This window comes from Streptomyces sp. SP18BB07, assembly GCF_036322545.1.
In the GTDB taxonomy this organism is placed as follows: domain Bacteria; phylum Actinomycetota; class Actinomycetes; order Streptomycetales; family Streptomycetaceae; genus Streptomyces; species Streptomyces deccanensis.
In genome coordinates this window covers 1-41,025 of record NZ_JAQYWT010000357.1, presented here as the reverse complement: position 1 = coordinate 41,025, position 41,025 = coordinate 1, and the positions used below count along the sequence as shown (strand labels likewise).

Annotated in this window: 30 protein-coding genes and 4 pseudogenes; 13 read left to right on the top strand and 21 right to left on the bottom strand. The window is 71.3% G+C overall.

Annotation, left to right across the window (positions count from 1 at the left end):
* Nucleotides 1-148: 148 nt before the first annotated feature.
* Nucleotides 149-817: a cysteine hydrolase family protein gene (locus PUR53_RS37780; RefSeq protein WP_329911332.1), complete on the bottom strand. Its 669-nt coding sequence runs from the start codon at nt 815-817 to the stop codon at nt 149-151.
* A 76-nt stretch (nt 818-893) separates the two neighbouring features.
* Here PUR53_RS37780 and PUR53_RS37775 point away from each other — a divergent pair, with 76 nt between their 5' ends.
* From PUR53_RS37775 to PUR53_RS37760, 4 genes and pseudogenes are all read left to right on the top strand, one after another.
* Nucleotides 894-1,406: a PadR family transcriptional regulator gene (locus PUR53_RS37775; RefSeq protein WP_329911331.1), complete on the top strand. Its 513-nt coding sequence runs from the start codon at nt 894-896 to the stop codon at nt 1,404-1,406.
* A gap of 55 nt (nt 1,407-1,461) precedes the next feature.
* Nucleotides 1,462-2,593 (top strand): annotated as a pseudogene (locus PUR53_RS37770) (IS630 family transposase).
* A gap of 59 nt (nt 2,594-2,652) precedes the next feature.
* Nucleotides 2,653-5,265, top strand: coding sequence for a bifunctional FO biosynthesis protein CofGH (locus PUR53_RS37765; RefSeq protein WP_329911330.1), 2,613 nt, complete (start codon nt 2,653-2,655; stop codon nt 5,263-5,265).
* 158 nt (nt 5,266-5,423) lie between these two features.
* Nucleotides 5,424-7,513 (top strand): annotated as a pseudogene (locus PUR53_RS37760) (LamG-like jellyroll fold domain-containing protein).
* 55 nt (nt 7,514-7,568) lie between these two features.
* On the opposite strand, the gene PUR53_RS37755 reads toward PUR53_RS37760, so the two are convergent.
* Nucleotides 7,569-8,090, bottom strand: a complete 522-nt coding sequence (locus PUR53_RS37755) for a DUF2165 domain-containing protein (protein WP_329895543.1) — start codon at nt 8,088-8,090, stop codon at nt 7,569-7,571.
* Nucleotides 8,091-8,209: 119 nt separating this feature from the next.
* Between PUR53_RS37755 and PUR53_RS37750 the strand changes: the two genes are divergently transcribed.
* The 4 genes from PUR53_RS37750 to cpt all read left to right on the top strand — a co-directional run bounded on the left by PUR53_RS37750 (nt 8,210) and on the right by cpt (nt 13,759).
* Nucleotides 8,210-10,981 (top strand): tetratricopeptide repeat protein, encoded by a 2,772-nt coding sequence (locus PUR53_RS37750; protein WP_329911328.1) that lies wholly within the window; start codon nt 8,210-8,212, stop codon nt 10,979-10,981.
* A gap of 298 nt (nt 10,982-11,279) precedes the next feature.
* Nucleotides 11,280-12,395 (top strand): ADP-ribosylglycohydrolase family protein, encoded by a 1,116-nt coding sequence (locus tag PUR53_RS37745; RefSeq protein WP_329895545.1) that lies wholly within the window; start codon nt 11,280-11,282, stop codon nt 12,393-12,395.
* A 262-nt stretch (nt 12,396-12,657) separates the two neighbouring features.
* Nucleotides 12,658-13,176: a GNAT family N-acetyltransferase gene (locus tag PUR53_RS37740; RefSeq protein ID WP_329911327.1), complete on the top strand. Its 519-nt coding sequence runs from the start codon at nt 12,658-12,660 to the stop codon at nt 13,174-13,176.
* Between the two features lie 37 nt (nt 13,177-13,213).
* Nucleotides 13,214-13,759, top strand: a complete 546-nt coding sequence (gene cpt, locus PUR53_RS37735; RefSeq protein WP_329911326.1) for a chloramphenicol phosphotransferase CPT — start codon at nt 13,214-13,216, stop codon at nt 13,757-13,759.
* 96 nt (nt 13,760-13,855) lie between these two features.
* Here the strand turns inward: cpt and PUR53_RS37730 are convergent, their stop codons facing one another.
* Together PUR53_RS37730 and PUR53_RS37725 are read right to left on the bottom strand one after the other, a co-directional pair.
* A complete protein-coding gene (locus PUR53_RS37730) occupies nt 13,856-15,433 on the bottom strand; it encodes a sodium:solute symporter family protein (protein ID WP_329895548.1) in 1,578 nt (525 codons plus the stop codon).
* A 217-nt stretch (nt 15,434-15,650) separates the two neighbouring features.
* Nucleotides 15,651-16,439, bottom strand: a complete 789-nt coding sequence (locus PUR53_RS37725) for an SDR family oxidoreductase (RefSeq protein ID WP_329895549.1) — start codon at nt 16,437-16,439, stop codon at nt 15,651-15,653.
* A gap of 80 nt (nt 16,440-16,519) precedes the next feature.
* On the opposite strand from PUR53_RS37725, the gene PUR53_RS37720 reads away from it, so the two are divergent.
* Nucleotides 16,520-17,359, top strand: a complete 840-nt coding sequence (locus tag PUR53_RS37720) for a hypothetical protein (protein ID WP_329911325.1) — start codon at nt 16,520-16,522, stop codon at nt 17,357-17,359.
* Between the two features lie 161 nt (nt 17,360-17,520).
* On the opposite strand, the gene PUR53_RS37715 is transcribed toward PUR53_RS37720, so the two are convergent.
* The 3 genes from PUR53_RS37715 to PUR53_RS37705 all read right to left on the bottom strand — a co-directional run bounded on the left by PUR53_RS37715 (nt 17,521) and on the right by PUR53_RS37705 (nt 20,199).
* A complete protein-coding gene (locus PUR53_RS37715; protein WP_045556149.1) occupies nt 17,521-17,712 on the bottom strand; it encodes a DUF397 domain-containing protein in 192 nt (63 codons plus the stop codon).
* A 293-nt stretch (nt 17,713-18,005) separates the two neighbouring features.
* On the bottom strand, nt 18,006-18,863 hold the full coding sequence (locus PUR53_RS37710; protein ID WP_329895551.1) for a helix-turn-helix domain-containing protein: 858 nt from the start codon (nt 18,861-18,863) through the stop codon (nt 18,006-18,008).
* Between the two features lie 577 nt (nt 18,864-19,440).
* Complete coding sequence (locus PUR53_RS37705) at nt 19,441-20,199, bottom strand: GOLPH3/VPS74 family protein (RefSeq protein ID WP_239755197.1); 759 nt, start codon at nt 20,197-20,199, stop codon at nt 19,441-19,443.
* Between the two features lie 436 nt (nt 20,200-20,635).
* Between PUR53_RS37705 and PUR53_RS37700 the strand changes: the two genes are divergently transcribed.
* Nucleotides 20,636-23,749 carry a D-alanyl-D-alanine carboxypeptidase gene (locus tag PUR53_RS37700; RefSeq protein ID WP_329911324.1) on the top strand — a complete coding sequence of 1,038 codons (3,114 nt, stop codon included), beginning with the start codon at nt 20,636-20,638 and terminating at the stop codon, nt 23,747-23,749.
* 202 nt (nt 23,750-23,951) lie between these two features.
* Here PUR53_RS37700 and PUR53_RS37695 read toward each other — a convergent pair whose 3' ends face one another.
* From PUR53_RS37695 to PUR53_RS37680, 4 genes are all read right to left on the bottom strand, one after another.
* Nucleotides 23,952-25,631 carry a hypothetical protein gene (locus PUR53_RS37695; protein ID WP_329900129.1) on the bottom strand — a complete coding sequence of 560 codons (1,680 nt, stop codon included), beginning with the start codon at nt 25,629-25,631 and terminating at the stop codon, nt 23,952-23,954.
* 269 nt (nt 25,632-25,900) lie between these two features.
* Nucleotides 25,901-26,767: a MerR family transcriptional regulator gene (locus PUR53_RS37690; RefSeq protein ID WP_329911323.1), complete on the bottom strand. Its 867-nt coding sequence runs from the start codon at nt 26,765-26,767 to the stop codon at nt 25,901-25,903.
* A gap of 143 nt (nt 26,768-26,910) precedes the next feature.
* Nucleotides 26,911-27,417: a glutathione peroxidase gene (locus tag PUR53_RS37685; protein ID WP_329900127.1), complete on the bottom strand. Its 507-nt coding sequence runs from the start codon at nt 27,415-27,417 to the stop codon at nt 26,911-26,913.
* Nucleotides 27,418-27,461: 44 nt separating this feature from the next.
* The gene (locus tag PUR53_RS37680; protein ID WP_329911321.1) at nt 27,462-28,637 is read right to left on the bottom strand and encodes a helix-turn-helix domain-containing protein; all 1,176 of its coding nucleotides are present in this window, start codon (nt 28,635-28,637) and stop codon (nt 27,462-27,464) included.
* Between the two features lie 95 nt (nt 28,638-28,732).
* Between PUR53_RS37680 and PUR53_RS37675 the strand changes: the two genes are divergently transcribed.
* Entirely contained in the window at nt 28,733-29,995 is a 1,263-nt protein-coding gene (locus PUR53_RS37675; RefSeq protein WP_329911320.1) for an MFS transporter, read from the top strand.
* Between the two features lie 75 nt (nt 29,996-30,070).
* Here PUR53_RS37675 and PUR53_RS37670 read toward each other — a convergent pair whose 3' ends face one another.
* The 4 genes from PUR53_RS37670 to PUR53_RS37655 all read right to left on the bottom strand — a co-directional run bounded on the left by PUR53_RS37670 (nt 30,071) and on the right by PUR53_RS37655 (nt 34,612).
* Nucleotides 30,071-31,150 carry an alpha/beta hydrolase family protein gene (locus PUR53_RS37670; RefSeq protein ID WP_329911318.1) on the bottom strand — a complete coding sequence of 360 codons (1,080 nt, stop codon included), beginning with the start codon at nt 31,148-31,150 and terminating at the stop codon, nt 30,071-30,073.
* Between the two features lie 110 nt (nt 31,151-31,260).
* A complete protein-coding gene (locus tag PUR53_RS37665) occupies nt 31,261-33,378 on the bottom strand; it encodes an ArnT family glycosyltransferase (RefSeq protein ID WP_329911317.1) in 2,118 nt (705 codons plus the stop codon).
* Between the two features lie 145 nt (nt 33,379-33,523).
* Entirely contained in the window at nt 33,524-33,820 is a 297-nt protein-coding gene (locus PUR53_RS37660) for a zinc-ribbon domain-containing protein (protein ID WP_329900122.1), read from the bottom strand.
* A gap of 81 nt (nt 33,821-33,901) precedes the next feature.
* On the bottom strand, nt 33,902-34,612 hold the full coding sequence (locus tag PUR53_RS37655) for a hypothetical protein (protein ID WP_329900121.1): 711 nt from the start codon (nt 34,610-34,612) through the stop codon (nt 33,902-33,904).
* Nucleotides 34,613-35,047: 435 nt separating this feature from the next.
* On the opposite strand from PUR53_RS37655, the gene PUR53_RS37650 reads away from it, so the two are divergent.
* Nucleotides 35,048-36,097, top strand: a complete 1,050-nt coding sequence (locus tag PUR53_RS37650; RefSeq protein WP_329911315.1) for a Clp protease N-terminal domain-containing protein — start codon at nt 35,048-35,050, stop codon at nt 36,095-36,097.
* Nucleotides 36,098-36,448: 351 nt separating this feature from the next.
* Here the strand turns inward: PUR53_RS37650 and PUR53_RS37645 are convergent, their stop codons facing one another.
* From PUR53_RS37645 to PUR53_RS37620, 6 genes and pseudogenes are all read right to left on the bottom strand, one after another.
* Entirely contained in the window at nt 36,449-36,799 is a 351-nt protein-coding gene (locus tag PUR53_RS37645; RefSeq protein WP_329900118.1) for a helix-turn-helix domain-containing protein, read from the bottom strand.
* 639 nt (nt 36,800-37,438) lie between these two features.
* Nucleotides 37,439-37,684, bottom strand: a pseudogene (locus PUR53_RS37640) (SCO5918 family protein); the annotation flags it as partial.
* Complete coding sequence (locus PUR53_RS37635) at nt 37,651-38,013, bottom strand: CBS domain-containing protein (protein ID WP_329900117.1); 363 nt, start codon at nt 38,011-38,013, stop codon at nt 37,651-37,653. The pseudogene PUR53_RS37640 and the gene PUR53_RS37635, both read right to left, overlap by 34 nt.
* A 42-nt stretch (nt 38,014-38,055) precedes the next feature.
* On the bottom strand, nt 38,056-39,567 hold the full coding sequence (locus tag PUR53_RS37630) for a DEAD/DEAH box helicase (RefSeq protein ID WP_329911314.1): 1,512 nt from the start codon (nt 39,565-39,567) through the stop codon (nt 38,056-38,058).
* Nucleotides 39,568-39,742: 175 nt separating this feature from the next.
* On the bottom strand, nt 39,743-39,946 hold the full coding sequence (locus tag PUR53_RS37625) for a cold-shock protein (protein WP_028799214.1): 204 nt from the start codon (nt 39,944-39,946) through the stop codon (nt 39,743-39,745).
* Nucleotides 39,947-40,318: 372 nt separating this feature from the next.
* Entirely contained in the window at nt 40,319-40,468 is a 150-nt protein-coding gene (locus PUR53_RS37620; RefSeq protein WP_329900115.1) for a hypothetical protein, read from the bottom strand.
* A 250-nt stretch (nt 40,469-40,718) separates the two neighbouring features.
* Here PUR53_RS37620 and PUR53_RS37615 point away from each other — a divergent pair.
* Nucleotides 40,719-41,025, top strand: a pseudogene (locus PUR53_RS37615) (DNA-directed RNA polymerase subunit alpha); the annotation flags it as partial.

Below are 41,025 nucleotides of genomic sequence, written 5' to 3'. Positions count from 1 at the left end.
GACGCGTCCACCGCTCCAACTCCGCCTGCTCCTCAGCGGACAGCAGTAACGGCTCCAACTTGGGGCCCCGACGGGGAACTGACGCACCAGCAGCAGAAGTCATGCAACTACTAACGATCAACTACTGGCGCAGGACACTAGTGCCGCATCAGGCAACGTTCGCCCTGTCCCCGTCCTCCGGTGCTGGCGTGGTTGCGATCAGCCGGTTCGTGATCTCCTCGGCGGTCAGCACGAGTGCGAAGCCCTTTCGCAGGACGGCGAGTTCTGGTTCCTGGCGGGACTCGTCGTCGGTGGCCGTGGTGTCGGATCCGAAGACGACCTTGTAGCCGCGTTCGTATGCCTGCCGGGCCGTGGTGCCGCAGCAGTAGTTGGTGAGGGTGCCTGTGACGATGACCGTGTCGCGGCCGAGGTTGCGCAGCATTGTGTCGAGCGGTGTGTCGTAAAACGCGCCGTAGGAGGGCTTGCGGATCAGTGCCTCGTCGGGGCGGCGGCCCATCGGGGCCCATACCTCGGCGGGGCCCGGGCGGCGCCAGTCGGCGTCGGCATGCGGGAGGAAGGGCAGGGCGCGCGGCCGGTCCAGTCCGAGATGGGTGTCGTCGAAGATGGTCCAGATCACCGGGATCGAGGCGGCTCGGCAGTCCTCGACCAGTTGCCGCAACCGGGGAACCATCCGGGTGGCCGCGGGCACCCAGTAGGGGCTCCACCCGGGTCGGGCGAATTCGTCCTGCATGTCGATGACCAGCAGCGCCGTGCGCTCGGGCCGTACGTCGAACGATGCCCGGCCGTGCTCGTAAGTGTCGCGCGCTCGCGCGGTCACCCATTCCTCGGTATACGCCATCCCTATCCCCTATGTCGATTCGAGGTACCTCGTTTCGATGTGCGAGAGTAGCAGCATGTTGGAACTCGCGATCCTGGGATTTCTGGCCGAGGTGCCACTGCACGGCTACCAACTACGGCGCCGGATAGCGCACTTGTCCGGCCATGCCCGTCCGGTCAGCGACGGCAGCCTCTATCCGGCGATCAACCGCCTGGTCAAGGCAGGGCTGCTCGACCGCAGAGCCGAGCCAGGCGCCTCGGCCGTCCAGCGACACACCCTGAGCCTGACCTCCGCCGGCCGCACCGAGCTGCTGCGCCGGCTGAGGGACGCCGACGGCCTGGATATCAGCGACAGCACCCGGTACTTCACGGTCCTGGCCTTTCTCTCCCAGCTTCCCGAACTCGCCGACCAGCACGCGGTACTTCGCCGGCGACTGGATTTCCTGGAACAGCCCGCAAGCTTCTTCCACGATGGCGACCGTCTCCTGGGCGCCGAGGACACCGACGACCCCTACCGCCGCGGCATGCTCACCATCGCCCGCACCACCAGCCGCGCGGAACGGTCGTGGCTACGGGAACTGCTGGCCTGACGCCGACACGGCGGGCCCTCACCCAGATGCTCCCTCTGCCCGCGAGACTGTGCGGGTGGCAGAACCAGTACACGTCCGAGAGATCGATGACGATGAGGGGCGGCGCCTGCTGCGAATCATCCGACAGGGGCACCGGATCGGTGGTGACCTGGCGGCGGGCCCAGATGATCCTGCTCTCAGCTCAGGGCATGCCCGCGACGAGGATCGCCGAGGTGACGTTCACCAGCGACGACCGGGTGCGGGATGTGATCCATAACTTCAACGCCGACGGCTTCGACTCTCTTTACCCGAAGTACCAGGGCGGCCGACCGAAGACCTTCACACTGCCCGAACGCCGTGAAATCAAGAAGATCGCGAAGTCCAGGCCGACAGAGCACGACCTGCCGTTTTCGACCTGGAGCTTGAGCAAGCTGGCCGACTTCCTGGTCGCCGAGGGGGTGGTCGACGACATCAGCCACGAGGGCCTGCGCATCATGCTCCGCGAGGAGGGCGTCTCCTTTCAACGCCTGAAGACCTGGAAGACCTCCCGAGACCCCGACTACGCGGCCAAGAAAGCCCGCGTTGAGCATCTCTACGCGATCGCGGATGGCGAGGTCATACCCGAGGACGGCGAACCCGAAGCCGTCTTCTGCATGGACGAGTTCGGCCCGCTCAACCTCATGCCCCATCCGGGTCGGCAGTGGGCCGAACGCGGCGGCAAGCACAAAGATCCCGATCGTGAACCGCGCCGCAGGCGGCGGGCCACCTACAACCGTTACGGCGGGGTCCGACACCTGTTTGCCGCCTACGACCTGGCCAAGGACAGGCTCTACGGCCACATCAAGCCGGTCAAGAGGCGCACGCAGTTTCTGGAGTTCTGCCGCTACCTGCGACCCCTCTTCCCGCCTACTGCCCGGATCGCGATCGTCTGTGACAACTTCTCCCCGCACCTGACCAGGAAAAGCCGTCGCGTGGCCAAATGGGCCGAGGTGAACAACGTCGAGATCGCATACACCCCGACGAACTCGTCCTGGCTCAACCGGATCGAGGCCCAATTCACCGCCCTGCGCTACTTCACCCTCGCCGGCACCGACCATGCCACCCACAAGGAACAGGGCAGCATGATCCGCCGCTACATCATCTGGCGAAACCGCCATGCCGACGACCGGCGACTACGCGCCGTCGTCGACAGGGCGAACGTTGCCTGAGGCAGCACTAGGAGGCGCCCACCCCACCGGCGGAGCCAAGCCGCTCGTATGCTCGACGAATGACGACTTCCGCGACCTCTGGAAACGGACCCACCGGCCCTGACGGCTCCACCGGCCCCACCGAGAACTCGATGCGGCGCGCGCTCAAACGCGCCCGTGACGGCGTGGCGCTCGACGTGGGCGAGGCGGCGGTGCTGCTCCAGGCACGCGGCGCGGATCTGGAGGACCTGGCCGCGTCGGCGGCGCGGGTGCGGGACGCGGGGCTCGCGGAGGCCGGGCGGCCCGGTGTCATCACGTACTCGAAGAGCGTCTTCATCCCGCTCACCCGGCTCTGCCGGGACAAGTGCCACTACTGCACGTTCGTCACCGTCCCGGGCAAGCTGCGCCGCGCCGGCCACGGGATGTTCATGTCGCCGGACGAGGTGCTGGACGTGGCCCGCAAGGGGGCCGCGCTCGGTTGCAAGGAAGCCCTGATCACGCTCGGTGACAAGCCGGAGGACCGCTGGCCGGAGGCGCGCGAGTGGCTCGACGCGCACGGCTACGACGACACGATCGCGTACGTCCGGGCCATCTCCATCCGCATCCTGGAGGAGACGGGGCTGCTGCCGCACCTCAATCCCGGCGTGATGTCGTGGACGGACTTCCAGCGGCTCAAGCCGGTGGCGCCCTCGATGGGCATGATGCTGGAGACGACCGCGACGCGGCTGTGGTCCGAGCCGGGCGGCCCCCATTACGGCTCCCCGGACAAGGAACCGGCGGTCCGGCTGCGGGTCCTGGAGGACGCGGGCCGTTCCTCGGTCCCCTTCACCTCCGGCGTCCTCATCGGCATCGGTGAGACGTACGAGGAACGCGCGGAGTCCCTCTTCGCCCTCCGCAAGGTCTCCCGGGCCTACCACGGCATCCAGGAGCTGATCATCCAGAACTTCCGTGCCAAGCCGGACACCGCGATGCGCGGCATGCCGGACGCGGAGCTGGACGAGCTGGTCGCCACGGTGGCCGTCGCCCGGCTCATCATGGGCCCGGCCGGCTGCATCCAGGCCCCGCCGAACCTGGTCGACAGCGAGTACGAGCGGCTGATCGGCGCCGGGATCGACGACTGGGGCGGGGTCTCCCCCCTCACCATCGACCATGTGAACCCCGAGCGCCCCTGGCCGCAGATCGAGGAACTCACCGAGCGGTCCCGGGCCGCAGGCTTCGAGCTGCGGGAACGGCTGTGCGTGTACCCGGAGTTCGTCTCGCGCGGCGAGCCGTGGCTGGACCCGCGCCTCCTGCCGCACGTACGGGCACTGGCCGACCCCGAGACGGGCCTCGCCCTGCCGGACGCGGTCGTCGAGGGCCACCCGTGGCAGGAGCCGGAGGAGGTCTTCGTCGCCACCGGCCGGACGGATCTGCACACCGCCATCGACACCGAGGGCCGTACCGGCGACCGCCGTGAGGACTTCGACTCCGTCTACGGCGACTGGGGCGCCCTGCGCGAGGCGGCGGCGCCCGGCATGACCCCCGAGCGCATCGACACGGACGTACGGGCGGCGCTGGCGACGGCGGCCGACGACCCCACGAAGCTGACGGACGCCGAGGCGCTCGCCCTGCTGCACGCGGACGGCCCGGCCCTCGACGCGCTCACCCGGATCGCGGACGACGTCCGCAGGGCGGCGGTCGGCGACGACGTCACGTACATCGTCACCCGGAACATCAACTTCACCAACGTCTGCTACACCGGCTGCCGCTTCTGCGCCTTCGCGCAGCGCCGCACGGACGCCGACGCGTACACGCTCTCCCTGGACCAGGTCGCCGACCGCGCCCAGCAGGCGTGGGAGCTCGGCGCGGTCGAGGTCTGCATGCAGGGCGGTATCCACCCCGACCTGCCGGGCACGGCGTACTTCGACATCGCGAAGGCCGTGAAGTCCCGCGTTCCCGGCATGCATGTGCACGCCTTCTCCCCGATGGAGGTGGTGAACGGCGCGACCCGCACCGGGATGTCGATCCGCGAGTGGCTGACGGCCGCGAAGGAGGCGGGCCTCGACTCCATCCCCGGCACGGCGGCGGAGATCCTGGACGATGAGGTCCGCTGGGTCCTGACCAAGGGCAAGCTGCCGACGGCGACCTGGATCGAGGTGGTGACGACCGCCCACGAGGTGGGCATCCGCTCCTCCTCGACGATGATGTACGGGCACGTCGACCAGCCCCGCCACTGGCTGGGCCACCTCCGGACGCTGGCGCGGATCCAGCAACAGACCGGCGGTTTCACGGAGTTCGTGACGCTGCCCTTCATCCACACCAACGCGCCCGTGTACCTGGCGGGCATCTCCCGCCCCGGCCCGACGATGCGCGACAACCGCGCCGTCACCGCCATGGCCCGCCTCCTGCTCCACCCCCACATCCCCAACATCCAGACCAGCTGGGTGAAGCTGGGCACGGAGGGCGCGGCCGAGATGCTCCGCTCGGGCGCCAACGACCTGGGCGGCACCCTGATGGAGGAGACCATCTCCCGCATGGCGGGCTCCTCCTACGGCTCCTACAAGTCGGTCAAGGACCTGATCGCCGTCGCCGACGCGGCCGGCCGTCCCGCGAAGCCCCGCACGACCCTGTACGGCGAGGTCCCGGAGGAACGCCAGCAGGCGGCCCGGGCCTCCGACGGCCATCTGCCGGAACTGCTGCCGGTGTTGGACTGACACACCAGCGAGAGAACGGGCCAGAAAACCCTTACTGCGGTGTCCGTGCCCCCTGTTAGCCTCCTCCGGCCCGTGCGACCCACGGGCCACGGGAACGCTCACAGGGGAGGGGACACATGGAGAGGTTACGGAGATCCGGCGGCCGTGCGCTGCTGGCGATGGCGTGCTCCGTCGCGGCCATGATGGCGTCCACGTCGGGAGTGGCACACGCGGCCGGGAACCTGCCGCCGAAGCAGCCGCTCGTGCGGGATCTGAAGGCGGGCGGCAAGGCCTGCGGGGCGGGCGACGGCAAGGCGTACATCGCCGATCCGCAGCCTCAGGTCAACGCGGTCCTGTACGACACCGACAGCGGCCCCCTCGGCGGGGAGTTCGAGTTCTGGTGGAAGGACGCCGAGGGCGCCGAGCAGCGCAGGACCCTCACGACCACGTCGAAGTGGTCGGGCAGCCCGTTCACCCTCAGGCTGCCGTGGGACGACCTGCCCGCGAACACCGTCGTCTCCTGGCACGTCCGCGCCGACGACGGCACGACGAAGTCACCCTGGAGCTCCGAAGGGGACGGCGCCGCCTGCGAGTTCGTCATCGACGACGTGAACCCGCAGAACGCCGTGGTCAGTTCGCCCGAGTACCCGGAGGACGTCTTCTGGGTGGACGGCGTCGGCGTGTACGGCCACTTCACCATGGACTCGCCCTCGGACGACGTCGTGGCCTACACATACGGCTTCATCGGCGGCCCGTACGACACCGTCCGGCCCGACGAGGCCGGCGGAGCCGTCACCATCCCGTTCCTGCCGCTCGACTCGCGGCCCCAGCGGCTGACGGTCCGCGCGATCGACCGGGTGGGGCGCAGCAGCGGCGAGACCACCTACCGCTTCTACGTGAAGTCCGGCCGCGCCCCCGTCGCCCACTGGAAGCTCGCCGACCCGACCGGCGCGACCACCGCCGCCGCCGAGACCGGCACCGCCGCCGAGGCCGGCACCGGCGTGACCTTCGGCGGCCCGGCGCCCGGCGGCACGGCCCTCGCCTCGACGGCGACCCTGGACGGCAGCAGCCACGGCTACCTCACGCCGGGGGCCCGGCCGTGTCCGACCCCCGGAAGACGTTCGCGGTCAGCGGCTGGGCGCGGCCCGCGCAGACCGACCGGAACATGACCGTCGCGGCCCAGGACGCGGGCGACACCACGGCCTTCGCGCTCGGTGTCGACGCCCGCGGCGAGGCGCCCGTCTGGTCGTTCACCGTCGGCGGTGCCCGGATGACGGGCGGCGCGCCGGAGGCCGGCGAGTGGGCCCACCTGTTGGGCGTGTACGACGCCGAGACCGGTGAGGCGCAGCTGTACGTCAACGGCAGGGCGGTCGGCGCGAAGGCGGAGGCGGCGCCCGGCGCGGACGCCGGCGCCTTCCAGATCGGGCGCGCCCGGGACGGGCAGGGCTACCACGACCGCTGGCACGGCGAGCTCGGCGACATCAGGGTCCACGACCGCGTCGTCGTGCCGGACGAGGCCGCCGAACTGGCGCATCGCAAGCCGCGCGCCCTCGGCCACTGGTCGCTGGAGAACGCGACGGACGGCAGCAGCCCCGAACAGGGCGGCGGTATGCCGCTGGAGCTGGGCACGGGCGCGACGATCCACCGCGGCCCCGACGGCTCCTGCGTCCCGGATCTCGACCCCGACTGCGTGGAGGTGCCGTACGCGCTCGTCGGTGACGGCCATCTCGCGCTCGACGGCGAGAGCGGGTACGCGGCCACCCGGCGGCCCGTCGTCGACACCTCCGACAGCTTCACGATCGGGGTGGTGGTACGCCTCGCGGACGCCGATCCGACCCGCCCCATGACCGTGCTGTCCCAGGCCGGCGAGCACACCGACGTGTTCCGGGTGCGGTACGAGCCCTCCACGTACGCCTGGCAGCTGATCATGCCGAACGCGGACGAGCCGGGTGCCCCCGAGACGGTCGTGGCGCAGTTGGCGATGGCCGACGGCGGTGAGGGAGACGGACACCGGATCGCGGTCGTCTACGACGACGCCACCGACCGGATCAAGCTCTTCCTGGACGGTGAACTCGCCACCGGGGCCACCGCCGACCTCGCGGACGGGCTGCCCAGCACCGGCCCGCTCCAGGTCGGACGGGCCCAGGTCGGGGACGGCTGGGGCGAGTACCTCCACGGGGACGTCGACGAGGTGCACGCGTTCGCCGGTGCCCTGGACGACAGGCAGATCAACGGGCTGGGCTGGGGCACCGAGCCCTGCCTGTGCTGAGTGCCGTTCCCGGGATGCCGTCGGCGGGTCGGGCGACCGACCCGCCGGCAGTGCGTCAGCTCGCCCTGGTCTCGTTCGCCGGCAGGTACGTCACCAGCAGCACCACTCCGCTCAGCAGGAACACGCGGAGGGCGGCGTCGAGGCCGTTCCAGTCGCTGGACTGCCACATGACGAACCACTCGCCGCCGATGGCCATGAAGCCGGCGCCGAAGAGGAGGAGGACCATGAGAAGGCCGGCGGTGCTGTAGCGGCGGGCCGTGTGGAAGGTGCGGTGGCCGAGGGACCGGGCCCAGAACCAGGTGGCGACGATGAGCAGCAGCGCCGCGACGGTCTCCCAGACGATGATGAGGACGTAGGCCGCGTCCTGGACGCCCTTCGACTCGATGGCCCGCCACATCAGGTCCTCGTCCTTGAACGTGGTGTCCATGGCGAAGACATGGCGGACGAACTGCTGGTTCGTGCCGAAGTCGGTGATGTTGCTGAACGCGACGAGTGCCATGTAGAGGGCGACCGTGCCGACGAGCAACGTGGAGGCGAGGGGGAGAAGTGAGCCGCGGGGGGTCTGGGTTTCAGCCATGGTCCAACTATGTGTGCGGGCATGGATCAACCCCAGGTGTTTTTCGGCGCGTTGGATCACAATGAGAACCGCCGGTGGCGGAAAACCGTGGAGCACCGAGGATGGCCGGAGGAGTTCGCATGGGCCGCGCGCAGCCGCCGATTCCCACGATGCAGGAGCTGATCCGGCGGCGCACCCGCCAGGGTTTCGTCGGTCGCGGCAGCGAACGGGCGGCGTTTCGCGCCAACTTCGACCTGCCCGTCGAGGACGAGCGGCGCCGCTTCCTCTTCCACGCGCACGGCAACGCCGGTATCGGAAAGACCTTCCTGGTACGTGAGTTGGAGCAGATCGCGCGGGAGCGCGGCGCCCTCACCGCGTACGTCGACGACGGCGCCGGCAGCGTGCCGGAGGCCATGGCCGTCATCGCGGACCGCTTCGCCCGGCAGGGTCACCGGCTGAAGGAGCTGGAACGGCTGCTGGCCGCGCACCGGGAGCGACGGTACGAGGCGGAGCTGGCCGCCGTCTCCGTGGCGCTGCCCGAGCCGGAGGGCGAGCCGCGCGGGCGGGGAGGGCAGGGAGAGCCGGGGGTGCTGGGGGAGCCCGGGGAAGGGGTCGGGTCCGGGGGCGGGCGGTCGGGGTCGGGGGGAGCCGGCGAGCCGTCCGCCGTGAGTCTGGCCGCCGCTCGGGCGACGCTCGTCGCGCTGGGCCTCGTCCCCGTGGTCGGGCCGTTCGCCGGTGCCGTCGACCCGGCTCAACTCGTCCGTCAGGCGGCCCGGTTGCGGGCGGGCCTCGGTGCGCGGGGGCGCGGCCACGAGGACGCGGAGCTGCTGCTCGCCCCCGAACTCGTCCTCACTCCCGCGCTGTTGGACGGGCTGGGCGCGGTCGCCTCCGAAGTGCCGTGGCTGGTCCTGCTCTTCGACACCTACGAACGGACCGGCGCCTTCCTCGACCCGTGGCTCCACGACCTCGTCTCCGGCGACCGCTACGGCCCCCTCCCCGGCAACGTCGTCCTCGTCACGGCGGGCCGGGACGCCCTCGACGCCGCCCGCTGGGGCCACCTCACCGACTTCGTCCTCGACCTGCCCCTGAGGCCCTTCACGGAGGCCGAGTCGCGCGGCCTCCTCGCCGCCAAGGGCGTTCTCGCCGAGCCCGTCGTCGACGAAGTGCTGCGGCTCGCCGGTGGATTGCCCGTCCTCGTCTCCACCCTCGCCGAGGGCCGGCCCGCCGATCTCGACGACCTCGCCGACACGGGCGACGCCAGCGCCATGGCCGTGGAGCGCTTCCTGAAGTGGGAGGCGGACCCGGTGCGCCGGGCCGCCGCACTGACCTGCGCGCTGCCCCGCTGGCTGGACACGGACGTCTTCCGGCTGGCGGTCTCGGGGGCGGGCGCCGACGCGAACGGCCCGGATGGTGGCGCCGGTTCCGGCGCAGCGGCGAACGGCGGTGGCGGCCCCGGCGCGGACGCGGGCGACGGTCGTGCTCCCGGCACGGGTGGGGGCGACCGGCGCGCCCCCGGCGCGCGGGCGGACGGACACCACGATGGCGGCTCCGAGGCGCTGTTCACCTGGCTGCGCGCCCTGCCCTTCGTGACCGATCGCGGGGACCGGGTGGTGTTCCACGACGTCGTACGGGCACCGATGGTCCGGTTGCAGCGGCTGCGCTCCCCCCGGGTGTGGAGCGAGCGGCACCGGCGGTTGGCGGACGCCTTCGCCGGGTGGCGGGCGGAGACCGAGGCAGACCTGGCGGCGGAAGCCGCTCTGCCGGGCCAGGGGGCGCGGGACGAGGCGCGGTGGGGCGACGAGCGCTGGAGCGAGCTGCGGCTCGCCGAGGCGTACCACCGGCTGTGCGCGGGGGAGCGCGAGGCGCTCGCCGGGGTGCTGCGCGCGGTCGTGGACGCGTGCGGGGAGGGTGAGGCGGTGGCCCGTCGGTGGGCCGAGGCCCTCGCGCAGGCGGGCCTGGACGCCGCCGACGAGGACGCGGAACGCTGGGGGCGCGACCTGCTGGGCGCGCTGGAGCGCGGCGGTGTGCACGACGCGCTGGGAGTCCTGCTGCTCCGGGCCGGTCTCGACGCCCCCAGGGAGGCCCGCGCGCGGGCCCTGCGGGGGCGGGCGCTGCACCGGGACGGGGCGCACGAGCGGGCGCTGACCGAGTACGACCAGGCCCTCGCCCTCGACCCGGACTCGGCCACCACGTGGCAGGGCAGGGCGGTCGCGCGGGCGCACACCGGAGACTACGCAGCGGCCGTGGCCGACCTCGACCGCGCCGACGCGCTCGCCCCCGACGACGTGACCACCCTCGTCCTCCGGGGCGACTACCACCGCCTCCTCGGCGACCCCGACGCGGCGGTCGCCGACCTCGACCGGGCGGTGGCGCTGGACCCCGTACGCCGCTCGACGTGGGCCTCGCGGGGAGCCGCCCGGCACGCGCAGGGTCGCCTCGACGAGGCACTGGCGGACCTGGACCGCGCCCTGGAGCTGGACGGGGCGTACGTCTGGGCCCTGATGCGCCGGGCGCGCGTACGACGTTCCCGGGGCGAACACGAGCGGCAGCTGGCCGATCTGCACCACGCCGTGGCCCTCGACCCGGACGCGCCCCTGCCGCGCTGTGAACGGGGGGACGCCCTGCGCGCCGCCGACCGCGACGAGGAGGCCCTGGTCGACTACGACCACGCCATCGCGCTCAACCCGCTGTACGCCTCCGCGTACGCCGGCAGGGGCGTCTCCCGCGCCAAGCTCGGCCGCCACGGCGAGGCCCTCACCGACCTCGACACCGCCCTGGCCCTGCTCCCCGACTACCCCTGGGCCCTCCGTCACCGCGCCGCCCTCCACCGCGAACTCGGCGACGAGGAACGGGCGTTGGCCGACGCGGAACGGGCCCGGGAGCTGCGCCCGGGCGACGCGTCGATCGAGTGACGCGCGCGGCTCGCCCCCTAACGACCCCCTCGCCCGGTCGCTCTCGGAGGTGCCTCCCGCCGGCGCGGATGCGTCAGTTCTCCGGGAATTGGACGCGGTTACGGCGGCTGTTCACATCCGTCCGGTTGACGACCGAAGTCGGTCACCGGTTGTGGCGCACGTGACGTTTAAGGCTCATCTGGAGCCCTGAACGGACCGTTCCCGTTCCATTACAGTGCTGGACTGTCGAGCCGTACGGGCGTACGGATGTACTGACGTACTGACGTACGGGTCGGGCAGGGGCCGTGAGGAGGCCGGGGTGGGTGCGACAGCCGGTGCCGTCTGGGGGCGTGTCGAGCAGCAGGATTTCCGCAGCCGGGTGCGCGGAACGCTGCTGGGCGCGGCCGTGGGCGACGCGTTGGGCGCGCCGGTCGACCAGCTCACCCTGGCGCAGATCGGCGAGGCGTACGGCCCGGAGTGGCTGACCGACCTGGCCTCCGCGTACGGCAGACGCGGCGCGATCACCGACCTCACGCAGCTCACGCTGTTCACCGTCGACGGCCTGATCCGCGCCCAGGTGCGCCGGGACACGGGCGTCTGGCACCCGCCGACCGATCTGCACCGGGCGTATCTGCGCTGGGCGGCGACCCAGCGGGACTGGGGCCCCGACGAACGCCGCAAGGACGACGGCTGGCTCGCGCGCGAGGAGTGGCTCTACGCGCGCCGCGACCCCTCCCTGATCTGCCTCCTCGGCTTCGCCGACGGGACCATGGGCACCCTCGACGCCCCCAAGAACCCCGGCGCGTCCGGGGGCGAGGCCGCCGCCCGCTCCGCCCCGTTCGGCCTGCTCGTCGGCTGGGAGCCGCAACTCGTCTTCCAACTGGCCGTCGAGTGCGCGGCCCAGACCCACGGCCACCCCGTCGCGTACCTGTCCGCCGGCTCGTACGCGGTCATCGTGCACGCCCTGGCGCGCGGGGAGAACCTCGACGCCGCCGTCCAGAAGACGCTGGTGCTGCTGGCCGCCCGCCCCGGTCACCAGCCCGTCGCCGAGGCGCTCCAGCAGGCCGTCACCGCAGTCCGCCAGGGCACGCCGTCCCCCGCCGTCGTGGAGCAACTGGCCGGTGACGGCGCGGCCGCCGGGGCACTGGCCGTCGCGGTCTACTGCGCCCTGGTCGCCGAGGACATACGCCAGGGCCTGTGCCTCGCCGTCAACCACGGGGGCCCTTCGGGCGTCGCCGGTGCCCTGACGGGCGGCCTCCTCGGCGCCCTCCACGGCGAGACCGCCCTGCCACCGGCCTGGCTCGCCGAACTGGAGGGCCGCCCCACCATCCTGGTCCTCGCCGACGACTTCGCCCTGGAGATGACCCAGGGCCCAGCCCTCCACGCCCCCGCCGGAGCAGTCCCAGGCTGGCTGACCCGCTACCCCCGAGCCTGACCCACACCCCCACAACCCCTCCCCGGCCCACCCCAGAAGGGGCGCGGGGAACTGCGCGCCCAGCCACGACACACGGCCCCCCGACCAACAACGGAAGCCCCCGACCGGAACACGGCGCAAGCTCACCCATCGAATCCCCCGGCCCACCCCAGAAGGGGCGCGGGGAACTGCGCGCCCAGCCACGACCCACAGTCACCCGACAAGCAACCGAAGCCCCCACCGGAACGCGGCCCAAGCCCAGCGCAGCGATACTTTGGTGATCATGGCTGACTGGAACATACGTCCGGCGTCGGCGACGGACGGCGACCCCGTCGCCGAGCTGCGCGCCGTCGTCATGCGGCCCGACCTCGAACGCCTCGGCCGCTACGACCCCGACCGCGTCCGCCGCCGCTTCCGCGACGCCTTCGACCCGGCCCACACCTGGATCATCGAGGTCGCCGACACGTTCGCCGGCTGCGTGGCCCTCCGCCCGGCCGCCGACGCGCACTGGCTGGAGCACTTCTACCTCGCCCCCCACCTCCAGGGCACCGGCATCGGCACAGCCGTCCTCCGCACCCTCCTCACCCGCTGCGACGAGGCCGACGTACCGGTCCGCCTGAACGTCCTCCAGGGCAGCCCCGCCAGACGCCTCTACGAACGCCACGGCTTCCACGTGGAGACCGAGGACCCGGTGGACGTGTTCATGCTCCGCACACCGACGAGCCCGACGAGCCCGACGAGCGCGGCCAGTCCGGCCGGTCCGGCCGGCCCGGCCAGTCCGCCCCGGCCTCCGTCGAAATAGGTTTCGCGCCGTGGTCGAGGCGCCCTACCGTGACCCGATGACCACCCAGATGATCATCCTCAACGGCGGTTCCAGCGCCGGCAAGTCCGGCATCGTCCGGTGCCTGCAAGCCGAACTCCCCGACCAGTGGCTCGCCTTCGGCGTCGACTCCCTCATCGACGCCATGCCCGCGAGGATGCAGACCTCGGACGGCGGCATCGAGATCTCCGCCGACGGCGCGGTCGCGACAGGAGCCGACTTCCGCGCCCTGGAACAGGCCTGGGCGAAGGGCATCGTGGCCATGGCCCGCGCCGGCGCCCGCATCATCGTCGACGACGTCTTCCTCGGCGGAGCCACCGCCCAGCAGCGCTGGCAGAAGCTCCTCGACGACCAGGACGACCCGCTGGGCGTCCTCTGGGTCGGCGTCCGCTGCGACCGAGCCGTGGCCGCCGCCCGCGAGATCGCCCGCGGCGACCGCGTCCGGGGCATGGCCGCCGCCCAGGCGGACCTGGTCCACCGGGGCGTCCACTACGACCTGGAGGTCGACACCACCCACACCGAGTCCCTGACCTGCGCCCGCACGATCGCGGCCCACCTCGGCTGACCCCTCCGACGAACCCTTGAGGGCCGCCCCGGCCACCCCGGAACGACCCTCACGGTCACGCACACCTCAAGGCCGCACGGCCCCCGTCGCGTCCCCTCAGACCCCGCTGGGGCTGGACGCGTCCTTGCCCTGGGCCGGTACCGGGGCCATGGCCCCGGCGCCGCCCTTGCCGTCGCCGTCGCCGTCCGAGTTGATCGTCTCGATGATCGCGAGCCGCTCGGGGGTGTCCTCGGGCTTGATGAAGCCGATGACGATGTACAGCACCAGCGACACGGCCAGCGGGATGGACACCTGGAACTGCAGGGGCACGCCGCCGTCGAGGTTCCAGTGGATGGGGTAGTTCACCAGCCAGAAGGCGAACAGTCCGCACGCCCAGCTGGTGAGCGCCGCCGTCGGACCGGAGCGGCGGAACGGCCGCAGCAGACCGAGCATCATCGGGATGGCCATCGGTCCCATCAGCCCCGCCACCCACTTGATGACGACGGTGATGATGTCCTTGAAGGCGGGCGAGTTGACCTGGGTCGCCGCCGCCATGGACAGGCCGAGGAAGACGACGGTCGTGATCCGGGCGACCCGCAGCCCCTGCCCCTCGCTCCAGCTGCGCGCCCGTCGCCAGATCACCGGCGCGCAGTCCCGCGTGAAGACGGCCGCGATGGCGTTCGCGTCGGAGGAGCACATGGCCATGGTGTGGGAGAAGAAGCCGACGATGACGAGGCCCAACAGCCCGTGCGGCAGCAGCTGTTCGGTCATCAGGGCGTACGAGTCGGAGCCGTCGCCCTTCTCCGACGTCACCAGCAGCGGCGACATCCACATCGGGAAGAACAGCACCAGCGGCCAGACCAGCCACAGGGCGGCCGACAGCCGCGCGGAGCGCTCGGCCTCGTACGGGGTCGCCGTGGCCATGTAGCGCTGGGCCTGGTTGAGCATGCCGCCGTTGTACTCGAAGAGCTTGATGAACAGGAAGGCGAGCAGGAAGATCGTGCCGTAGGGGCCCACCAGCGGCTCGGCGTGGCCGTCCAGCTTCGGGTGGTCCCATACGCCGAAGAAGCCGCCGTAGTCGCCCAGTTTGCCCACCACGGCGATGAACATGGCGATACCGGCGAGCAGCTGGATGACGAACTGGCCCAACTCGGTGAGCGCGTCCGCCCAGAGGCCGCCGATCGTGCAGTAGACGGCCGTGATCGTGCCGGTGATCAGGATGCCCTGATTCAAGGACACGCCCGTGAAGACCGACAGCAGGGTCGCGATCGCGGCCCACTTGGCGCCGACGTCCACGATCTTCAGCAGCATGCCGGACCAGGCCAACGCCTGCTGGGTGCCCAGGTTGTAACGGCTCTTCAGATATTCGAGCGGGGAGGCGACATGCAGCCGTGAGCGCAGCCGGTTGATGCGCGGCGCGAACAGCTTGGAGCCGATGGCGATGCCGAGGGCGATCGGGAACGACCAGGTCACGAAGGAGGTGACGCCGTAGGTGTAGGCGATGCCGGCGTAGCCGGTGAACATCACCGCGCTGTAGCCCGACATGTGGTGCGAGATGCCGGAGAGCCACCAGGGCATTTTGCCGCCGGCGGTGAAGAAGTCGCTGACGTTGTCCACGCGCTTGTGCGACCAGACGCCGATCGCGACCATCACACCGAAGTAGCCGATGAGCACGGCCCAGTCGAGACTATTCATGGGCCCCCTTCCAGGGTCCGCCGCCAGGTTCAGACTTGGGTCAGGCATGTGAACTCTGGGTTCGGTGGCATGCCCACGGCAAGGAAGTGGAAGGTCAAGAGGGAGTAAAGAAGTTCCGGGCGATGACTTGGGTTTATGTATATGAACCTCCGGTGGCCGAAAAGGATCACTCTCGCCGCCGGGTGAGGCGGCGGCCTCGGAGGGGTCGGCGTACCGCTCAGCGCATCAGCTCACCCGCGTTGACGAGCAGCGACTGGCCCGTGATCGCCCGTGCGCGGTCGGACGCCAGGAAGACCGCCGCGTCCGCCACGTCCCCGTCCGTGGCCAGCTCCGGCAGCGCCACCCGCTCGGTCAGCCGGGCCAGCACCTCCGCCTCCGGCACCCCCTCACCGTGCGCCGCGTACCGTACGTACGCCTCGACGGGCGGCCCCCACATCCACCCCGGCAGCACGGTGTTGACCCGGATCCGGTGCGGCCCCAACTCCCGGGCCAGTGAGTACATCGCACTGGTCAGCGCCCCCTTGGACGCCGCGTACGCGGCCTGCCGCACCTGTGAGGGCGCGGCCACCGCCGACTGCGTGCCGATGAAGACGACCGAGCCGCCGCCCGCCGCCTTCAGGCCGGGCAGACAGGCCCGCGTCATCCGCAGGGTCCCCAGCAGGTTCACGTCGAGGACCGCCTGCCAGGTGGCGAAGTCGGCGTCCTCCAGGCCCCCGAAGTAGCCGTCCCAGGCCGCCACGTGCACCACCGCGTGCACACCCCCGAACCGCTCCCGCGCCAGCGCCGCGAGCGCCGTGCACTGCGCCTCGTCGGTGATGTCGGTCGCCCGGTACGCCGTGTGCGCGCCGTCCGGGTCCACGTCCGCCGCGGCCTTGGCGAGATTCGCCTCCGTGCGCGCCCCCAGGACGGCGTTCCCGCCGTCCCGTACGACCGCCGCGGCGACCCGGCGGCCCAGCCCGGGCCCGACTCCCGAGACGACGACGGTCCTTCCCGCGAGCAGTGACATCGGAGACCTCCCGGCTCTGGCACATTATCTGACGGAGCGTCAGAGTATGGGCGACCGCAGGTGGACGGAAGGGACAGCACATGAGCGAGGACACCCGCAGCGCCACATACGCCGAACTGGCCGCCGTCGGCCCCTACGGCGTCCGCCCCGGCCACGCCCTGATCACGATGGTCGAGCCGCTCCCGGGCCACGAGTACGCGTACAACCGCTGGTACGAGGACGACCACTACTACGCGGGCGCGATGGCCATGCCCTGGATGTTCGCCGGACGCCGCTGGGTCGCCACCCGCGACCTCCAACTCCTGCGCACCCCCGAGAAGTCGGCGATCGCCCAGCCGGTCACCGCCGGCTGCTACCTCTCCACGTACTGGATCACCGACGGCCGCTACGACGACCACATGCGCTGGACCGTCGCCATCAACAAACGGCTGAATCGCGACGCACGCGTCTATCAGGACCGTACGCACGTCTTCACGGCGTTCCAGGACCACGAGGCGACTGTCTACCGCGACGGGGCCGCCGGTCCGCGTGACGTCCACGCCCTCGACCACCCGTACGCGGGCCTCGTGCTCCAGGTCGTCGACGCCGAAGGACCCGAGGAGCGGGCGGAGTTGCTGGAGTGGCTGCGGTCCCGCCATCTCCCGAAGCGGCTCGCCGGTTCACCGGCCGCGATGGTCACGGTCTTCCGGCCCACCCCGCTGCCGCTCGACCGGATGTCGTACGTCAAGCAGGTCGAGGGAGTCGACACCCGCCTCACCCTCCTCTGGTTCCTGGAGGCCGATCCACGTGACTGCTGGGAGGCGTCCTTCGGCGGGCTGGGGGAGGCGGTCGCCGAAGGCGGGCTGGGGAGGCTGGAGTTGCTGGCCCCGTTCGTCCCCACGGTGCCGGGGACGGACCGGTACGTGGACCGGCTGCGCTAGACGAACCCAGGGCCGCGTCCGGGCAAAGGCGAGAGCCCCCGGCCGCGTCAGGGCAAAGGCCGAGCCCCCTCGGCCAGGACGGCGGGCCGGTCGAGAGGGCTCTTTCGGTGGTGCTTCTGGAGTTGTCGTTCAGGCGCTCGCTCGAGGGCCGGAACCGTAGCTCAGGCCTTGACCGAGGAGACGAAGGTGTTCCACGCGTCGGCGGGGAACGCCAGGGTGGGACCGTCGGTGACCTTGGAGTCCCGGACTGCCATGGCCGACAGGACGGGGGACTTGATCTCGACGCACGCGCCGTTTCCCTGGGAGTAGGAGGACTTGACCCACCTGTCCGTGGCGCCTTGCTGAATTGCCATTTCTGCTCCGGTGCTGGTTCGTCGCTGAGTTGCTGTCGCCGCGCCGCGGGTCCCCTACGGAACCCGCGGTTCGGTTTGCGCCAAGACTGGTGACCTCCTGGCGTGATCGACGCTACTCGTCAGCATCGGCAGACGAAGCGACTATTCACTCGTGCGGGTGGCATATTCAATTTTGGTCTTCCATTGAACCGTGTGGAGGGTGTATCTTCCGGCGCTTCCTCGTGCAGGAGTTTCCACTGTCACGGAGTTCACGGCAGTACATGGGAGTCCACGGGAGTTCACGGTCCGCGAGATCAGCGCGCGTATTCCTTCGCGACGGTCTCGATGAACTGCCGCGACTGCTCCACGTTCAGCGCCTGCGCCCGGAGGTGCTCGTACATCACGGTGTACTTCTGCACGTCGTGCGGCTTCTCCAGGTAGAGGTCGCTGGTCACGCCTTCGATGTACACCACGCTCGAATCCGCCGCGTCGACGAACTCCAGGATGGCGTACTGGCCGTTGATGCCCGGATGGGCCCCGACCTCGAACGGCAGGACCTGCACCGTGACATGGGGCACCTCGGACAACTCGATGAGATGCTCCAACTGTTCGCGCATCACCGACTTGGATCCCACCACCCGGCGCAGTGCCGCCTCGTCCAGCACCGTCCACAGCCGCAGGGGGTTGGTGTCGGTGGTGACCCGGTCCTGGCGCCGTATGCGCACTTCCACGCGCTTGTCGATCTCGGTCGCCGACGTCTCGGGCAGCGCGCCCCTGATGATGGCCTCGGCGTACGGGCGGCTCTGCAGCAGCCCGGGGACGACCTGGGGATCATAGACGCGCAACGACTCCGCGTCGGTCTCCAGCCCGATGTAGACGCTGTACGGTACGTCCCCGAACGCGTGCCACCAGCCCTGCTGGCGGGAGTCCTTGGCCATCTGCATCAGGGAGTCGACCACTCGCTGGTCCTCGACCTCGTAGACCCCGCAGAGGTCGCGGACGTCGCGCTGACTGATGGAGCGGCGGCCGTTCTCCAGCCGGCTGATCTTCGACTGGGAGACCAGTAGTCGCTCGGCGACCTCTTCGGCGGTCATGCCCTTGAGCTCGCGGAGCCGACGCAGCTCCTGGCCCAACCGGCGTCGCCTGACGGTGGGATTGACATTGGACGCCACGGGACGTGCACCTCCGGCTACGTGCCTCTACTTCGCGTATCTGCTGCTGAGCAGATTGCCACCAAGGTGCTGAGTACCGCTGGAAAACAGCGGATATGCGCTGTGCACGAGCCGTTTGCGCCGGTGTTTTCCCGCCGTGGAGGGATCTCCACCGGATATCCGCCGGAACAGCTGAAGTCGGGCGCTCGTCGGGCGCTCGCCGAGCGCTCGTCGGGGCTGCGGGCGTGCGACGGAGGCGCGCCGGTACGACGTGGGACCGGGCGCGGACATGCGGTCGCGCGGGGCGTGTGCGGCCGTATGTACGGTCGCACACGCCCCGCGCGAACCAGCGGCTCCCGAACGGGTCCTGGTGTCCCTACGAGCGGTCCGGTGCCGGCGATGCAAGTGGTCCGGATAGTGCGGGTGGTGCGGGTGGTGCTGGTGATGCGGTGGTGCGTCGTGCGCGGGGCACGTCGTGCGCGCGGCACGTGGTGCGGTGGGATCGGGACCCGCGGCTCTGGGGTCCGACGCCCACACGCACCTCGATGCCTTCAGCGCGTGCCTCGTGTGGTTCCTCGTGTGGTTCCTCGTGTGTTTCTCAGTGCGCCACCACGCGGGCCATCGAGCCACGGCGTGGCTGCAGCGGAACGCCGCGCGCGGGCTCCGGTGCGGGCGGCCTGGCGCCGGGGGCGGCCTGACGGCCGGTCGGTGCCGGGCTGCGGCGTGGCTGTGCGGCCACGCCGTTCTGCACGTCCATGACGGCGTGGGCCACCAGGCCACCCATGGGGTCGTGCCGGATCAGGTCCCGCAGCCGGGAGCGGGACGAGCGTCCCTCGTTCCCCGGATACAGGTGCTTGCCGAGGCCGACCGCGTGCGCCAGGGCGGCGAGCGCCGCGGTCCGCGGGTCCGGCGGTACGCCGGTGCGGATCGCGGAATCCAGCCGGGCTCGGATCTCCCGGCTGATCTCGGTCTGACTCGCCTGGTAGCGAGTCGTCGGCAGCACTCCGCACATCTGGCCCGCCACGGCATGCACCATGCCGCACCGCTCCAGATGCGAGAGGTAGGTCTGGCGGAGCCCGAGACGCGGCCCGCCTATCCAGTGGACCGCCCGTACGGGAGCGCCACGCCTTCGCAGCAACTCCAACGCGCAGTCCAGTGTCGGATCTCCAGTCGGCCGTGGGGACACCACGGCGATACGATCCCCGTCCGGGGCTATCCGTCCGGCCAGCGCCAGCTCCACTAGCTGCGCTCCGGCCAGACCGAGGTCGAGCGACTGCGGCTGTGCGGTGGTACCCGTGGCCGGGTCCAGCGCCAGCAGTAGAAGCTCTTCCGGAATACTTCTGCGGCTCCTGCCCATCCATGCCTCCCCGCGTGGATGAATGACAGGGTGACCCCTCTCACATTGGTCTGTCGAGAGTGCGTGACCGGAATGTAGTGGAACCGATAGGTATGTCGTTCTCGTCTACCGCAGGGGTTAAGCCCGCACACAGGACACTGGTACATGGTTCGGACAGCGGCGCGGCGCGGTCGTGCGCCGGTGACTAGTGTCCGGGCGGCGGGTCTTTCACGGATTCGCGGATTCACGGGTAGACGGTTCACGGTTCGGTTGGGCGCGCGCTCCTAGGACGGGCGGCGCGCGGGAGGAGGCATCGGTGGCGGGCACGTCCCCCGACAGGTCGAAGCGGTACGAGTCGTCGACGGAGTCGACGTCGGGGAATGAGCCAGCGGTTCCGGACTCCGGGGGCTCGGTCCCCGGACAGTCCTCCGGCCCCACCCCGGACCCTCGCCTCGCGATGTCCCGACCCTCCGCACCGAAGCCCGACCAGGCGACGGCGGTCTTCTCCCGCCGGGCCCTGCTGGAGGCGACGGAGACGGAAGGCCCGAAGCGGAACGATGCGCCTCCGTCCGCGGACGCGGATGCGACGGCTCCGGAGCCACCGAAAACCGCCGGGACCCCGAGGAACGATCCGAACCCCGAGGACGCGCCCGGTGCTGGTGCGGCGGCCGGGGACCTGAACGGGGCCCAGCGGACCGCGGACTCGGACGACGCCGACAGCCGGGCGGAGGACGGCGGCCCGGCGGACGGCAGCCGGGCGGACGACGGCAGCCCGGACGACGCCGGCAGCCCGGTGGGGGACGGCAGCCCGGTGGAGGACGGCGCGACGCGGGAGCGGACCGACGAGCTGGAACCGACCACCGCCGCCACCACCACCGACGCCGACAGGGAACCGACGCCGGGCGACAGGCCCGAGGACGACGACGCTCACCCACGCGATGGGGATGCCGCCGCGGCCGCCGACGGAGGGGAAGCCGGGAGCGGCTCGGGGGCTGGCGCGGGGAAGAACACACACGCCGGGACCGACGCCGCAGCCGACGGCGAAGAGGCCGAGGACGACGCGAGCCCTGCTGATCCCGCCCGGGCGGCCGAGACGGAGGAGAACGCGGCCCCTGTCACCGGCACTGGCACCGGCACCGGCGCTGCCGAAGCCGGACGGGAGACCGTCGACGGCGGGGAAGCGACTGTCGGCGACGTACGGCAGACGCCTGACGCCGACCGGGAAGCCCCCGACAACGCACGGAAGACCACCGGAGGCGTACAGCAGGCCCCCGACGACGAACCGGAGTCCAACGACACGCCCGAGGCCCCTGGTGCCGCAACGGCGGCCTCTGACGAGGCCCGCAGCCCCGCCGAGGCCGCCGATGGCGCGGGGGCAGCTGCTGACGCTCCGCGCGGTCTCGCTGACGACGAGCCGACGGCTGCCGGCGACGTACGTGAGCCCGCTGGCGGCGCGGGGAAGGGCGCTGACAAGGCGGGCGATCCCGCCGACGACGAGCCGGGAGCCGCCGACGACGTACGCGAAGCCGCCGGTGCCGCAGGCGCGGCCGCCGACGACGCACGCGGCCTCCCCGACGACGAGCCGGGAGCGGCCGACGAGGTACGCGAAGCGGCCGTCGACGTACCCGCAGCGGCCGACGGCCCACGCGAAGCCGGCGGCGCTGACGAGTCGCGCGGCCTCCCCAACGACGAGTCGCGCGGCCTCCCCGACGACGACGCACGCGACCTCCCCGACGACGAGCCGGTAGCCGCCGGCGGTGAAGTAGCCCCGCAAGGGCCACCCGCAGGTGACGACGAAAGTCGCACGGGTGGTGCGGGTGGGGGATCGGGGGGCGATGGCGGAGCCGAGGCGGCGGTGGACCAGCCGACCGCGATCTTCCGAGCCCCCCGGCTGCCCGCGGTCGACCAGCCCACCACCATGCTCAAGCTGGGCGACGCCGCCCCACGCGACGCCGAGCCCGCCAAGGCCGACGCCGCCCCCAAGGACGCCGAGCCCGCGAAGGCCGACGCCCCCTCCGACCGCGCCGCCGTGTCCACCGACGCCGCCGGCGACAGGCGCGCCGACGACGGCAAGGGCGCCGACAGGACCAAGGGCACCCAAGGCGGCGTCGACGAACCCGCACCCCCCGCCGAACGCACCAGCAAATTCGTAGCCCTGAAGCCGCTGGACGAGACCACGGCGCTGAGGCCCCCGGCGGCGCCCAACACCGCACCCCCCGCCCCGGCGGAGGCGACCCGTGCCCTCCCCCAGGTGGGCCCGGAGCGGACGACACAGCAGCCGTTGCCCCCGAAGCCCCCGCTGGACCTCCTCGCGGAGCTGACGAACACACCCCCGCCGCGCCAGACCCCGGTGCGGACGTTCATCCGCCGGGTCAAGATCTGGACCCCGCTGCTGATCCTGCTGGTGATCGTGTTTGCGGTCGTACAGGCCGTACGCCCGCTCCCCACCCCCACCCTCGCCCTCACCGCAGACGCGTCGTATGCCTTCGAGGGCGACAAGGTCTCCCTGCCGTGGCCCGCCGAGGGCCAGGGCTGGATGGACGTCAACGGCATCGGCACGATCGACAGCTTCGGCGAGCAGAAGCCCGTAGCCATCGGCTCCGTCGCCAAGGCGATGACCGCGTACGTCATCCTCAAGGACCACCCGATGAAGGCCGGTTCGAAGGGCGCCATGATCCCCGTAGACGCGAAGGCGGAAACGGAGGGCGGCTACGACAAGGACGGCGAGTCCACGCTCAACACCGTCAAGGAGGGCGACGAGCTCTCCCAGTACGACGCGATCGCGGCCATCATGATTCCGTCCGCGAACAACATCGCCCGACTGCTCGCCCGTTGGGACAGCAAGGGTTCCGAGGAGGGGTTCGTCAAGAAGATGAACGCCGCCGCCAAGGACCTCGGCATGAAGAACACGACGTACACCGACCCGTCCGGGCTGAAGGAGACGACCGTCTCCACCGCCGAGGACCAGGTCAAGCTCGGCAACGAGCTGGTGAAGATGAAGGCCCTGACGGACATCACCAGGCTCCCCGAGTGGAAGGACCCCTCCGGTCTGAAGCACCGGAACTACAACACCCTCGTCCCCTACGACAACGCCATCGGCATCAAGACCGGCTCCACCACGGCCGCCGGCGGCAACCTGCTCTTCGCGGCCACGAAGGAGGTCGGCGGTGAGACGGCGATCGTCGTCGGCGCGATCCTCGGCCAGCACACCCCGCCGATCATCGACACCGTCAACGCGGTCAGCAAGACGGCCATGGTCGCCGCCCAGGACGCGGTGACCTCCGACACGATCCTGAAGAAGGGCGACGTGGTCGGGTACGTCGACGACGGGTTCGGTGGCCGGACCCCGGTCGTGGCCACGAAGAACGTCGCGGCGGTCGGCTGGGCGGGCAAGACCGTCAAGCTGGAACTCGACGCGAGCGCGACCATCCCGAACGAGGCGAAGTCGGGCACGGAGGTCGGCACCCTGATCGTCGGCGACGGCGCCGGCGAGGGCGTCGAGGTCCCCGTGGCCCTCCAGAAGCCCCTCGCCGAGCCCGACTTCCTCACCAGGCTGACCCGCGTGAGCTGACCCACCCGATCCGCCCGGTCGGCCGCCACGCCGGCCGCCCGCCGCCCGTCGCATCGGCAAACCCCGAGGCGCCCCTCCCGTCATACAGACGGAAAGGGGCGCCTCCGCGCGAGAGCAACCGGAAACCCCACCTGCCGAATCCTCGGCCTCCCGAATCCTCGGCCCCCGAACCCTCGCCCCCACTCCTCCCCGTCGCCGCCCCCTACTCCTCCCCGCCCCCCAACCCCGCCTTCTCGTCGGCCTCCTTCTCGCACTCCAGGGTCGTCGTCCGGGACGGGCCGCCGTACTGGGAGCTGATGCGGACGTCGCCCGGCTCGTGGACCGTGAGGCGGGTGAACTCGGTGAGGTCGCCGTCGGACTCGCGGTCGGCGGTGAGGCAGCCGTTGTCGGCCCAGAGCCAGGGCGAGTAGGCGACGCGGACGGTGATCTCGCCGGCCCGCGGCATGTGGACCACGAGATTGGCCCCGTCGGCGCTGACGACCGTGGCCGGCCGGTCGACCAGCGGTGTCGCGTTCTTCACCCGGTAGATCTTCCAGTTCGCGTCCTGCCAGACCGGCTCCAGATAGTCCGGCCCGCTGCTCACCAGCGCGTGTTCGAGCTCGGCGGGCCCGTCCGGCTCGCCGTTGACGAGGACGACGAAGCCGACGGCCCACTGCGAGAGCCACGCCTTGTACGCCTCCGGAGTGAACGCCCCCTCGGGCACCTCGGTCCCGCCGTGCCCCTCGTAGAAGAGCCGCCCGCGCTCGACGTCGGCCTGCCGGTTCCACCCGCGCGCCATGTTGATGTACGGCGCGAGGATGGCGGCCTCCCGGTGGTCGCGGGCCGGTACCACCTCGACGCGGGTCTTCCAGGCGCCCAGCCGCTTCAGCTCCTTCACCACACCGTCGGTCTTCACGGCCCACTCGGGCACCTTGGTGTTGGTGACGATGTCGGCGGTCGTCTTGCCGGTCAGCCAGGTCACGGACAGCACCAGGGCCACCGCGCCGGCCACCGTCCGCCGCCGGGGCGTGAACCAGGACAGGGGGAGGCGGTCGTCGGCCGTGCGCGACTCGCCCCGGTACAGACAGATCGCCAGGGCCGCCGCGGGGCCCGCCAGTTCCAGGAGGCGTTCGACGTTGGTGCCGATGGGGGTGGGGATCAGGTAGCAGAGGACCACGCCGAGCGCGTAGATCGCGGCGCTCAGGCGGAGCACCCGCCAGGCGCTCGGCGCGACCAGCACCACCACCGCGCACAGCACGACCGGCGGCCATATCCGGCTGAAGGCCATGGGCTGCTCGCCCTCGAAGGGGAACAGCAGCGTGGTCACGGCGACGACGGTCACCGGCGGCGCGAGCAGCGCCGCCGCCCGGCCCCACTCACGGCACAGCAGATACGCGGCACCGACCACGAGGAGGAACAGCCCGGAGACGGGGCTCCCCAACGTGGACAGCGTCGCGCACACCGCCGCCACCGCGATGTGCCGCCCGGTACGCCCGCTCACCACCGCCAGCAGGGCGCCCATCGCGAAGGTCGTGCCCAGCATGAACGTGGAGCGGCCGGACACCACCTGACACCACAGCGAGAACGTCGCCGCCAGCGCGACAGGAACCGGCGCACGTACGCCCGTTCGGGTGACGACCTCGCCGGCCAGCCAGGACGCGGAGAGCCCCGACAGCAGCGTCACCGGGACGACGCCGAACGCCGCCATCAGATACGGCGAGAGCACGCTGTAGTTCGCCGCGTGCAGCCCCCCGTACCAGAACAGGTTGACCGCGGAGTCCGGGTACGTCTTCGCGAACTCCGCCCACGCCACCTGGGCCGCCAGATCGCCGCCGCCGGTCGCGAAGACGGCCCACCACACGACGTACAGCGGCAGGGCGCACAGGGCGGCCGTGAGGGGCACCCGATGGCGTTCCCGCCACGGCTCGCGCGACGGCGACGGCGACGGCCCGTCGGCACGCGAGACGGGTCGTCGTGGTGTCAGCTCGGCAAAGGCCACTGCGGCTCGTCCGTTCCGTTCGTCTCGTGCGGGCGGGTGTTGTCCGTTTGTTGGTGTAGACGCTAATCACCCGCTGACAGTTGGCCGACAGGAGCTGCCCGATCCGGTGCGGCCGTAGGGAAACCCCTCGGCCGCACCGCTACCGCACGGCTACTGAACGGCTACTGCACGGCTCAGGATGCGACCGGGAACGCCACGTCGCACACCGGGTCCTCGGGGCCCGCCGCCTCCCAGTCCGCGAAGTAGATCTCGCGGCACGGGCCGGTGACCCGCAGCCCCCGCGCGGCGATCCACCGCTCGACCGCCTCGAACGCCGCGAGGATCTGCGGATGGGCCACCTGGGCCTTGCTGATCCGGGTGTAGACGAGCCGCGTCGCGGGCTCCACACGCACCCGGGTCTCCCAGGCCCGCCCGTGTTCGGCGGCCCAGGCCCGCGCGGCACCCTCGTCGGCCACCGGCACGCACGACTCCGCGGGTCCGTCGCTCTCCATCGACACCTCGGAGTGGTAGACGACGAACGGCGCCCCGGCGACTCCGCCACAGGCCGCCGCGCCCTCCTCCAGCCGTCCGAGTGACGCCCCGATCCACGCGGGCAGCTCGTCCGCGAGGGTGTGCCGTGACTGGGTCAGCAGCACCTGGGGGCCGGTGTCGACCGTTGCGACCGTGAACGTCCCGTACGTCTCTTCCATGCCTGACTCCGTTCCCGACAACCGTCCACGGAGGTAGGCGACCAGGGTCCGCTGGGACGCGAACCGCTCCTCGGCCCCGGTCCAGTACGCGGCCAACCGCTCGGCCGCCCGGGTGCCGTCGCGCTCGACGAGGTCCACGATCTCGGCGATCCGCGCGAGTGGCATGTCGAGCTGCCGCAGCAGGGCCACCAGCCGGGCACGTTCGACCTGGTCGGCCCGGTAGTACCGGTAGCCGTTCACCTCGTCGACGTACGCCGGAGGGAGCAGCCCCAGCCGGTCGTACAGCCGCAGTGCCTTCGCCGACAGCCGTGCGCGGGCGGCGAAGGCACCGATGGTGAGCAGATCGTCCATGTCCCCTGGGTCCACTGGGTCATCCTCCGTCACCGGGCGCCCTCCGCCCGGCGAGAGGGACGGTGCCCCTTGCCCCAGGGGAAAGGTCAACGGCGGCCCTGCGGGCGTCAGCCGACGACCTTCTCCACGACGGCTTCGGGGCGTCAGCCGATGGCCTTCTCCACGGCGGCGACCAGCTCCGCCGACTCGGGCTCGGTCTGCGGCGAGAAGCGCGCGACGACCGAGCCGTCGCGGCCGATCAGGAACTTCTCGAAGTTCCAGCGGATGTCGCCGCTGTGGCCCTCGGCGTCCGCGTGGCCCACGAGCCGCTCGTACAGGGCGTGCCTGCCCTCTCCGTTGACCTCGACCTTCTCGGTCAGCGGGAAGGTGACGCCGTACGTCGCCGAGCAGAACTCCGCGATCTCCTCGGCGGAGCCGGGCTCCTGCCCGAGGAACTGGTTGCACGGCACGCCCAGCACGGTGAAGCCCTGCGCGGCGTAGCGGGCCTGGAGCGCTTCGAGGCCCGTGTACTGGGGGGTGAGGCCGCACTTGGAGGCCACGTTCACGACGAGGACGGCCTGACCGGCGTACTGGGCGAGGTCCGCGGGGCCGCCCTTGAGGGCGTCGATCTGCACGTCCAGGACGGAGGGGGTGGCGTTGTCAGTAGTCATAAACGGATGTTATCTCCGGTACCGCACGCCCCCTCCGCTCGGGTTCACGCCCCCCGACCGGCCTGGAGCAGCACCTCTCCGGCCGCCGTCCGCGCGTACAGCACCGAACGCCCGGCCCGCCCGCGCCGCACGAGACCGGCGTCCAGCAACACCTTCAGATGACGACCGACGGAACCGAGCCCCTGCCCGGTCAGGGCACACAGCTGGGTGGTGCTCATGGGCGACTCAAGAAGCCCAAGAACCCGAGCCCGAGCCTCACCGAGGAGGGGCCCGAGGGCAGCGGGGACGGCGGGGACGGCGGGAACGGCGGGGACGGCGGGAACGGCGGGGACGGTAGGGATGGAGGGGACGGCGGCGACGGCACTGACGACGGGGATGACGGAATCGACCCCGCCGCCCCTGCGAACCCCGCTGGCCCTGTGAACCCCGCTGCCCCTGCGAACCCCGTCGCCCCTGCGAACCCCGTCGCCGCCGTGGACGACGTCGGTCACGCGGGTGGGGGCGGTCGGGGTGGCGAGGGTGCCTGAGCAGGGGTAGACGACGGCGTACCGTTCGCGCTCCTCCCACGCCACCCACCCCGTGCGCTGGGGCGTGACCGGCACGAAGACCAGCCGCGCCCCGGAGATCTCCCGCGGCGGGTACTCGTGGAGATTGATCTGGAGCCGGTTCTCGCCGAGCCACCGCATCCCCGGCCGCATCGCGTCCAGCACCGCCGCCCAGCCGCCCTGCCCCAACCGCGCGGTCCTGGCGAGCACATCGGCCTCCAGCACGCGCCGCCGCCGCTCCCAGTACGGCCGTACGGTCTCCTCCCACACGTGGGTCAGGAGGTCGGCCGCGCGGCCGGGCAGGTCGTCCCGGTGCAGGGCGGCGGGCAGGGGACCGCGCAGGGAGAGGGTGAGGTGGGCGCGGGCGGCGGCCGGGTCGGCGCCCCGGACCCGGGCGATCTCGGCGGCGAAGGTCTCGCCCTCGCGCGGCGCGGGCGTGAGGAAGTCGGCGATCCACTCCTGGCCGAGCCCGGCGCGGATCAGCAGGGCGGTGAGCGGGTCACCGGCCAACGCGGCCCGATACGCCGGAAGATGGGCCCGCAGCCAAGCCTGCTCCCCGGGGTGCGTGCCCGTCCCGGCGTGCAGCACCTTCAGGCTCGCGAACGTCTCCGCGAGCGGCGAGACGACGAACCGGCTACCGGCGAGGGTATCGGCGTTGACCTGCCACCAGCCCATGGAACCCCCTCCGAAACGCGACGCGAGCCCGCCCGAGCTTTCGCGTGTGCGCGAAACATTACGGCTGACGAGCGACGCCCTCCAGGGTCATCTCCATGCGCGGCAACCGATCCAGCCACCGGCCCACCGACCCACCCGCCAACCCACCCATCAACCGTCCCACCGCCCCCTCCACCTACCAATCCCTCTTCCGCACAAGGGAGTTCACCCCTCTCTTCGTCTCCTCCGCCCTCCAGGTCGCGGCCTTCACGATCGGCGGCCTGGCCCTCGGCACCGCCGTCTACGCGGAGACCGGCTCCCCCCTCCTGTCCGCCCTCAGCATGTTCGGCCCCTCCCTCGCCCAGGTGATCGGCGCGACGACCCTGCTCTCGGCGGCGGACCGCCTGCCACCGAGGGCGACGCTGACGGGCCTGGCCGTACTCTTCGCGGTGAGCACGGCGGTGCTGTCCCTCCCCGCCCTGCCCCTGTGGGCGGTCTTCGCGGTGATCGCGGCCCAGGGCCTGGTCGCCTCCCTCGGCGGAGGAGTCCGCTGGGGCCTGCTGAACGAGATCCTCCCCGGCGACGGCTATCCGCTGGGCCGCTCGCTGTTCAACATGCTGCACGGCCTGACGCAGATCGCGGGCTACGCGATCGGAGGCGCCCTGGTGGCCCTCCTCTCCCCGGCAGTCACCCTGCTGGTGTCGGCGGCCCTCTACGCGGCGGCGGCCCTGTGCAGCGCGCTCGGTCTGAGCCGCCGCGCCCCGCGTGCCGCCGGCCGCCCGTCGGTCGCCGAGACCTGGCGCACGAACGCCGTCCTGTGGTCGTCCGCCCCGCGCCGCCGCCTCTTCCTGGGGCTGTGGATCCCCAACGGCCTCGTCGTCGGCTGCGAGTCCCTGTTCGTCGCGTACGCCCCCGACCGCGCGGGTCTCCTCTTCGCCTGCGCGGCGCTCGGCATGCTGGTCGGTGACGTGACGGTCGGCCGCCTGCTCCCGCCCCGGGTGCGCGACCGCCTGGCCACGCCGCTCCTGCTGCTCCTGGCGACCCCGTACCTGCTGTTCGCCCTCCACCCGCCCACCCCCGTCGCGGCGGCCTGCGCCACCCTCGCCTCGGTCGGCTTCGGCGCGAGCCTGGTCCAACAGCGCCACCTCCTCACCCTGACCCCACCCCAACTCACCGGCCACGCCCTGGGTTTGCACTCGGCGGGCATGATCACCTGGCAGGGCCTGAGCGCGACCCTGGCAGGCACCCTGGCCCAACTGACCTCACCGGCCACCGCGATGACGGCGATGGCGGCCGCATCGGCAGCGGTGACGCTGAGCTTGCGGGCAGCGGGACGACACGAGCGAACAGGCCACCCCGCACCGGCGTCCGCGCCCTGACGGCCTGTCGGTCCCCTACGTCAGCAGCCGCTCAGCGCGTCGGCCGTCCCGGCCCCCGCCACGCTCACCTGCCCTTCAGCGGAGGTGTGCGTCGAAGAAGGCCACGGTGTGGCGCATGGACGTGGGCCACTGGGGGGCGAAGGTGTGGCCCTCGCCGGGGTACTTGATCAGGCGGACGTCCTTGCCGGCCGCCTCGAACTCGGCCGTGGTCCGTTCCGACCAGGCGAGGGGGCAGGTCGCGTCGGCGGTGCCGTGGTGGATGAGGAGCGGCTCGGTGACGCGGTCCACGTAGGTGAGGGGCGAGACCTCCCGCCAGAAGGTCGGGTTCGAGGCGGGGGTGCCGTGCGCCGCCTCGATCTCCGCGACGACCGGGTCACCGTCGGAGCGCTGGAAGTGGTCGATGTTCTCGGCGGGGCGGGAGCTCACCGGGGCGAAGACCACGGCAGCGTCGAACAGCCCCGGGGCCACCACCAGCGTGTTGTAGACGACCCCGCCGCCCATCGACCGCCCCAGCAGACCGATCCGGTCACCGTCGATCTCGGGGCGGCCGGAGTCGCGCAGCGCCAGGGCCGCGCCGATGACGTCCTCGGTGTAGCCGAGGCGGAGGTTCACGTCGTTGTCGGGGTCGTCGTCGGAGCCCGCGTGGTTGCGGTAGTCGGTGTGCAGGACGACAAAGCCCTCACGGGCCAGCAGATCCTGCTCCCGGGCCAGCCCACGCCCCGTGGTGTAGACGGAGGGGTCGATGTACCCGTGCGCCAGCACCAGCGCCGGGAAGGGACCCTCGCCCTCGGGGACGTTCATGATCCCCGAGATGGTCAGACCGTCGGCCTCGTACGTCACCGCGCGGCTGGTGTACGCGGCGGTACGGGCCAGTACGGCGCCCAGGCGCAGGTCGGAGCCGGTGTGCGGGCGGGCGATCAGGCCCGGGATCGAGACCGGGTTCGCGGGGGTGGGGGTGGGGGTGGGGGTGGGGGTGGGGGACGCCTCCGACGTCTCGGTACGAGGTGGAGCGGAACCCGTCGTCGAGGACCGGCCCGTGGTCGGTGGTGCCGTGGTGGGGACGGCGCCCTCGCGCTCCCCTCCGGCACAACCGGCCAGCGCCACCAGCACCGACACCAGCCCGGCGGCGACACACCCTCGGCCTCGCAACCGCATGCGCCCAGTATCCCGCGCCGAGCACGACAGGGGCGGGCCGCCGGAGGGAGATCCGGGGCCCGCCCGAGGGGGAGGCTGCTGACCGCCTCACATCCGAAGCGAGCGGGTGATCAGCTCACATCCGACGCGTCCAAGCGGTACAGCCCGCTGTAGTCGCTCACCGCCGAGCCGTTCTCCTTCACCCACTCGGCGACCTCGATGGCGGCGGTGCTGTTGCCGCCCCGGCCGCTGTCGCCGACGACGATGTAGTGGAGCTTGCCGGCCTTCACCAGCGCCTTCAGCTTGGCGAGGGTCATCGCCTCGTCGCTGCCGGACCAGCCGCCCATGGAGATCACCGGCTCGCCCGACTCCAGGATGATCGAGGAGGCCGTCTGGTCGGTGGCCACCGCCACCAGCCAGGTCGCGCCGTCCTGGTTCTCCTTCAGGTACGTGATCATCTCGGCCGAGACCTGGGAACCACCGCCCATGCCGCCCCGGCCGGAGTTGCTGGTACCGGAACCGGTGGAGCCGGAGTTGCTGGTACCGGAACCGGTGGAGCCGGAGTTGCCCGTGGCCCCCGGCGCGTTCCCGCTCGGTCGCTGGCCGTCGCCCATGCCGCCGCCCCCGCCCATGCCACCCCCGGTGCTGGGACCGGCGGTCGGATTGGTGCCGTTGGTGGAGGCCGTGGTGGCCGCCGACAGCGAGTACGCGGTGGGCCCGGCCAGCAGCGCGACGACCGCCGCGATCGACGCCAGCCCGATCAACTTGCGACGCCGCATGAACCGTCCGACGACCAGCCCGATCACGGCGACCGCACCGGCGACACCGGCCACCACCTGGGCGACCGTGTAGACCGTTCCGGAACCGGAGACCCGCTGCAGCAGCACGACCGCCCAGACCGCGCTCGCCGCGACCGCCAGCGGCAGCACCCACCCCTTCCCCCACTCTCGGCTTCGCTCGAGCGGGGGGACCCCCATCGCGACCGGCCCCTCCTTGAAGGCGCCGTACAGCATCACCCCACCCGCCCCGGCCAGCGCCGCGACACCGGGCGCCATGGCGGTGACGTAGTACGGGTGGAACGTGCCCTCCGCGAGCGCGAACGTCAGGTAGTGCAGGACGAACCAGCCGCCCCAGAGCAGCAGGGCCGCGCGCTTGGTGTCGGTACGAGGGGCCCGGCCCCGCAGCACCAGACCGCCCACCAGCGCGACGATCGCGAACGGGATCAGCCAGGAGATCTGGCCGCCCATGATCTCGTTGAACATCCGGTAGACGCTCGCCTCGCCGCCGAAGCTCGCCCCGTTGCCCTGCGACCCCGCCGACGCACTGGCGCCGAAGATCCGGCCGAAGCCGTTGTAGCCGATGACCAGGTCCCAGACCGTGTTGTCCGTCGAGCCGCCGATGTACGGCCGGGAGGAGGCAGGGATCAGATCCACGACCACCATCCACCAGGCGCTCGACACGACCAGCGCGACCGTGCCGACAGCGAGGTTGCGGACCCGGCGGCCGAGCGAGGCGTTCGCCGCCCACAGGTAGACCAGGAAGAAGACCGGCAGGACGACGTACGCCTGCATCATCTTCGTGTTGAAGGCGAAGCCGATCGCGACGCCGGACCAGACGAGGGGCATCAGACGCCCCGTGCGAACGGCCTTCATCAGCGCCGCCGCGCCCAGCAGCATCAGGAAGACGAGGATCGGGTCGGGGTTGGTGTCCCGGGTGAGGGCGACCGTGATGGGGGTCAGGGTGAGCGCGAGCGCGGCGATCGTGCCCGCGACGGCCCCGAAGTCACGCTTGACCATCCGGTACAGCAGCGCCACCGAGCCGACGCCGACCGCGACCATCGGCAGCAGCAGCTGCCAGGTGCCGTAGCCGAAGACCCGGGCCGACAGGCCCATCACCCACAGCGCGAACGGCGGTTTGTCGACGGTGATGAAGCTGCCCGCGTCCAACGCGCCGAAGAAGAACGCCTTCCAGCTCTTGGTGCCGCTGTAGACGGCCGCGTTGTAGAAGGTGTTGCCGGTGACGGAGGACAGGTTCCAGGCGTACAGCGCCGTGGCCAGGACGAGGATCGCCCACAGGGCCGGGCGCGCCCAGCGCGGGTCCTCCGGCGCACCGGTGAACAGCCGCCGGACCCGGACGGCGAGCCCGCCACGGTCCCCGGCGGCCGCAGCGGCCCCGGTCGCCCCGGCGGCGGAAGGAGTGTCGGCCCGATGCCTCGGCGGGGCGAGGGTCGCCGCGTTCTTTTCGTTCATGGCAGCGACTGTCGAGGCCGCTCCTGGGGCGAAGCTGAGCGAGCCCTGAGGGAAGAGTGAGAATCAGAGAACCCACAGCTTCCCCACAGTCACCGGACGCAGGCCGTTCCTCGCGCCCGGACTCAGCCCCTTCCCGCGCCCGGTGTCACGACTGGTACGGCTGCTGCTGTTGCGGCTGGCCGTGCGACTGGCCGCCGTGCGCGCCGGCGCTCTGCTCCTGGAGCCGCTCGGCCTGCTCGGCGCTGACCTTCTGCTCGGCGCCGCAGAAGGTGCACTGCGTCTGGTACTTCGTCGAGATCGGGATGAGCGGCACGAAGAACAGCGTGAACTTCGTGACCCGCTTCCTGAGCGTGTGCGCGGCGGGGTTCCCGCACTGTCCGCACACGAGCGTCAGTATCGCGAGCTGGTACAGGTATCCCTTGGTGCCGAAGATGATGAACATCTGATCCTTCCCGGGGGTGCCCTATCGACGCACCGCGCGTGCTGCACGCACCGTACGCACTGCCTCAAGTGTGCCTGTCCCTCACTTCTTCACGTCGCCGGTGAAGATCGCTTCCTCGGAGTCGTAGTCGGGGGAGACCTCGACCTGGAGGAACGTTTCGTCCTTGGGTAGCTCACAGGCCCACGGAACGGTGAGGGAGCGTCCGGCGAGAATACGGGTGTCGGGGAGCCCGTCGAGGCCGTCGTCGTAGATCGCCTCGCCCTCCTTGCCCTGGTCGCCGTAGGCGCAGTTCACGGTCAGCTCGTTGGCGTCGACCGTGGCGTCGGACTCGTTGGTGATCTTGATGCTGAACTTCACGTACGGCGTGCTCTCGGGCACCGCGTACTCGCTGGACACCCCGCGTTTGAACCCGGAGAGCGCGACTTCGACGTCGCTGTCGTAGATCACCTCGTCATCGAGGGCGAAGACCCCGTCGTCGTCGGTCGCGGTGTCGCTCGCGTCCTCGGAGGAACCCTCGGTCCCCTCGCCGCCGTCGCTGCCGCTGTCGTCGCCGGTGGTGTCGGCGTCCTCCGCCGCGACCGTCTTCGTGACGGTGACCGTCGGCGCGGGCGAGGCCGACCCGTCGCCGTCGTTGGTCACCACGATGCCCGTGCCGATGACACTGGCGACGACGGCGACGGCACAGCCGACGATGATCAGGTTCGTCCGGTTCGCGCCCGGCGGCTTCGGCGGCTGCGGCGGCATCGGCGGCCCGAAGCCCGGCATGGGCGGTGGCGTGATGTCGTGGCTCATGGTCCCCCCACGCTGGTGCAGTTGAAGGGTGAATCATCCCGTACGCACGTGGTTTTTTGGAGAGGGTGTGGCTGGATCGTGATGGCAAGGTGGAGACCCCGCCACGCGCCGAAGACCCACCCGCGGCCCGGTAGAGGGCGGGGGTGGAGGACCCCTGCCTGCCGAAGGCCCACCCGCGGTCGGCCGTCGACGGACCGGCGGATCCCTGCCCGCCGGAGGTTCGCCCGCGGCCCGATCTACGGCGGGGCGGAAGCCCCGTGCCTGCCGCAGGCCCGGGGCGGAGGGCCCCTGCCCCCGAGCTCCACCCTCGACCACGCCACGTGCAACCAGAGAGGCATGCCGAGGCCCGCCGACGTCCGTCTCGGGGGCGATGTGGCCGGCACCCCCGCTCGGGGAGGCTGCACGTCAGGACGAGCGAGGAGAGGGAAGGGCGGCATGGAAGCGATCAAGGAGCCCGACTGGAACACCGTGGGCATCCTGGGGGCGGCCCGGGGCGCCCGGTCGGGCAGCGGGGGCGCTCTCGGCACCGAGCACCTGCTCGCCGGCATCACCACGTCCAAGGGCCCCGCGCGCGAGGCACTCGCGAGCGAGGGCGCGACCAAGACGGCCCTGCTGGCGGTGCTACGGCACCGGCAGGACCGGGACGGCGCGTGGAGCGCCACCGACGACGCGGAGGAAAGCGTCGACGCGCGGGAGGTGCTGGGCGACGACGACGGCCGGAGCGACCGCTTCACCGGCGCCGCGGCCAGGGCGCTCACCAAGGCGATGGGCGACGCGGAACGGGAGGGCGCGGCGAAATTCGGCGCACCGCACCTGCTGCGGGCCCTGCTGGACGAGGACCACCGCGCGGTGGAACTGCTGGGCGCCTGCGGCATCGCACCACAAGCCGTACGGGCACGCCTCGACGGTACGGGCGACAGCGCGACGGACGCTCTGCCCCCGCTCCTGCACGCCACCCGCGACAGACTCCTCGGCCGTGACCACTACCGCCACATGCCCTTCTGGAAGCGGTGGCTGGTCAAACGCTCCGGCATCAACTGGGCGTCGCGCCCCGCCCGTTGGGTGAGCCTGGAGACCTACGAGCAGGCACAGCGCCTGGGCGCGGCCGCGGTCGGCACGGAACACGTCCTCCTGGCGATCCTCGCCACGCACGAGGTCGCACAGCGGCACCCGCATCTCGCGACGGAGAACGCCTCCACACCAGACCTCCGCTACACGGGCGGCGAACGCCTGACCCGCCTCGGCCTCGACTACACCTCGGTCCACAAGGCCCTGACCGGCGGCCGCGTCCACCTGCTTCCCGACCCGCACCCGCTCACCCACTACCTGGACAGGGCCACACCCCCCACCGCCACCTCCGCCCCCACCTCCACCGACGACTTCCCGCCGGACCCGGGCACGGGCCCCTTGGTCGAGTCCCTCCTGAGCGAACAAACCCGAGCCCACCAGCTGATCACGACCCTGACCGCCCCTCCCACCACCTGACCAGATCAGCCCAGCCCGGCCCCCCACCCGTGAGGCTGCGCAAGACTGACCCCGTGGCACACGATGAAACGGAAACGGATGACGCGACGGCCGCGACCATGGCCGCCCTTTTCGCCCCCGAACCGGACAGCTGGGGCCTGCGTGGCGACCCCCACCTCTGGCGGGCCATGCGCGACCACCTGTCGCACACGCCTGCTGCCCCTGCTCGCGGAGCGAGCGCAGGCCCTGCTCGGGGAGTGAGCGCGGCCGCGCCGCAGGCCGGGCACTCGTGTCCGCGGGGCTGGCGTCAAGGCGGTCCGTGAGGGCGGCGCCGGCGGGACGACCTCGGCCGGCCCGCGCCAGGCAAGGCGATCAGCTCGATTCGTGGCCGGAACTCCCGGACGCTTCGCTCGCGACCCGACGGTACTCGGCATTGATGCGCTGAGCCTCCTCGAGCTGGTCCTCGAGGATGATGATCCGGCACGCAGCCTCGATCGGGGTACCCCGGTCTACGAGCTCGCGGGCACGAGCGGCGATCCGCAGTTGGTAGCGGGAGTACCGGCGATGTCCGCCCTCCGAGCGCAGCGGAGTGATCAGACGGGCCTCGCCGATGGCTCGGAGGAAGGCCGGCGTGGTGCCGAGCATTTCGGCGGCCCGGCCCATGGTGTACGCGGGGTAGTCGTCGTCTTCCAGGCGATTACTGAGTGGGGTATCTGCTGCCATGTCACCTCGTTGTTGCAACGCGTCGAGGGGCCCTGGCGCCGTACGGCACCAGGGCCCCGAAGGAAATGAAACACCATCTGTCGGCACTCGTGCTCTGCCGACCTTCTGTTTCCGCTACCCGGCCCGCCTGGGGCAGGGGTGCGGGGATCGCGGCTGCGTGACCGGGGACCACCATCCATTCCGGGGTCTTGCGCGGTACCCGGACCGAGAGCTTCCCGGCCGGGCGATCCTGATGGCGTCTGCTCCTCCGTCCTTTCTCTTGACCTCTTGCTGAGCGGGCACTGCGGTACTGCTCGGTGATGCTCTTCAGCAGCCCCTGGACCTGCGGGCTGCCCAGTGCGGCTCCCAGCCCCGTCACCGTCCTGCAAACACTGTGGCTTCGGAACTCCAGAACCGCACCGACCTGCGAAATCACTCCTACTGCTACCCGCCAGTTCGTGTCTGCCGGGTCTCGCTCGACCGTGTCAACGAGAAGAAGACTAACCATGACGGGAGCCAATGTCTACTCTGGCAAGAGTAGATTTTGCCGCGCACGAGCAAGAGGTCTCCTATGGCCAGGGCCTGCGACGACGGACGAGGGCCCTGCCGACGCGCGTCGGCAGGGCCCTCAGTTCTTCGCGGCGGTTCTTCCGCCCGCGTTCACACCTTCTGGATAGCGGTGCCCCCCAGCAGAGCCGAAACGTTCTGGAGCGCGGTGGGTACACCCACCGGCGCGGTGCCAGGGCCGGCGTGGCAGGTGAAACCGAGACGGGTCATGGCCCGGACGACTTCGCCGCCGGTGAAGTCGCGGCGGCTCCGTCGGGTGATGACCTGGCCCGCTTGCTCGACCGGATAGCGGCCGCCGCCGATGGTCACGGACTCACCCGCGACGAGTTCGGGAGTGAGGACGCCGGGGTCCGCCCGAGCTCCCCGAGGGGGCCGGGCCGAGCACCGGCCGCGGTGAACGGTCCGTGGAGGATGTCCCGTAGACGGATCCGGTCCGTGTAGGCGGGGCTGCCGCGGAGGACGGCGAGCCGGGCCAGGGTGATCAGGCCCGTCCTCTGGTCGTCCCCGTCGCACAGGACGAGGTGATCGACACGGGCTCCGGCCATGAGGGACAGAGCCACCTCGACCGTCATGTCGTCACGGACCCGAGGCCCGGACGGGTCCCCGTCGTCAACCACGTGCCTGGGCGAGCGATCCGCTGCCAGGTGCCGCGCCTGAGCCGTCGTCATAGGTGCCTCCTGCCGGAAGGGATGGGCTGATGATCACAGCGGTCAGGCGGCCGAGCCGAAACCGTGCCGCCGCCGCTCCCCGCGCCGAGCCGCTTCGCCGACGGGCCGGGCCTGTCCGGGACGTCCCCGGCGTCCCCGGCGGCCCCGGGACGAGGAAGGCGCGCTACGGGGACGTTCCGCGTCGGGCGCGGTGATGACGACCGGGACACCGGAAGGGGCCTGGGCACCTGTGATGCGGCTCAGCTCCGCCTCGCCCGACCGCACCTGGGCGATCCGGGGGGTGATGCCCGCCGCGCTCATCAGCCGGCTCATGCCGCGACGCTGACCCGGGGTCACCAGGGTGACGACGCTGCCGGACTCGCCCGCACGGGCCGTACGACCGCCGCGGTGCAGGTAGTCCTTGTGATCGTTGGGCGGATCCACATTGACGACCAGGTCGAGGTTGTCGACGTGGATTCCGCGCGCCGCGACGTTGGTGGCCACCAGTACGGTCACGTGCCCGCTCTTGAACTGGGCCAGGGTCCGCGTGCGCTGCGGCTGGGACTTGCCACCGTGCAGGGCCGCGGCGCGGACGCCGTTGCTCAGCAGGTGTTTGGTCAGCAGGTCCGCGGCGTGCTTGGTGTCCAGGAACATGATCACTCGACCGTCTCGCGCGGCGATCTCGGTGGTCGTCCGATGCTTGTCCGCGTCGTGAACGTGGAGTACGTGGTGCTCCATCGTGGTGACCGCGCCCGCCGACGGGTCGACGGAGTGGACCACCGGGTCCGTCAGGTAGCGGCGGACCAGCAGGTCGACGTTGCGGTCCAGGGTGGCCGAGAAGAGCATCCGCTGCCCGTCGGTACGCACCTGGTCGAGCAGGGCGGTGACCTGGGGCATGAACCCCATGTCGGCCATCTGGTCGGCCTCGTCGAGGACGGTGACGGCGACGTCGTCCAGCCGGCAGTCGCCCCGGTCGATGAGGTCCTTGAGCCGCCCGGGCGTCGCGACGACCACCTCGGCCCCGGAGCGCAGCGCACCGGCCTGCCTGCCGATGGACATCCCGCCCACGACGGTGGTCAGGCGCAGGCGCACGGAACGGGCGTACGGGGTGAGCGCGTCGGTGACCTGCTGGGCGAGCTCGCGGGTCGGAACGAGAACGAGGGCGAGCGGCTGCCGCGGCTCGGCACGCCGCCCGGCCGTACGGGCCAGTAGGGCGAGGCCGAAGGCGAGGGTCTTGCCCGAGCCGGTGCGGCCACGGCCGAGTACGTCACGTCCGGCCAGGGAGTTCGGCAGGGTCGCCGCCTGGATCGGGAACGGTACGGTCACGCCTTCGTGGCCGAGCGTGGCCAACAGCCGCGCGGGCATGGCGAGATCGGCGAAGGACTCGACGGCGGGCAGCGCGGGCGTCACCGTCTTCGGCGGTGCGAACTCGCCCTGAACGGTCTGTCGATTTCCGTAGGATTGGGAACGGCGCGGACCGCCGGAGCGGCCTACGGCAGTTCCTCCACCGGAGCGGTTTACGGCAGTTCCTCCGCCGGAGCGGCCACGGGTGCGGGGTGTGCGTGTGCGATTCATGTGGAACCTTCCTCGATGCGGCGCGTATCAAGGAATTCCCGCAGCGGATGAGCGGCGCAGAGAATCGCGAGAACGGGCCAAAGGCGATGTGTGTTGCGCCCAGAAAAAACAGCGAGCTGGGGCCCGCACCCCAGAGGTGCGGGCCCCAGCTGCGAAGTACGCGTCTGCGCCGGTGTCAGGCGGGAACGATGTTCTCGGCCGTCGGGCCCTTCTGGCCCTGCGCGATGTCGAAGGACACCTTCTGGCCTTCCAGCAGCTCGCGGAAGCCCTGGGTGGCGATGTTCGAGTAGTGGGCGAAGACGTCGGCGCCGCCGCCGTCCTGCTCGATGAAGCCGAAGCCCTTTTCCGCGTTGAACCACTTCACGGTGCCAGTAGCCATGTTGTTTCTCCTTCGGAGACGGTGTCAGGAATTCGCCCTGTGCGAATTCCGTGTCGCCGTGATGATTACCCCGTCGGAAATGAACCTTCTGGCAACCACACCTGCAACTGAGATCGACAGTAGCACGGTGCGACCGGCCGTGCGCGCTCGATGATTTCACTCCGTTTGAAATTCGAGGAATACTCGCAGCGCCCCGCACCTTATTTCTCATGCCGCGGATACAGATATTGCCCTCCGGGGCTGCGGTGTTTCCTGTCGTGCGCTTCGGTCCCCAGCCCCGTGACCTCAGCCGACGGGAGTCGCGCCGCCGCCACCGTCGCCAGGGGATCGCAGCGTGTCGCACGCGCCGCAACTCCACCATCGCGATGAAGGTCACATCCCGGCCGAGGCCCCGAGCGGGTCACCTCCCCAGCCGTCGAGGCGGGTCCAGCCGGCCTGGGCGTTGCCCGCGCGGGCCGACGGTTCGTCATCCATGCCGTACCTTCTGGGGACGGTGGCGTTGAGGACATATGCGCTCACCATCCGGAACACCCTGAAGCATCCGGAGCACCCGGAACGTCCGGCAACCGGGCGCCGCCGTGCTTCGCATACGCCCCTTTCCGCTCGAGTCATTCGAGTCATTCGAGGCAGGTACCGGCGTGCGTCGGCCCGGTCTTGGAGGCTCGGCCCCGATACAGAGGGGCGGTTCGACCTCGCAGTAGGCCGAATCACCCGTACGTTTGGTGTATACGGCGTCACATAGCGGGCGCCGAACCATTGGAGGCAATACCCCGTGCTGATCGCTCAGCGTCCCTCGTTGACCGAAGAGGTCGTCGACGAGTTCCGCTCCCGGTTCGTGATCGAGCCGCTGGAGCCGGGCTTCGGCTACACCCTCGGCAACTCCCTGCGTCGTACGCTCCTCTCCTCGATCCCCGGTGCGGCTGTCACCAGCATCCGGGTCGACGGTGTCCTGCACGAGTTCACCACCGTGCCGGGCGTCAAGGAGGACGTCACCGACCTGATCCTCAACATCAAGCAGCTGGTCGTCTCCTCGGAGCACGACGAGCCGGTCGTGATGTACCTGCGCAAGCAGGGTCCGG

Coding starts and splice junctions, on each gene's coding strand:
- PUR53_RS37775 (WP_329911331.1), top strand. CDS start 894: ATGTTGGAACTCGCGATCCTGGGATTTCTGGCCGAGGTGCCACTGCAC.
- PUR53_RS37765 (WP_329911330.1), top strand. CDS start 2,653: ATGACGACTTCCGCGACCTCTGGAAACGGACCCACCGGCCCTGACGGC.
- PUR53_RS37755 (WP_329895543.1), bottom strand. CDS start 8,090: ATGGCTGAAACCCAGACCCCCCGCGGCTCACTTCTCCCCCTCGCCTCC.
- PUR53_RS37750 (WP_329911328.1), top strand. CDS start 8,210: ATGGGCCGCGCGCAGCCGCCGATTCCCACGATGCAGGAGCTGATCCGG.
- PUR53_RS37740 (WP_329911327.1), top strand. CDS start 12,658: ATGGCTGACTGGAACATACGTCCGGCGTCGGCGACGGACGGCGACCCC.
- cpt (WP_329911326.1), top strand. CDS start 13,214: ATGACCACCCAGATGATCATCCTCAACGGCGGTTCCAGCGCCGGCAAG.
- PUR53_RS37730 (WP_329895548.1), bottom strand. CDS start 15,433: ATGAATAGTCTCGACTGGGCCGTGCTCATCGGCTACTTCGGTGTGATG.
- PUR53_RS37725 (WP_329895549.1), bottom strand. CDS start 16,439: ATGTCACTGCTCGCGGGAAGGACCGTCGTCGTCTCGGGAGTCGGGCCC.
- PUR53_RS37720 (WP_329911325.1), top strand. CDS start 16,520: ATGAGCGAGGACACCCGCAGCGCCACATACGCCGAACTGGCCGCCGTC.
- PUR53_RS37715 (WP_045556149.1), bottom strand. CDS start 17,712: ATGGCAATTCAGCAAGGCGCCACGGACAGGTGGGTCAAGTCCTCCTAC.
- PUR53_RS37705 (WP_239755197.1), bottom strand. CDS start 20,199: ATGGGCAGGAGCCGCAGAAGTATTCCGGAAGAGCTTCTACTGCTGGCG.
- PUR53_RS37700 (WP_329911324.1), top strand. CDS start 20,636: ATGTCCCGACCCTCCGCACCGAAGCCCGACCAGGCGACGGCGGTCTTC.
- PUR53_RS37690 (WP_329911323.1), bottom strand. CDS start 26,767: ATGGACGATCTGCTCACCATCGGTGCCTTCGCCGCCCGCGCACGGCTG.
- PUR53_RS37685 (WP_329900127.1), bottom strand. CDS start 27,417: ATGACTACTGACAACGCCACCCCCTCCGTCCTGGACGTGCAGATCGAC.
- PUR53_RS37680 (WP_329911321.1), bottom strand. CDS start 28,637: ATGGGCTGGTGGCAGGTCAACGCCGATACCCTCGCCGGTAGCCGGTTC.
- PUR53_RS37675 (WP_329911320.1), top strand. CDS start 28,733: ATGCGCGGCAACCGATCCAGCCACCGGCCCACCGACCCACCCGCCAAC.
- PUR53_RS37670 (WP_329911318.1), bottom strand. CDS start 31,150: ATGCGGTTGCGAGGCCGAGGGTGTGTCGCCGCCGGGCTGGTGTCGGTG.
- PUR53_RS37665 (WP_329911317.1), bottom strand. CDS start 33,378: ATGAACGAAAAGAACGCGGCGACCCTCGCCCCGCCGAGGCATCGGGCC.
- PUR53_RS37660 (WP_329900122.1), bottom strand. CDS start 33,820: ATGTTCATCATCTTCGGCACCAAGGGATACCTGTACCAGCTCGCGATA.
- PUR53_RS37655 (WP_329900121.1), bottom strand. CDS start 34,612: ATGAGCCACGACATCACGCCACCGCCCATGCCGGGCTTCGGGCCGCCG.
- PUR53_RS37650 (WP_329911315.1), top strand. CDS start 35,048: ATGGAAGCGATCAAGGAGCCCGACTGGAACACCGTGGGCATCCTGGGG.
- PUR53_RS37645 (WP_329900118.1), bottom strand. CDS start 36,799: ATGGCAGCAGATACCCCACTCAGTAATCGCCTGGAAGACGACGACTAC.
- PUR53_RS37635 (WP_329900117.1), bottom strand. CDS start 38,013: ATGACGACGGCTCAGGCGCGGCACCTGGCAGCGGATCGCTCGCCCAGG.
- PUR53_RS37630 (WP_329911314.1), bottom strand. CDS start 39,567: ATGAATCGCACACGCACACCCCGCACCCGTGGCCGCTCCGGCGGAGGA.
- PUR53_RS37625 (WP_028799214.1), bottom strand. CDS start 39,946: ATGGCTACTGGCACCGTGAAGTGGTTCAACGCGGAAAAGGGCTTCGGC.
- PUR53_RS37620 (WP_329900115.1), bottom strand. CDS start 40,468: ATGGTGAGCGCATATGTCCTCAACGCCACCGTCCCCAGAAGGTACGGC.